The organism is Paraburkholderia sp. EG286B, from assembly GCF_040965655.1.
Classification (GTDB): Bacteria; Pseudomonadota; Gammaproteobacteria; order Burkholderiales; family Burkholderiaceae; genus Paraburkholderia.
In genome coordinates this window covers 1-56129 of the sequence record NZ_JBFRCF010000009.1, presented here as the reverse complement: position 1 = coordinate 56129, position 56129 = coordinate 1, and the positions used below count along the sequence as shown (strand labels likewise).

At 62.2% G+C, this 56129-nt stretch carries 51 protein-coding genes and 3 pseudogenes (1 of these 54 running past the window's edge); 29 read left to right on the top strand and 25 right to left on the bottom strand.

Going from position 1 to position 56129, the window contains the following annotated elements:
• Nucleotides 1-656, top strand: the end of a protein-coding gene (locus tag AB4Y42_RS20530) for an Nramp family divalent metal transporter (protein WP_368692035.1). The gene continues 1006 nt to the left of window position 1, outside the view; the window shows 656 of its 1662 coding nt (coding positions 1007-1662); its start codon lies beyond the left edge, outside the window; the stop codon is at nt 654-656.
• A gap of 200 nt (nt 657-856) precedes the next feature.
• Here AB4Y42_RS20530 and AB4Y42_RS20525 read toward each other — a convergent pair whose 3' ends face one another.
• Nucleotides 857-1057: a hypothetical protein gene (locus AB4Y42_RS20525; protein ID WP_368692034.1), complete on the bottom strand. Its 201-nt coding sequence runs from the start codon at nt 1055-1057 to the stop codon at nt 857-859.
• Between the two features lie 219 nt (nt 1058-1276).
• Nucleotides 1277-2674 carry an FAD-binding oxidoreductase gene (locus AB4Y42_RS20520; RefSeq protein WP_368695157.1) on the bottom strand — a complete coding sequence of 466 codons (1398 nt, stop codon included), beginning with the start codon at nt 2672-2674 and terminating at the stop codon, nt 1277-1279.
• 134 nt (nt 2675-2808) lie between these two features.
• On the opposite strand from AB4Y42_RS20520, the gene AB4Y42_RS20515 reads away from it, so the two are divergent.
• A complete protein-coding gene (locus AB4Y42_RS20515; RefSeq protein WP_368692032.1) occupies nt 2809-3723 on the top strand; it encodes a LysR substrate-binding domain-containing protein in 915 nt (304 codons plus the stop codon).
• 60 nt (nt 3724-3783) lie between these two features.
• Here the strand turns inward: AB4Y42_RS20515 and AB4Y42_RS20510 are convergent.
• Both AB4Y42_RS20510 and AB4Y42_RS20505 read right to left on the bottom strand, forming a co-directional pair.
• A pseudogene (locus AB4Y42_RS20510) lies at nt 3784-4390 on the bottom strand (LysR family transcriptional regulator).
• A 294-nt stretch (nt 4391-4684) separates the two neighbouring features.
• Nucleotides 4685-6268 (bottom strand): methyl-accepting chemotaxis protein, encoded by a 1584-nt coding sequence (locus AB4Y42_RS20505; protein WP_368695156.1) that lies wholly within the window; start codon nt 6266-6268, stop codon nt 4685-4687.
• A gap of 575 nt (nt 6269-6843) precedes the next feature.
• Here AB4Y42_RS20505 and AB4Y42_RS20500 point away from each other — a divergent pair.
• From AB4Y42_RS20500 to AB4Y42_RS20485, 4 genes and pseudogenes are all read left to right on the top strand, one after another.
• Nucleotides 6844-8133, top strand: a complete 1290-nt coding sequence (locus tag AB4Y42_RS20500; protein ID WP_368695155.1) for an MFS transporter — start codon at nt 6844-6846, stop codon at nt 8131-8133.
• A 119-nt stretch (nt 8134-8252) separates the two neighbouring features.
• Entirely contained in the window at nt 8253-9176 is a 924-nt protein-coding gene (locus AB4Y42_RS20495) for a GNAT family N-acetyltransferase (RefSeq protein WP_368695154.1), read from the top strand.
• A complete protein-coding gene (locus AB4Y42_RS20490; RefSeq protein WP_368695153.1) occupies nt 9173-10075 on the top strand; it encodes a DMT family transporter in 903 nt (300 codons plus the stop codon). Before AB4Y42_RS20495 ends, AB4Y42_RS20490 begins: the two co-directional genes overlap by 4 nt.
• A 12-nt stretch (nt 10076-10087) precedes the next feature.
• Nucleotides 10088-10255: pseudogene (locus AB4Y42_RS20485) on the top strand (porin); the annotation flags it as partial.
• 52 nt (nt 10256-10307) lie between these two features.
• Here AB4Y42_RS20485 and AB4Y42_RS20480 read toward each other — a convergent pair.
• Both AB4Y42_RS20480 and AB4Y42_RS20475 read right to left on the bottom strand, forming a co-directional pair.
• Nucleotides 10308-11066, bottom strand: a complete 759-nt coding sequence (locus AB4Y42_RS20480; protein ID WP_368695152.1) for a hypothetical protein — start codon at nt 11064-11066, stop codon at nt 10308-10310.
• Nucleotides 11067-11084: 18 nt separating this feature from the next.
• On the bottom strand, nt 11085-12545 hold the full coding sequence (locus AB4Y42_RS20475) for an amino acid permease (protein ID WP_368695151.1): 1461 nt from the start codon (nt 12543-12545) through the stop codon (nt 11085-11087).
• A gap of 295 nt (nt 12546-12840) precedes the next feature.
• Here AB4Y42_RS20475 and AB4Y42_RS20470 point away from each other — a divergent pair, with 295 nt between their 5' ends.
• Entirely contained in the window at nt 12841-13146 is a 306-nt protein-coding gene (locus AB4Y42_RS20470; RefSeq protein WP_368692025.1) for a hypothetical protein, read from the top strand.
• 286 nt (nt 13147-13432) lie between these two features.
• Nucleotides 13433-15700, top strand: a complete 2268-nt coding sequence (locus AB4Y42_RS20465) for an alpha/beta hydrolase domain-containing protein (RefSeq protein WP_368695150.1) — start codon at nt 13433-13435, stop codon at nt 15698-15700.
• A 77-nt stretch (nt 15701-15777) separates the two neighbouring features.
• Here AB4Y42_RS20465 and AB4Y42_RS20460 read toward each other — a convergent pair whose 3' ends face one another.
• Together AB4Y42_RS20460 and AB4Y42_RS20455 are read right to left on the bottom strand one after the other, a co-directional pair.
• Nucleotides 15778-16074 (bottom strand): cupredoxin family copper-binding protein, encoded by a 297-nt coding sequence (locus AB4Y42_RS20460; RefSeq protein ID WP_069266367.1) that lies wholly within the window; start codon nt 16072-16074, stop codon nt 15778-15780.
• Nucleotides 16075-16160: 86 nt separating this feature from the next.
• Nucleotides 16161-17096 (bottom strand): metallophosphoesterase, encoded by a 936-nt coding sequence (locus AB4Y42_RS20455; protein WP_133189457.1) that lies wholly within the window; start codon nt 17094-17096, stop codon nt 16161-16163.
• Between the two features lie 204 nt (nt 17097-17300).
• Here AB4Y42_RS20455 and AB4Y42_RS20450 point away from each other — a divergent pair, with 204 nt between their 5' ends.
• Both AB4Y42_RS20450 and AB4Y42_RS20445 read left to right on the top strand, forming a co-directional pair.
• Nucleotides 17301-18131, top strand: coding sequence for a hypothetical protein (locus AB4Y42_RS20450; protein WP_368695317.1), 831 nt, complete (start codon nt 17301-17303; stop codon nt 18129-18131).
• Nucleotides 18128-18511 carry a DUF2158 domain-containing protein gene (locus tag AB4Y42_RS20445; RefSeq protein WP_368695149.1) on the top strand — a complete coding sequence of 128 codons (384 nt, stop codon included), beginning with the start codon at nt 18128-18130 and terminating at the stop codon, nt 18509-18511. The genes AB4Y42_RS20450 and AB4Y42_RS20445 overlap by 4 nt, the downstream gene beginning before the upstream one ends.
• 8 nt (nt 18512-18519) lie before the next feature.
• On the opposite strand, the gene AB4Y42_RS20440 is transcribed toward AB4Y42_RS20445, so the two are convergent.
• Nucleotides 18520-18690, bottom strand: a complete 171-nt coding sequence (locus AB4Y42_RS20440) for a hypothetical protein (protein WP_368692022.1) — start codon at nt 18688-18690, stop codon at nt 18520-18522.
• A gap of 317 nt (nt 18691-19007) precedes the next feature.
• Here AB4Y42_RS20440 and AB4Y42_RS20435 point away from each other — a divergent pair, with 317 nt between their 5' ends.
• Nucleotides 19008-19421: a hypothetical protein gene (locus AB4Y42_RS20435; RefSeq protein ID WP_342924842.1), complete on the top strand. Its 414-nt coding sequence runs from the start codon at nt 19008-19010 to the stop codon at nt 19419-19421.
• A 14-nt stretch (nt 19422-19435) separates the two neighbouring features.
• Here AB4Y42_RS20435 and AB4Y42_RS20430 read toward each other — a convergent pair.
• The 3 genes and pseudogenes from AB4Y42_RS20430 to AB4Y42_RS20420 all read right to left on the bottom strand — a co-directional run.
• Nucleotides 19436-19651: pseudogene (locus AB4Y42_RS20430) on the bottom strand (hypothetical protein); the annotation flags it as partial.
• 41 nt (nt 19652-19692) lie between these two features.
• Nucleotides 19693-21639: a putative bifunctional diguanylate cyclase/phosphodiesterase gene (locus tag AB4Y42_RS20425; protein ID WP_368695148.1), complete on the bottom strand. Its 1947-nt coding sequence runs from the start codon at nt 21637-21639 to the stop codon at nt 19693-19695.
• 131 nt (nt 21640-21770) lie between these two features.
• Nucleotides 21771-22703 (bottom strand): LysR substrate-binding domain-containing protein, encoded by a 933-nt coding sequence (locus tag AB4Y42_RS20420; protein WP_368695147.1) that lies wholly within the window; start codon nt 22701-22703, stop codon nt 21771-21773.
• Between the two features lie 126 nt (nt 22704-22829).
• Between AB4Y42_RS20420 and AB4Y42_RS20415 the strand changes: the two genes are divergently transcribed.
• The 6 genes from AB4Y42_RS20415 (at nt 22830) to AB4Y42_RS20390 (ending at nt 27983) form a co-directional block, all read left to right on the top strand.
• On the top strand, nt 22830-23489 hold the full coding sequence (locus AB4Y42_RS20415) for an RraA family protein (RefSeq protein WP_368695146.1): 660 nt from the start codon (nt 22830-22832) through the stop codon (nt 23487-23489).
• Nucleotides 23486-24706: a pyridoxal phosphate-dependent aminotransferase gene (locus tag AB4Y42_RS20410; protein WP_368695145.1), complete on the top strand. Its 1221-nt coding sequence runs from the start codon at nt 23486-23488 to the stop codon at nt 24704-24706. The genes AB4Y42_RS20415 and AB4Y42_RS20410 overlap by 4 nt, the downstream gene beginning before the upstream one ends.
• 5 nt (nt 24707-24711) lie before the next feature.
• Nucleotides 24712-25515: an alpha/beta fold hydrolase gene (locus AB4Y42_RS20405; protein WP_368695144.1), complete on the top strand. Its 804-nt coding sequence runs from the start codon at nt 24712-24714 to the stop codon at nt 25513-25515.
• Between the two features lie 205 nt (nt 25516-25720).
• On the top strand, nt 25721-25951 hold the full coding sequence (locus AB4Y42_RS20400) for a hypothetical protein (protein ID WP_368692016.1): 231 nt from the start codon (nt 25721-25723) through the stop codon (nt 25949-25951).
• A 237-nt stretch (nt 25952-26188) separates the two neighbouring features.
• Nucleotides 26189-26473, top strand: coding sequence for a hypothetical protein (locus AB4Y42_RS20395; RefSeq protein ID WP_368692066.1), 285 nt, complete (start codon nt 26189-26191; stop codon nt 26471-26473).
• A gap of 157 nt (nt 26474-26630) precedes the next feature.
• Nucleotides 26631-27983, top strand: a complete 1353-nt coding sequence (locus tag AB4Y42_RS20390) for an MFS transporter (protein ID WP_368695143.1) — start codon at nt 26631-26633, stop codon at nt 27981-27983.
• Nucleotides 27984-28007: 24 nt separating this feature from the next.
• Here the strand turns inward: AB4Y42_RS20390 and AB4Y42_RS20385 are convergent, their stop codons facing one another.
• Nucleotides 28008-29177 carry a GNAT family N-acetyltransferase gene (locus AB4Y42_RS20385; protein ID WP_368695142.1) on the bottom strand — a complete coding sequence of 390 codons (1170 nt, stop codon included), beginning with the start codon at nt 29175-29177 and terminating at the stop codon, nt 28008-28010.
• A gap of 35 nt (nt 29178-29212) precedes the next feature.
• Nucleotides 29213-30100 carry a class I SAM-dependent methyltransferase gene (locus AB4Y42_RS20380; protein ID WP_368692013.1) on the bottom strand — a complete coding sequence of 296 codons (888 nt, stop codon included), beginning with the start codon at nt 30098-30100 and terminating at the stop codon, nt 29213-29215.
• Between the two features lie 388 nt (nt 30101-30488).
• On the opposite strand from AB4Y42_RS20380, the gene AB4Y42_RS20375 reads away from it, so the two are divergent.
• Entirely contained in the window at nt 30489-30761 is a 273-nt protein-coding gene (locus AB4Y42_RS20375; protein WP_368692012.1) for a hypothetical protein, read from the top strand.
• Nucleotides 30762-30836: 75 nt separating this feature from the next.
• A complete protein-coding gene (locus AB4Y42_RS20370) occupies nt 30837-31064 on the top strand; it encodes a hypothetical protein (protein WP_035514793.1) in 228 nt (75 codons plus the stop codon).
• A 54-nt stretch (nt 31065-31118) separates the two neighbouring features.
• Here AB4Y42_RS20370 and pstS read toward each other — a convergent pair whose 3' ends face one another.
• Nucleotides 31119-32156, bottom strand: a complete 1038-nt coding sequence (gene pstS / locus AB4Y42_RS20365; RefSeq protein ID WP_368695141.1) for a phosphate ABC transporter substrate-binding protein PstS — start codon at nt 32154-32156, stop codon at nt 31119-31121.
• Between the two features lie 347 nt (nt 32157-32503).
• On the opposite strand from pstS, the gene AB4Y42_RS20360 reads away from it, so the two are divergent.
• Nucleotides 32504-34207, top strand: coding sequence for a hypothetical protein (locus tag AB4Y42_RS20360; protein ID WP_368695140.1), 1704 nt, complete (start codon nt 32504-32506; stop codon nt 34205-34207).
• Between the two features lie 74 nt (nt 34208-34281).
• On the opposite strand, the gene AB4Y42_RS20355 is transcribed toward AB4Y42_RS20360, so the two are convergent.
• Nucleotides 34282-35169: an NAD(P)H-binding protein gene (locus AB4Y42_RS20355; protein ID WP_368695139.1), complete on the bottom strand. Its 888-nt coding sequence runs from the start codon at nt 35167-35169 to the stop codon at nt 34282-34284.
• Nucleotides 35170-35373: 204 nt separating this feature from the next.
• Between AB4Y42_RS20355 and AB4Y42_RS20350 the strand changes: the two genes are divergently transcribed.
• Nucleotides 35374-36240 (top strand): helix-turn-helix domain-containing protein, encoded by an 867-nt coding sequence (locus AB4Y42_RS20350; RefSeq protein WP_368695138.1) that lies wholly within the window; start codon nt 35374-35376, stop codon nt 36238-36240.
• A gap of 44 nt (nt 36241-36284) precedes the next feature.
• Here the strand turns inward: AB4Y42_RS20350 and AB4Y42_RS20345 are convergent, their stop codons facing one another.
• From AB4Y42_RS20345 to AB4Y42_RS20325, 5 genes are all read right to left on the bottom strand, one after another.
• Complete coding sequence (locus AB4Y42_RS20345) at nt 36285-37268, bottom strand: MDR family oxidoreductase (protein ID WP_368695137.1); 984 nt, start codon at nt 37266-37268, stop codon at nt 36285-36287.
• A 47-nt stretch (nt 37269-37315) separates the two neighbouring features.
• On the bottom strand, nt 37316-37951 hold the full coding sequence (locus AB4Y42_RS20340) for a TetR family transcriptional regulator C-terminal domain-containing protein (protein WP_368692007.1): 636 nt from the start codon (nt 37949-37951) through the stop codon (nt 37316-37318).
• Nucleotides 37952-38009: 58 nt separating this feature from the next.
• Nucleotides 38010-39023, bottom strand: a complete 1014-nt coding sequence (locus AB4Y42_RS20335) for an SLAC1 anion channel family protein (RefSeq protein ID WP_368692006.1) — start codon at nt 39021-39023, stop codon at nt 38010-38012.
• Between the two features lie 119 nt (nt 39024-39142).
• A complete protein-coding gene (locus AB4Y42_RS20330; protein ID WP_368695136.1) occupies nt 39143-39730 on the bottom strand; it encodes a flavin reductase family protein in 588 nt (195 codons plus the stop codon).
• Between the two features lie 75 nt (nt 39731-39805).
• Complete coding sequence (locus tag AB4Y42_RS20325) at nt 39806-40834, bottom strand: LacI family DNA-binding transcriptional regulator (RefSeq protein ID WP_368692004.1); 1029 nt, start codon at nt 40832-40834, stop codon at nt 39806-39808.
• A 138-nt stretch (nt 40835-40972) separates the two neighbouring features.
• On the opposite strand from AB4Y42_RS20325, the gene AB4Y42_RS20320 reads away from it, so the two are divergent.
• Nucleotides 40973-42016, top strand: a complete 1044-nt coding sequence (locus tag AB4Y42_RS20320; RefSeq protein ID WP_368695135.1) for a sugar ABC transporter substrate-binding protein — start codon at nt 40973-40975, stop codon at nt 42014-42016.
• 41 nt (nt 42017-42057) lie between these two features.
• Nucleotides 42058-43056, top strand: a complete 999-nt coding sequence (locus AB4Y42_RS20315) for a fatty acid desaturase (RefSeq protein ID WP_368695134.1) — start codon at nt 42058-42060, stop codon at nt 43054-43056.
• A gap of 36 nt (nt 43057-43092) precedes the next feature.
• Here the strand turns inward: AB4Y42_RS20315 and AB4Y42_RS20310 are convergent, their stop codons facing one another.
• Entirely contained in the window at nt 43093-44043 is a 951-nt protein-coding gene (locus AB4Y42_RS20310; RefSeq protein ID WP_368695133.1) for a DMT family transporter, read from the bottom strand.
• Between the two features lie 373 nt (nt 44044-44416).
• On the bottom strand, nt 44417-45415 hold the full coding sequence (locus AB4Y42_RS20305; protein ID WP_368695132.1) for a hypothetical protein: 999 nt from the start codon (nt 45413-45415) through the stop codon (nt 44417-44419).
• Between the two features lie 112 nt (nt 45416-45527).
• Between AB4Y42_RS20305 and AB4Y42_RS20300 the strand changes: the two genes are divergently transcribed.
• From AB4Y42_RS20300 to AB4Y42_RS20275, 6 genes are all read left to right on the top strand, one after another.
• A complete protein-coding gene (locus tag AB4Y42_RS20300; protein WP_368695131.1) occupies nt 45528-45806 on the top strand; it encodes a hypothetical protein in 279 nt (92 codons plus the stop codon).
• Nucleotides 45807-46665: 859 nt separating this feature from the next.
• Nucleotides 46666-47112, top strand: coding sequence for a hypothetical protein (locus AB4Y42_RS20295; protein WP_368695130.1), 447 nt, complete (start codon nt 46666-46668; stop codon nt 47110-47112).
• Nucleotides 47069-49198, top strand: a complete 2130-nt coding sequence (locus AB4Y42_RS20290) for a hypothetical protein (RefSeq protein WP_368695129.1) — start codon at nt 47069-47071, stop codon at nt 49196-49198. Before AB4Y42_RS20295 ends, AB4Y42_RS20290 begins: the two co-directional genes overlap by 44 nt.
• 10 nt (nt 49199-49208) lie before the next feature.
• Complete coding sequence (locus tag AB4Y42_RS20285; protein ID WP_368695128.1) at nt 49209-50177, top strand: ATP-binding protein; 969 nt, start codon at nt 49209-49211, stop codon at nt 50175-50177.
• Nucleotides 50174-51511: a hypothetical protein gene (locus AB4Y42_RS20280; RefSeq protein WP_368695127.1), complete on the top strand. Its 1338-nt coding sequence runs from the start codon at nt 50174-50176 to the stop codon at nt 51509-51511. Before AB4Y42_RS20285 ends, AB4Y42_RS20280 begins: the two co-directional genes overlap by 4 nt.
• Nucleotides 51512-51744: 233 nt before the next feature.
• Entirely contained in the window at nt 51745-53559 is a 1815-nt protein-coding gene (locus tag AB4Y42_RS20275; RefSeq protein WP_368695126.1) for a phage integrase family protein, read from the top strand.
• A 253-nt stretch (nt 53560-53812) separates the two neighbouring features.
• Here AB4Y42_RS20275 and AB4Y42_RS20270 read toward each other — a convergent pair whose 3' ends face one another.
• Together AB4Y42_RS20270 and AB4Y42_RS20265 are read right to left on the bottom strand one after the other, a co-directional pair.
• Nucleotides 53813-55306 (bottom strand): tyrosine-type recombinase/integrase, encoded by a 1494-nt coding sequence (locus AB4Y42_RS20270; protein WP_368695125.1) that lies wholly within the window; start codon nt 55304-55306, stop codon nt 53813-53815.
• Nucleotides 55303-55995 (bottom strand): transcriptional regulator, encoded by a 693-nt coding sequence (locus tag AB4Y42_RS20265; protein WP_368695124.1) that lies wholly within the window; start codon nt 55993-55995, stop codon nt 55303-55305. The genes AB4Y42_RS20270 and AB4Y42_RS20265 overlap by 4 nt, the downstream gene beginning before the upstream one ends.
• Between the last annotated feature and the right edge of the window lie 134 nt (nt 55996-56129).

The following is a 56129-nucleotide window of genomic DNA, read 5'->3' as shown; positions in this document are numbered from 1 at the left end:
TCTCGCTATCGACGGCCTATGCGGTTGGCGACGTCTTCAAGGTCAAGCACTCGCTGCACCGCAGCGTGCTCGACGCGAAGGGCTTCTATCTCGTCTACTTCGGCATCATCGCGCTCGCGGCCGCCCTCGTGCTGATACCCGGCAGCCCGCTTGGCCTCCTGACCGAGGCTGTGCAAACGCTGGCTGGCGTGCTGCTGCCGAGCGCAACGGTGTTCTTGTTGCTGCTCTGCAATGACAAAGCGGTGCTTGGCCCGTGGGTGAATTCGAAGAAGCTGAACGTGTTCACGGGTGCAGTGATTGCCGTGCTCGTCGTGCTGTCGATCATCCTGACGGCGGCCACCGTGTTTCCGGACATCAGCGGCGCGGCGATCGTCAAGATTCTCGTGGGCGGTTGTGGAATTGCCGTGGCCGTGTACGCCGCGGTGGAACTCACGCGCAAATCGCGCGGCGCGGATGTCACCCAGGATGCATTGCCGCTCAACAAGCCAGCGCTCAAGGAGTTGCGCGACACGTGGCGCATGTCGCCGCTCGAAGACCTGCCGGCGCCGCAGCACCTGACGCTGTCGACACGCGTGTGGATGGGCGTGCTGCGCACCTACCTCGTCGTCGCAGTGGGTCTCGTGATCGTGAAGGTCGTGCAGATGGCCATTCACTAAAGTAAGTACACGGGGCAGGCGCAGGTCTGCCCCATTTTAGGAATGTGCGGCGCACGAATTTGCGTGTACGCGTGTGCGCGGGCACGTGGGCATACATGCTGCGCCTTCGATCTGCTAGAAAACCGTCGGTGCTCGAATTCCCACTTCGTTGAATTCCCTCACCGGTGTCTGAAGGAAATCGGAGCTACGAAGACGGCGAGTCACTCGAAACCCAGAATCACCCGGGCAATGATCCTCTTAAAAGCCCTTTTAAGCATGGTGCGAACAGGCTCGTGAAGGCCTTCTTTCACCTTGGTAACCAGCATCGCGGCGATAATGGGTTCCAGTCGGTGAAGATATTTTTCAGAAACGTCGAGCAAGCGGGTGGCGGTGATCAATGTGGACGCGGTTGCCAATTTCATGACTATCTTATCTAAACTATCTTTTCTAAATCCGCTCGTAGTGCCTCATGTTGACGACCGGTCGTTCGCGGTTGACGTTCATCGCGTCATGAACTGGCATCGTCGTTTTCTCAAGCAAACGGCATAGGGCATGGATCGTCGAGAAATGCACCTTTCGGTTTCGAGCGAACGGCTGCACGAAGTTCCGTGTGCCGGGTATTGCACGCCCGGTGAAGAGACTCAGGCGGGAGCAATGTTCTGATTCAGGCGGAAGACGTTGTCTGGATCGTACTGGCGTTTGATGGAAGCCAGCCGCGCATAGTTGCCGCCATAAGCTTCCTTCACGCGTTCGTTGCCTTCATCGCCGAGGTTGTTTGCATAGACGCCTCCGGATGAATACGGCCTTAGCGCGTCCCATATGCTGCGCGCCCATTGGACGTTCGCCGCATCTTCGGCTGCATCGTCCCAGATCGCGACGGGAAAGCAGTCAAAGCTGGCGTCGCGATGCGGGTAGGCGGTCGCGGACCCGGCGACGCGGGCAATGGCTCCCCCAACATGCTGAAACACCAGCAACGATGACAACGAAGGCGAACGTTCATAGGCGCCCAATACCGCGTCGATCGCGCCATCGTCGATCTCTCTCAGGAACTGCGCCTTCCAGTAGTACCTCCGGCCCCGCGGAAACACACTGTCGCCGTTCGATTGAATCTGGAGGTAGGGCAGACGCTCGAGGCGGCGGTCGACGGGTGAGCCGGACTCCATCAGTGCCTCGAGAACCTGTCGACCGGACTCGGGCGCGCCGACATAGCAAGCCGATATGCTGAGGAATCGCTCGCCGGAAGGATTGGTAACGAGTGCAGCATCTGCGCTCACCTCATCCGGCGCATTGCGCGCAAACCGGTCGTAAGCGCGCAATGCGGCGCGTGCCTGCTCGAACGGGTATAGCAAAGAGCCGACGAGCAACTCGGGATCCAGCGGGTGCAGCCGCAAGTGAAAAGCCGTCGCTATGCCGAAGTTGCCTCCGCCGCCCCGGACGGCCCAAAACAGGTCGGAATGTTCGCTGTCGTTCGCGAGCCGTTGCTGCCCGTCCGCAGTGACCATTTCGACGGCGACGAGGTTGTCGCAAGTGAGTCCGTATTTGCGGCCGAGCTTGCCGAACCCGCCGCCCAACGTCAGGCCGGCAAGGCCCGTGTCGCTGATAACGCCCGTTGTCGTCGCGAGGCCGTGGGCCATCGTGGCCCGATCGAACTCACCGAGGTTGAGGCCGGCCTCTGCGCGCACCACCCGCCGATCGGCGTCGAGGTCGATCTGCTTCATCCGGGAGAGGTCGATAACAATACCGGCATCGCAGACCGAAAGGCCCGCCACGTTGTGACCGCCGCTACGCACCGCAACCCGCGCATCGATCGACCTGGCAAAGCGCACGGCTGCGACCACGTCGTCGGCGTCAGCACAATAGATGATCATCGCCGGCCGCTTGTCGACTGTCCCGTTCCACACCCGGCGCGCCTCGTCGTAGTTAGGATCGCGAGGCATGACCAGCGTGCCGTGGAGCGTGCCACGCAATTGCTCGAGCTCACGCGAGGCAGCGTGGCTTTCGCCCCTGAAGATATCTGACGACGCTGTTTCGGTGCTCATCTTGCCTCCTTCATGCTCGCTAGCGCTGAAGCCGAAATTCAAGTTCGGTCGCTTGATGGTTGCACTTCCCACGCGTCGAAGCAAAATGAAAGAATTCAGCTTTCAGATGAGAAAACTTCATCTAGACTGAACAGATGCGAAAGTTGCCTCCTCTGCGTTCGCTGCAGGCGTTCGAGGCGGTTGCGCGGCATCGCAGTTTCAAGGATGCCGCGGAAGAGCTCAACGTGACGCCGACGGCCCTGAGTCACCAGATCCGCACGCTGGAGGAAGCGTGTGGCCGGCAACTCTTTGCGCGTCGGCCGCGACCCATTCGACTCACTGCTGCCGGGCAACTTTTGTATCCGCCGCTGCGCAGGGGATTCGATTCATTCGCGGATGCACTCTCCACGGTCGCGGAAATGGGTGGCACGACCGCGCTACGGATCACCAGTCCGAACGCCTTCGCGAGTCGCTGGCTGGTTCCGCGGCTGTCGCAATGGCACGAATCTCACTCCGATATTCCGCTGCAGATTATCGGTACCGATGCGGTCCTCGACCTGGACGCGGGCGAAGCAGACGTCGCGATACGCTACGCACGCGCGGCGCCAATAGGTCTGATTTGTAAGGAGATCGCGCGAGATGCGTTCTACCCTGTCGCTAGCCCGGGCCTCCTTGGGGCAGAAAATACACGCCCAATTGCGGCGATGGACCTGCTTCGATTTCCTCTGATCCATTACGAGTGGACGAACGGAGATCCCGAGGCACCTTGCTGGCCGCGCTGGTTTTCGGCTTACGGTGTTCCGGTTTCCGCATTCACGCCTCTTCGCAGCAAGCGTGATTTGAGCTTTCGGGAAGAGCTCCATGCGATTGACGCTGTGCTTGCCGGTCAGGGAATCGCTCTGTGCAGCGACATCGTACTGGAGCAGGCATTGCTGAGCGGCGCGCTCGTGAAAGTGCTGCCCTTTGCGTTAGCTGGCTACGGCTTCTATGTCGCCCATCTCGCGGAGCATGCGACGTCCAGTGCAGTCCGCACCTTTGTACAGTGGCTCGCCTCCGCGCGTCGCGCTTAGGAGCGGCGACTTTCCTGCGCGAGCAGCAGATTGCAGCACGATTTGAGGAGCTGGCCCATGTCAAGGGCGACGAGGCATGGAGGCAGATTCATTGTGGGCATACTGCAGAAATGCACTCACCACACGCGAGTGTTCGTGCCGGCGGTAAAGCAGGGCGATTTCCGAAAGAATGGGCTTGCCGGTCAGTGGCCGGTAGACCACGCCGGGCAGCGTGACGCAAGCACACAGTGAGCCGGGAACAATGGCCACCGTATTGCCGAGCGACACGCTCGCGACTACCGCGACCAGTGGGCCCGGCCGCAACTCGATCTGAGGCGAAAAGCGTCCGCGCCGAGCCACTTCGAGCGTGCCGAATTCCTGCTCGGGCACCGCGAACCGTGCATTACGCAACTGCTGCGGCGCAATACCTTTCTGTGCAGCCAGCGGGGAGTCTTCCGGTAGTGCGACGACGAATTCGTCCTGATACACGCGGCTGGCTTGCAGTTCTTCGGACCAGGACATCGGAGGCCTGACGTAGGCAACGTCGAGTTGCCGGCCGACGAGGCGACACGGAACGGCGGGTCCGATGGAACAGCCGGAACTGGAGCAGGCGTTCTGCATCCTGTATCTGCTTGGTGAGCGAAGGCGGGGCGATTCCCAACTCTTCGGCTGCGCGTGCGAAATGCAGGTGCCGGGCAGGTCACTGGGAAGTGATGACTGGCCTTCCCCCCCTTTACCTGACGGGTACGCAACTCACGTTCGTCCGCGCTGAATTGCTGGGGGAAGTTGATGTGACGACGAGCATCCTGGATGTGGCTGAACCTATTCCCCCTCATTAGGGGGATTTCACCCTTCAAAGCGACAAGAATTGGTTGTCATGGCGCGACATGAATTGGTGAACTCTACAGTTGTTGTTCAAACCGCCGACTCATCCCCAACGCACGATAGCAATCTCCCCACCCGATGCCGCACAGGATTCACCTCAGTCCCCACTCCCCGCGAGCGAGAACCGCCCAATCACTTCGCGTAGCGCGCTCGCCTGGTCGTTCAGCGACTGAGCCGCCGCTGCCGCCTCTTCGACGAGCGCGGCGTTCTGCTGCGTGACCTTGTCGATCTGGCTCACCGCCGTATTGACCTGGTTGATGCCTTCGCTTTGCTCCCGCGATGCATGGCTGATCTCGCGCAGGATGTCGTTGACCTGCCGCACCGCCTGATCGATTTCGCCCATGGTGGTGCCTGCTGTAGCCACCTGCACGGCGCCTTGCTGGACCGTATTCGCCGACGACTCGATCAGTTGCTTGATTTCCCGCGCTGCCGTCGCCGAGCGCTGTGCGAGGTTGCGCACCTCGGAGGCCACGACGGCGAAGCCGCGGCCCTGCTCGCCGGCGCGGGCGGCCTCGACGGCCGCATTGAGGGCGAGGATGTTGGTCTGGAACGCAATGCTGTCGATGACGGTGATGATTTCGTTGATCTTGCTCGAACTCGCCGAGATCGCTTCCATGGTTTGTTCGACCTGCTTAACAACGCTGGTGCCGCGCGAAGCGATATCGGCGGCGTCATCGGCGAGCCTGGCCGCGACCGTCGCGCTTTCGGCGTTGCTGCGAACATTCTCCGTCATTTGATTCATGCTCGATGCCGTCTCGAGCAGCGCCGCAGCTTGCTGCTCTGTGCGCTGCGATAGATCGATGTTGCCGGCCGCGATCTCGGCCGAGCCGAGTGCGATGCTTTCGGCACTCGCGCGTACACCTGTCATCGCAGTCTCGAGGCCAACCCGCATTTTCTCGAGCGCGTACATCAGGCTGCCGGTGTCGCCAGGCGCGACGACCACGCGCACGCCGAGGTTGCCGTCGGCCACCCGATGCGCGGTCTGCACGGCGGACTCGATCTCGCCGCCGATAGCACGGCGCGCGCTGCGCAGCGCCAGCGACATGACGAGCGTCGCGAGACCTCCGAGCACCGCGATGCCGGCCAGCCAGCGAATAGCGCAAGCCACCACCGTCTCGCGGATGTCGTCCACGTAGGCGCCGGTGAACAAGATCCAGTTCCAGTCGCCGATCCGCCGCGAGTAGGCGAGTTTCTCGATGGGCGTGGAGCCGCCGGGCTTGGGCCAGTAGTAGGAGACGAAGCCGCCTTGCGGATCGCTGGCGGCCGCGATGAGGTCAGTGTAGAAGCGCTTGCCGTTGGTATCGGCCATTGCCGCCATGCTCTTGCCGGTAATTTCCGGCTTGAGCGGATTCACGACGATCACCGCGTGCGGGTCGCAGACCGTGATGTACCCGTCCTTTCCGTAGCGCAGAGACGCAATCACGGCGATCGCCTGCCTTTTCGCTTCGTCCTCGCTGATCACCTGACGCGCGGCTTCGTCATGAAAACGGGTGACTGCGCTCGTCGCCTCGTCGATGAGCGTCGTGAGTTGCAGCCGTCTTTCGGCGAGGATGGCAGTGCGCGTCTGCCAGATACCGATTGCCGCGATGAGTAGCAGACCGATCCAGAGCACGACGATCGTCGATGTGAGCTTCTGGTTGAGCGTGCGCGATGCGCGCTCGCGAGTTGAGACCATAGACATGGAAAATGAATACCTTGGTATTGCGTTCGTCCGGGAATGGCTGCGGGGCGCGAAGCCAGCTAGTGCAGTACGCTTTAACGACGGATGCCGCGATGGCTTTAGCGGCGATAACCAAAACGTTGTGCAGATGAGACGCCTTTGCGCTGGCGGGAAGCGACGCTAGCGGATCGAACAGTACGCTCGTTCTATTGCTCGATGGTCCTTGCAGGCTGGGTTCGCGTCCATCGAATTTTGTTTTCTTCGATGCACCCAGCTTCGTATCGCAATAACTAAAATAGATGGCTAATTCGCCTCTTCGCATATCCCCGGCAGGCGATGCGTAATAGCATAACGACGCTGATCGGCTTCGGTCCCGTCAGTACGAGGCAGCGCAGGTATCTCATTCCCCCTAACCGGGCGACGCTTGTGTCACGGACCTCACACGGAGCGCTCCGGCCAACGGCAGGTTCGCCCGCCCACGAAATCCCAACCTACAAACGCACGCGAATGTGCCGACCCCATGGATGGGACCGCGCATCGACGTGCCCGCAATAGTCGGCCGCCAGACGGCCGTCATAGCTGCAGGAGAGACAGTCATGCTGAAGTGGTACACCGAGTTGACCAAGGGCGAGAAGCGCACTTATTGGGCGTGCTTCAGTGGCTGGGGGCTCGATGCGATGGATACCCAGATGTACGCGCTCGCCATTCCCACGCTGCTCGCGGTCTGGGGCATGACGCGTGGCCAGGCCGGCATTCTCGGTACGACCGTGCTGATCATGGCTTCGCTCGGCGGCTGGATCGCCGGCATTCTCGCGGACCGCTACGGACGCGTGCGGGTGCTGCAGATCACGATCCTGTGGTTCTCCGCGTTCACGTTGCTTTCCGCGTTCACGAATTCGTTCTGGCAGCTGATGATTACGCGCGGGCTGCAAGGCCTGGGTTTCGGCGGTGAATGGGCCGTGGGCGCCGTGCTCATCAGCGAAACGATCCGCCCGCAGGTACGCGGCCGCGCCGTCGGCTCGCTGCAGGCGGGCTGGGCGGTCGGCTACGGTATCGCAGTGCTGCTCTCGACGCTGCTTTTCAGCACGCTCGAACCCTCGCTCGCATGGCGCGTGTTGTTTGCCATCGGTCTCGTGCCGACCTTGCTCGTGCTGTGGATTCGCCGCCATATCAAGGAAGCGCCGGTTTTCGAGCAGACGCGTCGCGCGAATGCCGCAGATCGCCCGAGCATCTGGGCCGTGTTCGAAGCGCCGACGCGCGTAACGACGCTCAAGGCCATTCTGTTGACGTTCGGCATTTACGGCGGCAACTACGTGATGATCACGTGGCTGCCCGCGTATCTGAAGCTTGCGCTGCATCTCTCGATCGCGAATGTGGGCGGCTATCTGGCCATCAACATTCTCGGCTCGTTTTCGGGCGCGTTCCTCAACGGCTGGATGGCGGACCGATTCGGCCGCCGCCGCACGTTCATCGTGATCGCGTGCCTTCAGGCGGTCGCTGTGGCGACCTATACGCTCGCGTCGATCACGCTGCCGGTAACGCTCGTCCTGGGCTTCGTGCTGGGCACCTTGCAGTCGGGCACGGCAGCGGGGACGGGCGCCTATCTCGCGGAGCTGTTCCCCACCCGCATCCGCGCCTCGGCGCAGGGGCTGTGCGGTAACGCGGGCCGCGCAATCGGCGCGATCATGCCGACCATGGTCGGCTTGTTCAGCGCGAAACTCGGTCTCGGCGCGGCAATGGGGATTTGCGCGTGCGTGTCGTATCTGCTGGTCGTCACCGCTGCGTTGCTGCTGCCCGAAACGCGTGGCCGCGACCTCGCTGAAGTCACGCAAGCGAGCGACGAAGAAAGCGTGGGCGAGGAGCGCGAGTTGGGCAACGTACGTTGAAGTGACGTAGCTGAATCGCGGCTGCCAGTGCCGCAGGCGCAATCCGAATCCAACACAAACAACTTGCATAGTTGCCTGAGGCAAGCAATAATTTGCCTCAGGCAACTATGAGGTGTCGCATGCCCAGCCGAGAGCAACTGATCGCCCGCGCCGAATTCGTCCGGCGATTCAATCGCTTCTACACTCGCCAGATCGGCGTGCTTCACGAGCACCTGCTGGAAAGTGAATTTTCGCTGACCGAAGTCCGCATCCTGTATGAACTCGCCCACAGGGACGGGCTCACGACCTCGGACCTTTGCCGGGAACTCGGGCTGAACGCCGGGTATATGAGCCGTGTCATCGCCGGCTTTGAAAAAAAGGGGCTGGTCGTCAAGCAGCGATCGGAGACGGATGCGCGGGTCAGCGAACTGGCGCTCACCGCGGCTGGCCGCGACACGTTCGAACCGCTGAACGTCGCGTCCCGGAACGAGGTCATGGCGATGCTCGAGCGCCTGACGGACGCCGAACAGCAGCAACTCGTCGATGCCATGGCGCAGGTCCACGGCTTGTTAGGGGAATCGACCGCAAGCTATGTCTTGAGAGATCCCCAGCCGGGCGATATGGGATGGATTGTTCATAAGCAGGCCGTGCTCTACGCGCAAGAGAACGGCTGGAACGCCGAGTTCGAAGCTTTGGTTGCGGAAATCGTTGCCAAATACATCCGCGATTACGATGCCACCTCGGAGCGTTGCTGGATCGCCGAGAGGGACGGCAAGCCAGTGGGCTCGGTCTTCGTGGTTCGTCATGACGCGGAAACTGCGAAGCTCCGGCTGCTGTATGTCGATGCGAGCGCCCGCGGGTTGGGAATCGGCCATCGGCTGGTCGACGAATGTCTGCGATTTGCGCGCTCCGTTGGTTATAAGCGCATGATCCTGTGGACCAACAGCGTCTTGACGGACGCGCGGCGAATCTACGAGAAAGCAGGCTTTCAGCTTGTGGAAGAGGAGCCGCACCACAGCTTCGGCAAGGATCTGACTGGTCAGATCTGGGCCCGTGATCTGTGAGCGCGAAGGCGTCGGCCACGCTTGCCGCGGCAACCACCGGAATCCTGGTCGGTGCGGCGATGGTATCTACCCGGGCAGTGTCTGAAGAGGCTTCGCCCGCCACGCTGGCGTTTCTCCGCTATTCCATCGGCATGGGCGTGCTGGCAGCACCCGTCTGGCTCGGCACGCGCCCTCGCTTCGCACGGCGAGATGCGTTTGCTATCGGCCTGCTCGGGATATTCCAGTTTGCCGTGCTCATCGTGCTGCTCAATCATGCGTTAGCGATCCTTCCTGCCGCTACGTGCGCGCTCGTCTTTTCGACCATGCCGCTCTTCACAATGACGTTGGCTGTAGCAAGTCGGAGCGAAGCATTCAGCCTGCACAAACTGTTGGGTCTCGTGATCGCGCTCGCCGGTGTGTCGGTCTTGTTGCGTGTACCGCCTGCCCACGCTGGATCCGTGGACATCGGTGCGTTATGCGCGCTGATCGGTGCCACGTTGATCGGCGCCGTGTGCAGCCTTCTATATCGGCCGCTTCTGAGGCGCTATCCCGCGTTGCCGACGAGCGCGCTTGCCATGAGCGCAGCCGTGGTGTTTCTCGTCGGCCTTTGCTGGGTAACGGCCCAACCGTTGGTGCCCAACCTGTCCATGACGCAATGGGGGAATGTCGGCTTTATAGGACTGTCGAGCGGTGTCGGGTACTTCTGCTGGTTGTGGGCATTGAGCAGGCTCGATGCAAGCCGCGTCGTCGCTTTTCAGGCACTGGGCCCTGTCACTGCCGCTGTGATGGAAGTCGTCGTGACACGCCGGTGGCCAACTTCAACCCTGGTCGCTGCAGTCGCTCTCGTGGTCAGTGGGCTTCTCGTCAGTCAATGGCGCAAACCAGAACGGAAAATCGCGCGTGCGCTCGCCGACTCGTAGCTGCGAATTCAGTCATGTGAACAGGTGTACATGTTCTCCAGGCGCACGAACGTCTACGCCGAAACGATGTACCAGCACGTCGCGGGTCACCAGTACGTCGCGTTCATCAACACCGCCGGCGGCGCATCGTCAACGGGGAATCAGGTCGTGGCAACGGTGGGCTTTCGCACGCGGCTCTAACCTGCCTTTGGGCGCTGCGGTCCGACGCCGTTCGGACATTGGCAGGTCCACGTCACATCGTTCCGCTGCCGCTGCCGCTGCCAGTGCCGCCAGTGCCGGAAGAGGGGGCGGACGTCGCGCTAAGCGGATGCGCGGCGCCCGCCGCGGTCAGCAGCGAGACGGCAGCGGGATCGGGCATGCCATTCGCGTCGATCGCTCCTGCCGCCGCCAGCGTGCCTGAATCACTATCGACACCTGGCTGGCCAACCGTAAAGGGTGTCGTTAAAAACGCCGGCACCGTCAGCGTGACCGCATAGTGCTGCTGCAGATTCGTGACGACTGCGGATTGCGCTGCCTGCACGTCGGACGGGCTACCCAGTACCTGCTGGTACTGCGAGTTGGTCGGGAAGCCCGCTATCAAACCACTCTTGCTCGTGCCGAGTTGTGCAGCGAGGTAGACGAGCATCAGCTCGGTCTCCGGCGTCGTATTGAAGGTGCCCCCGGCGTACGCCACCGAATGCAGGCTCACACCGCCGGAGCTTACGCTGAGGATGCAGGAAGGCGTGGCATCGAACGTGATCGCGTAGTGTCCACCGCCGTCGGACAGGGTGGATCCCGAGCCCTGCGTGCAACTGAGGTTGACCGTCGCGCTGGCGATCGCTGTGCCGGTCGCGGCCGTGCCGGAGATAGTGACGTTCGGCGTCACGGTTGTGCCGCCGCAGCCGTTGAGGCCAATGCATGCGCTTCCGCCGCAATCGGCCAGCATTGCGAGTGAAGCCGCGCACACGGCAGCCCGCGCCGGGCGAACGAAACAGGCGTGCTGAGCGTTCATGGTTGCCCACCGGTTCCTTCATTCACGCTCCGGATGGCGCAGTCTTGAATGATGCCGGCCATACGACATGTAGATCAGCATGCCGATCAGCAGCCAGATGACCAGCCGTACCCAGGTGATGAGCGGCAGTCCCACCATCAGCAGCACGCAAAACGCGATGCCGAGAATGGGGACGATCGGCACGCCGGGCGCACGGAATGGACGGCTCGCGTCGGAGTCGCTGCGCCGCAGGTACATGACGGCGCCGCACACGAGCACGAACGCAAACAGCGTACCGATGCTGACCATCTCGCCTAATACGCCGATCGGCGTGAGGGCCGCCACGATGGCGACGACCGTGCCGATCATGATCTGGCTTCGATGCGGTGTGTGCAGGCGCGGATGGACAGTGGAGAACAGATGGGGAAGCAGCCTGTCCTCGGACATCGTGAAGAAAATACGGCTCTGCCCATAGAGCAGCACGAGTATCACGGTGGTCAGCCCGGTTAGCGCGCCGATCTTGACCAGTACGGAAAACCAGGTGAAACCGATGGCGTCGACGCCCTTGGCGATCGGATCGGGTACGTTCAGTTGTGCGTATGGAACGAGTCCGGTTAGCACGGCGGCCACCAGGATATAGAGCAAGGTGCAGATGACGAGCGAGCCGAGGATCCCGATCGGCATGTCGCGCTGTGGCCGTTTCGCCTCCTGTGCGGCAGTCGATACCGCATCGAAGCCGATGAAGGCAAAGAACACGACTGCGGAGCCGCGCAGAATACCGCTTGCTCCGAAGCTGCCAAACGCACCGGTGTTGGGCGGAACGAAGGGATGCCAGTTGGCGGGATGCACAAAGAACCCGCCGATGGCGATGAAGGCCACCACGACCGTCAGCTTGATGACGACCATGACGTTGTTGACGCGTGCCGACTCGCGCGTGCCGAGCACCAGCATCGTCGTGAGAATCGCGATGATCAGCACGGCGGGGAGATTGATGATGCCGGCGACAGTCGAGCCGTCAGGCAGCTGGATTGTCGTGCCGGGCGCGGCAGCAAGCGTAGGCGGGATGTTGATTCCGGCGTTGTGCAACAGGCTGACGATATACCCCGACCAGCCGACTGCGACCGTCGCGGCACCCATGGCGTACTCGAGAATCAGGTCCCAGCCGATGATCCACGCAAACACTTCGCCAAGCGTCGCATAGGTATACGTGTAAGTGCTGCCGCATACGGGGAGCATGGCGGCCAGTTCGGAGTAGCAGAGGCCGACAAACGCACACGCAATGCCGCCCAGCACGAAGGACAGGATGATGCCCGGCCCGGCAAATTGTGCCGCCGCCGTGCCGGTGAGGACGAAAATACCCGCGCCGATAATGGCGCCGATTCCCATCGCCGTGATGCTGGGCGCCCCCAGGGTCTTTGACAGCCCACCGCCGCTTTCGGCATCGGCGCTTCCTGCTATGTCGGCGATGGACTTGCGCGCCGTGTAGCTCGTGTCAGCCATGATAGGTTGTCCCATTCAACTGTGAGTGGAAACGACTCGATTCGCCTTGCCTTACTTCTTTAGAATAGACACAGGCGCGAGTGGGAAGGGTAAGTTTTCAGTTAACCGAACAACGACGACCGGCTTGCGTGGGCAGAGATGTTTCGGAACGCTTCATGTGCATCTGCAAGATGGGGGATCCGGACTATGCGCCACGCGTATCGCAGGATTCGTCGGCATCATTGATGGTTCGCCGTCCCGGCAAAGTCCACGCTCGCGCGGGCAGTTCAGCCGGACGGCGGCCAGGAGAAGTGGAATGGACAACGACAAACCGTCGCCGCGGCGCGCGACATTCGAGAAAGGGATCCGGATCGGCGAATACGGATGGTTCGGCCGGCTTGCGGCCGTCGTCGTGAGCACAATCGTGCTGGTGGTGGCAGCGATGCTGTCGCTGGTGCTGCTTGCCGTGCTGTTCGGCGTGGGCGTGATTGTCGTCGGCTATCTGTGGTGGAAGATCCGCGCGCTGCGCCGGCAGGCGCGCGAGTTCGGCGACGACGGCCGGACCGTCGACGTCGAGGTCGTGTACAAGGACTCCCACGGCGACGATATCGCGAAACGCTGACCTGTGGGGCCCGCGCGGGCACCTCCAGCGTACGCGTAAACGACAGTTGGAATCGTCTTTGCGCGAATTATAAATACACAAGGCCGCGCAAGATATATCAAACGATTTCGGTCAATCGTAAGCATTCGACTTCCGCCACGCCTGATCACGCGTGTCGGTCCAGCATGCATGCGCAATGCTGGACCATTCGCGTGAAAGCCTTGCCTCTCTCGGGTTCGCCGTTCTTCAAGGGACACGGCGCGAGACTCCGCTTCCGCCATGTTCGCCACGGTTAGGAGATTCTACGATGAAGACTCAAAATATAGGAATGCTACTGATTGTCGGTGCGAGTGGTATGTTCGTCGGCGGAATCGCCCACAGCGATCCGCACGGCCCGCAACCTGGCCAGCGGGGCGCGGGCTTCATCAAGAGCTTTCAGATTATTGCTGCCGAACCGGCGTTTGGCGGTGCGACGCCTGCTGGCGCGGCTGGGCCGTACGAGGTCATCACCGCCGTCGTGCACGGCGCCCTAGATCCGCGCTCTCCGCTCAACGCGGGCATTGTCAACATCAGGAACGCGCCGGTCGGCGTCGATGGTTACGTCGACTATTGGACCGATGTCGTGATCCTGCGTCCGCAAAGCGCGGCGAGTGCCACTCGCGTGCTCTTCTACGACGTCGTGAATCGCGGCAACAAGCTCGCCGACGGGTCCTTCATTGGTGGAGGCGCGCTCGATACCGGCGCACCCCCGCCGTCTACCTTCCCGTCCCTGCTGCGCCATGGCTATACGATTCTCTGGAGCGGCTGGCAAGGCGACATTCCGCTCAACGGGACGAGTACGCTGGCCGGCACGGGTCTGGTCGGCACGAGATTCCCCGTGGCTACCAACAAGGACGGTTCGCCGATGACTGCGCTATCGCGCGAAGAGTTCATTCCCGACTATGCGGGAGGCGATCCGACGACGATTCCGCTTACTTACCCGCCCGCCGATCTCAACGACACGGGCAGTGTCACCTTCACCGCGCGGCAATCGTGGCTATCGGCCTACGGCAGCATTCCGGGCGGCGTGCAAACCTACATGGCGCCTTCGGCGAAAGTGAGTACGTGGAGCTATATCAGCACGCCGAACAATGTCTATGAAGGGAATTATTCGGTCAAGTTCACGCCGCCCGCGTCGGTGCCGGGTCCCCACGGCAGGACTGTCCCGCCCGATGCCGGGACGATTTACAGCTTCGTCTACAAGGCCGCGGCGCCGACGATCGACGGCATCGGCTTTGCGGCGCTGCGCGATCTCGTTTCATGGCTGCGCTACGACAGGGCCGACGCGCGAGGCGTCAAGAATCCGCTCAACGATCTGAAGGATGCGGCGTGCGCAGCGTCGAAGTGCTCCCGGGATACGAACTTCGACGTCGCGATCGGGGAGGGCATTTCGCAGTCGGGCCGCTTCATCAAGGACTTTCTCTATCAAGGGTTCAACGAGGACAAGCACGGAAGGATCGTTTTCGACGGACTATTTCCGATCATTTCCGCTGCACGCCGCACGTGGACCAACGCTGCGTTCGCACAGCCGGGACGGTGGTCGAAACAGCATGAAGACCACTTCATGCCGGGTTTCCAGTTCCCCTTCACGTACGCGGTCACGACCGATCCGGTCAGCGGCGCGACCGATGGCCTGCTGAAGCGTTGCGAGGCCTCCGGTACGTGTCCGAAGATCATGCAACTCGACGGCGCATTCGAATGGTGGGGCGGGGCCGCGTCGCTGGTCGTCACCGATGGACGGGGTAACGACGTCCATTTGCCGCCGAATGTGCGTTACTACCTCGTGCCGGGCACGCAGCACGGCGGCGGCAGCGGCGTGACCACGGGCAACTTCACGGTGCCAGCGACAGGCAGTCTGTGTCAGTTGCCGGGCTCGCCCGTGGAAGAAACGCCCGTCGAGCGCGCGTTGATTCCCGCGCTGGTCGCGTGGGCCGGCAAGGGCACGGAGCCGCCCGCCTCGCAATATCCGACCGTTGCATCGGGCAATCTGGTCGCGCCGACGCAAGCCGCGACGGGCTTCCCTGATCTCGAGAGCGTGACCGTGCCGAGCGGACCCGCCGCGATGCCGACAGCGCTCAGTCTTACGTTCAACGGCGAATACAATCAGGTCTTCGTGACCGACTACAGCAAGGCCGTGCCGGTCGTTAGCACTGCGCAGCCCTACACGATTCTCGTGCCCAAGGTCGACGCCAACGGCAACGAAACCACGGGCGTACTCGTGCCGGATGTGAGCGTACCGCTCGCGACGTACACCGGGTGGAACTATCGCGGTGCGGGCCACGCGATCGGCGAAGGCTGCATCTCCAACGGCGCGGCGATTCCGTTCGCGGTGAACGCGTCCGCGCAGTCAGGCGGCGTCGATAGCCGAGCCACGCTGAACGCGCTCTATGGCGGCAGCCGATCGCGCTACCAGGCGGCGGTTGCGACGGCGGCGAGCGCACTTGTCAAGCAAGGCTACTTGCTGCAGGACGATGCGACGAACGTCTTCATCAGCAACGCAGCACAGATTTCTCCGACCTTATTACCGAATCCTTGAACCGCGACCAGGCGTCGTCGCGTCACGCAAGCGAGTTGCAATACGCGCGACGACGCTCTGTACCGTCGTCTGGGTCTCTACTGCACCGTAATGGTCGCCTTCATATAAGGGTGAATGCCGCAGAACACCTTGTATACCCCCGGCTTGTCGAACTTGAACTGATACGTATCGTTCTGGTCGAGCGCGGCGGAGTGAAAGACGCCCGCATCGTTGACGACCGTATGCGGTTCGCCGTCCATATTCTTCCAGGTCACCGTGGTGCCCGCCTTCACGGTGAGCGCCATCGGCGAAAACATGAAATTCTTGATGTCGATCTCATTGGGCTCCTGCGCCTGCGCGGCAGGCACACCAAGGGACGCCCCCGCCATGAGCATCCCGATCCCGTAGAAGAGGGCGAACGCGCGACGATAGTGAATGGAGAGCATGGCTCGGATCCTTGTTGAATGAGCGAAACGCAAGGTCAGGCGAGGGACGTGTCGGAAAGCGTCGCCGCGAGAGGATGGCGCGTGATCCGGATGCTGGTCACGCCAAGCATCTTCGGCAGCTGATCGCTCGCGACCTTGAGCGGCCCGGGTCCGGGCCCGTCGCCGGCCGTCGGTTGCGGATAGGCCGTCGAGCGTGCCGTGTGGAACGTGATGTTGCCTTCCACCTTGGAAACGATCTGATGAATGTGGCCATTGAGCACGGTCACCGAGCCGAAGCGCTTTAAATAATCCATGGCCTGGCCCGCATCGCCGGTGCCCCAGCCCCATGGTTCATAGATCGTCCACATCGGCATGTGCGTAAACACGACGATCGGCGTGCTCGACGTGCGGCCCTTCAGATCGTTTTCCAGCCATGCGAGCTGGTCCTCGCCCAGGTTGCCCAGACCGTTCGGCTTGAAATGCATCACGTTGACGAGCGCGATGAAATGCACGCCATTGTGGTCGAAGCTGTAATAGCCCCGGTTGTCCGACGCCTTGCCGAAGCGCTTGAAGTATTCGCCTTGCGGTCCATCTGTCACATCGTGTTCGCCGGGCGTGGTGTGCAACTCCGTAATGCTGAGGCCGGACAGCAATTGCGCCGCCAGATCGAATTCCTCAGGTTTGGAGAGATGGGTGATATCGCCCGTGTGAATCGCCAGGGCGGGTTTGACGGGCATGGCGTTCACGTAGTCGATGGTCTGTTTGAGCGTGCCCGCGACATCGGGATTGGCTTCCTTGTTGAAGCCAATATGCGAGTCGCTGATCTGCAGAAAGAGCGGAACGCCGGCGTTTTCTTTGCTGCTCGCCGCCAAAGCCAGCTCCACGGGCGTGAGGACGCCTCCGGCCAGAACGAACACAGTGCCGGCGCCACCGAAGGCGAGGCATTTCAGGGCGTTGCGGCGTGACGGTTGGGAAGGAAGATCTGACGACATGATGTCCTCTCGGCTGGGTTCAGGAAGTCGACCGCCGGTGCAATTCGGAGTGCCTCCAGGGCGGGCTTCACGTGCAATACCGCGAGCGCCGCTGTTTTATTCCCGGATTTTTTCGCGAGTCGAGCGCGGGAATAACCGGCGTGGGTTCGCGGTATGGCAGGCGTGGCACACGAAATGGCGGAAACCAATATGGACATCGTCGGCATGACCCGTCGCCGCGCCAGCGCAGCGAGCATCAACGTTCAATATCTTCTGCGCCGGCTTCAACTCACGTCGGGCCTCGTGATGCTGACGTATCTTTTTCTGCATCTGGTCAATCACGCGCTCGGCATCTGGTCGCTCGAGCTTGCCGGACACGGTCTCGTCCTCGCGCTGCGGCTTTGGCGCAGCACGCCCGGCACGATCGCACTGTATGGCGCCGCATCGGTGCATTTCGTGCTGGCGCTGCACACGATATACGGGCGTCGCCACTGGGCGCTGCCGCCCGCGGAATGGATCCGCCTGTGGGCAGGGCTCAGCCTGCCGCTGCTGCTGATCCGCCACGCGGTGACGACCCGGCTCGCGTCTTCGCTCTATGGTTTCGAACCCAACTACGAGCGCGTCATCGTCGTGCTGCTGACGAGCGGCACGCAGGGTCTGCAACTCGCGCTGCTAGCGCCCGGCTGGATACACGGATGTCTTGGGCTGTGGTTCCGCTTGCGCCACGATGCACGGGCGCGTCGCATGCGGCTCGCGCTGCTGATCGTCTTCATCCTGCTGCCGCTGCTTTCCGCAGGGGGCTTCATCCACATGATGCGAGCCGTCGAGGGGGCGAGCCACCTGCTTCCGCCTGTCGATGCCGCGCTGGTCGTCCATCAGGCGGCCCTCAACGGCGCACGTCACACGCTCGTCACGCTCTATCTCGCGCTGATTGCCGGCACGCTGATCCTGGGCCAGTTGCGCAACGCGCTCGAGCGCCGCAGGCTGCGCAGCGAGTCGGTGGGCGTCCGTTTGCTGGCGCGCAGTGCATCGTGCGAACAGGAAGTTCGCGAATGACTTTCGATGTCGAATTTGTTCCGATACGAAGGCGAAAACCTTATATTCAGCGCATGCGGACAAGGGCGAATATACGGGTTCCAGTCGTTGACGAGAGCGGTGGGCGCCGGTCAGCGAGTCGTGAGCATCCGGGAGGAAACATGTCCGCAGTTTGTGCGATCCACAGGGATTTGCGTTCCGAGACGCTGAGTTCGGTTGCTGCGCGATTTAAAGGCAGGACGGTGCGCCTGTGCTCAGGCGGGCCGTTAATGACGGTGAACCAGGTCGTGCCGACGGCATTCGGTCCGCAGCTTTCCTGTGCGTGGTTCGAGTCGCCCGAGTCGACCAAACTCGTTCGGGCCGTGTTCAGTACCGATGCAGTTCAGTTCGCTTCAGCGTAGTCGGAAACTCAGACGCTGTAGCCCGAAGCGCGCATCAACTGACGCGACACCTCACCGCCCACGCCTTGCGCGTCGAATTGCTCGCGGAGCTTCGAGTCTGCCTTGCGCGTCACGCCGCGGTGCATGGCCACGATGATCGCGAAGAAAGCAATTAGAAAGATCGGTAAGGTCAACATCATGTTGCTCCTGGCTGATCAGATCAGACCGGATATCTGTCTGTCTACGGTGCGCACGATGATGCGCATACCCCAGGCCTGACCGGGCCAACCTGGCCGGGCCGACCTGGCCGGCTCCAACCGCGTCCGCCCATGCTGCCAGGACGTTCACGATTTATCATTCGTGACGTGAGATGCCAAAATACTCAGATAACCCGTAACGAGGCGGTGACCCGCCGGCCGTGCAGGATGATCCGCCCCTCTTTGCCGGGCCGCGTGCCCGCACATCGAAGACGAACGGACACCCTTGAGACCAGGACGCCGAATCCCATCTATCTGTCGTGAACCCGCGTATCCGTCCCCCCTTGCCGCCTGAATGGCCATTTCCGCCGTATCGCGACGTTTCCGGTCGCGCGTTCGGCGATCTTGTCGCGCTTCAATATCGCGGCGCCGGCGTGTGGCTCTGGCGGTGCCGCTGCGGCGCCCACGTCACGGCCGCGCTGGATGCGGTGGAGAGCGGCCAGACGCGCGATTGCGGCTGCGGCGAGCAGCGCCGCGTGTGGCGGTCGCGGCCGGGCTCGCCTGCGCTGAAGGGGGGCGAGGTGTTCGGCCAGTTGACGACGGATCGCTATGCCGGCGATGGCAAGTGGGTTTGCCGGTGCGATTGCGGCAATGAGGTGACCGTGAGCGCAGGGCGCCTGCGACTGGGCCAGGCGCGTTCGTGCGGCCGCTGCCTCGGCGCTTTAACCGGCTAAGCGATGCGCACCCGTCACGACTTGACCGGAACCCCGTAAGCGCTGACGATGCGCGCGTCCTGCTCGGCTGCCGAAAACAACTCCCATTCGAGACCGTTCACGTCGACGCTGCTCGAATAGCCGGTTGCCGCGTCGTCCTCGAATCCAACGTGGCGCAACATTCCCGCTTGCGCCGGCTGCTCATTGATCGAAAAGTTGAGGAGATCGGTACGCCACATCGCGTACTGGCCGACAAACAGTTAAGCAGCCATTCTGGTATGCGGACTACTCGTCATTCTCCCGCGAGGCGAGCCACCGCTTCGCCCTCGCTTTCACGCTCCAGAAAACCGGCCACTGCCGAAGCCTCCATCGGGCGCGAACAATAGTAGCCCTGAATAAGTGTTGCCCCGAGCGCCGCGACCGTTCGCAGTTCGGCCGCCGTTTCCACCCCTTCGACGATGCAGTCGAGCGACATCTGACGGCTGAGATTGAGCAGCGTGCGAACCACGGTGAACGCCGTCGTGCGCTCCTTGAGACCGCTCACGAACATCCTGTCGATCTTCAGGCGCGTGAGCGGAAGTTTGCACAGGTACGAGAGGCTCGAATAGCCAGTGCCGAAATCGTCGACCGACAAACCGCAGCCCAGCGCTCGCAGCACCTTGGCCGCCTTCTGGACCTGGTCGAAGTCCTTGGCCATCGCGGTTTCGGTGATCTCGAAGTCGAGCCGGGCCGGGTCGATGCCGCTGCTGACGATGCACCGGGCCAACTCTTTCACCGCGGACTCACTGGCGAAATCATGCGCGGACAGATTGAAGGACAAGCGGATATGCGCTGGCCATTGCTTCGCGCAGGCCAGGGCCTTGGTAAACAGCGCGAGGGTCAAGCCGTTGATGACACCGTTGCGTTCCGCGGCGGGAATGAATTCGCCGGGCGGGACCGTGCCGAGCGACGCGCTGCGCCAGCGCGCCAGGGCTTCGAAACCGACGGTGCGCTGGCGCTCGAGCGAGTAGATCGGCTGGAACGCGAGATCGAGTTCGCTGGCGAGATCGGGGGAGCGTAGCGCCTGGGCAATCTGCGACTCGCGAATGATGGCGTTGCGGTGCGTCTCCGAAAAGATCGTCACCGAGCCGCGCGAGCGGCGCTTGCCCTCGTAAAGCGCGTAGTCTGCGGTTTCGAACAAATCCGCCTTGTTGCGTGAAATGTGCGGATAGGTGGAAAAGCCGATCGTCGCCCCAAGACGAACGGAAATCTCGCCGACCAGTATGGGATATTGAAAAACATCGCAGATGGTGCGGCCGAGTTGCGAGAGGCCGGCGTCCGTGCAGTCGTCCGTGACGATGATGCCGAATTCGTCGCCGCCCAGCCTCGCCAGCGTGATCGTGCCGCACGCCGCTTTGGCGAGCCGCGACGCGACTTCGGCCAGCACGTGGTCGCCCAGCGAGTGGCCGTGAATGTCGTTGACGGACTTGAAGCCGTCGAGATCGACGAGGCCCACCGCGAGCCGTCCGCCCGATGCCATGGCGGCATCGAAATGCCTGTCGAGCGAGGTGAAAAAGGCCCGCCGGTTCGGGAGATTCGTGAGACTGTCGATATTCGCGAGGCGCTTGTTTTCGCGTTGCGTGGCCACGAGATCCGCGAAGTTCTTGTATTGCGTGAACGCAACGACCAGCATCGCCAGCGAAACCAGCGACGTATCGATGGCGATCGCCTGGAATACACCGTTTCCCGAACTCAGGAACGTGATGACGAGGGCGCCGTTGACAATGGCGGAGACGGTGAACGCTGCCTTGATGACGTTCATCAGGCAGAAGATGACGCCGACGACCGTGATGGCCATGTAGAAGGCGACATGAAGCTTGAATGCCGCGCCGCCATGAGGCAGCAGGGACAGCGACCATGCTGTGAACGAAATGGAGAAGACCCAGGCGAGCCTGCCGGAATTGCGCAGGATCGTTGCCGCATCTTCCGCACTGACACGCATCCTGGAGAGCCGCAGCCAGGAGACGGCGCGTACGAAGCAAAATGCCGTGAGTACGAGCGGACAGATTACGCCCTGCCAGGCGGGAATCTCGTTCTCGTGGGGCAGCACCATGCCCCACGTGTTGACGACCAGCAGCCCATACATCATGGGCAGCTGATAGATCATCACGCGCAACTGCGCCAGCTTCAGGGCCGCGCTGTTTCCGGCGAGGAAAGTGCGCCGAATCGTTCCCCAATACTGGGCCAGTACGTTGAACATTGTCTTGCGAGTCGGTGCGGTCCCGCTGCAACTGCCGGGAATGAAATGTAATACCCCCGTTTACGACCGCTCGCGTTATTTCTGGAGGCAACGCGCGTGCTTTTCATGGTCGACGCGCGCCCCATTTTTCATCAGGCTTTCAACACGACGGCCAGGGTTCGCGCCTTACGTTTCTTCAACGACGCGACGACCTCGTCGACCATGGGGTGATGACGATGCGTGTTCCACAGCAGCGCGGCCGTGACCACCGCAATCTTTTCTTTCAGCGGCCGCACGACCACATTGCCGGGCGCAAGCTTGCGCATCGACGACGGCACGAGCGCCACGCCCTGGCCGCAGCCGACATAGGCAACTTGCGAAGTGACGGAGCGCACCTCGTGCGTGACGTGTGGCGTCAGGCCATGCGAGCGGCAAACCGAAGTCAGGAAGTCGAAATACACCGGGCTGACCTGTCGCGACGACATCACCAGTTGCTCGCCAGCCAACGCCTGCAGCCGCACGCGGGGCAGGGCGGCCAGCGGATGGTCCTTCGGCAGCGCCACGGCCAGCCGGTCCTCGGCCAGCGGCAAGGTGGCGATGCCGCTCCCCACCTCGCCGTCGATGCGCACGAACGCGAGATCGAGTTCGCCGGCTTCGAGCATGGGAATGGCGTCGACGCTATCGATTTCCTTGACGAGCACGGTCAGGTGCGGGTGAGCGCGTTTGAGCGCGTCCAGCACGGGCGGCACCGTTTCGAGCATCGCGGAGGTGATGGCCCCGACATGCAACACACCCGACTGACCGGCGGCGACTTCGCGCACGACCCGCTCCAGCCGCTCGACCTGCCCGGCGAACTGGCGCACGGCCGGCAGTATCGCGGCGCCGGCCGGACTCAGCTGCGTGCCCTGGCGGGACCGGTAAAACAGCTCCAGCTTGAGCGATTGCTCGAGCACCTTGATCTGCTCCGTGAGCGGCGGCTGCGACATGTTCAGCCGCTGGGCGGCGCGCCCGAAATGCTGTTCCTCTGCAACGGCGAGGAACATCCATAGCTGCCGTATCAGCCTGAAATCGATCGTATTGTTCATGGTGAGCGCATTTTCCGGTGGCCGGTTGCTGTTCCAGAAATCGTATCACCGAGATACGAAATGCGAAATTTACATATCAGCCGATCCACGCGAGGATTGCCGGACTATTCAACGGAGCCGAGTGTGATGACCACGCCTTCCTTCCTCGATCGACTTGCTTCACTGGACACCAACACGGTTTCCGATGCGCTCGACTTTCTCGGCCTGCCCGGCGCGACTTGCGGCCTGCGTCCGCTTTGGGACTGTCCGAAGATCGTCGGCCGCGCCAGCACCGTCCTGCTCGGGCCGAAGCAGGACGCCGAACCCGGCGTGCACCTGATCTCTCCCGTCGTCGACGCAGTCACGACGAACGATCGCGTGCTGGTGATCGCGGGCGGCGTGGAGGGCATCTCCTGCTGGGGCGACATCCTCGCCAATGCCGCCACGGCGAAGCGGATTCGCGGCTCGGTCATCGACGGCATGAGCCGCGATATCGACGGCAGCGAGGCGATCGGCTACCCGGTCCATGGCCGCGGCGTCACGATGATCAGCGCGCGCAATCGCGTGGTCCAGATCGACTCGGGCAAGCCGGTGCAAATGGCGGGTGTCACCGTGCACGAAAACGACTATGTGATCGCCGATCGATGCGGCACGGTGTTCGTTCCCGAAGGCCATATCGAAGCGGTGCTGGCGCTGGGCGAGCGGATCGCGCGCCGCCAGGACGGCATGGTGGCGGCGGTGCGCGCCGGGCGCCCGGTTGCGGACGTCATGCACGACAAGGAATTCGAGGCGATTGCAGTTCGATGAGCGACGCCAACCTCCCCGCATTGAACCGCTTCCTCGCGGCGGCGAAGCCTTCGGCCACCTACAGGGTCATGGACCGTGTGGCCGCACGGCGCGCGAGCGGCGCAGCCGTGATTTCGCTCAGCGCCGGCGAGCCGGATTTCGACACGCCCCAGCACGTATGCGAAGCCGGCGTCGCCGCCATTCGAGCGGGTCATACGCGCTATACGCAGGTCGCAGGGCTGCGGGCTTTGCGTGAAGCCATCGCCGGCAAGTTCCAGCGCGAAAACCGCCTCGACGTTGACTGGCGCGACACACTCGTATGCAGCGGCGGAAAGCAGGTGATCTTCAACGCGCTCGCCGCGACACTCAATGAGGATGACGAAGTCATCGTCCCCGCGCCGTATTGGGTGAGCTACCCCGAGATCGTGCAGTTGTGCGGCGCCCGCGCCGTGATCCTGCCATGCGGTGCGCAGAGTGGCTTCAAGCTGACCGCCGATGCGCTGCACGCCGCCATTACGCCGCGCACACGCTGGCTGATTCTGAATTCGCCATCCAATCCAACCGGTGCGGTGTACAGCCGTGCCGAGCTGCAGCAGCTTGCGCAAGTGCTGCTCGCCCATCCGCAGGTGCTCGTGCTTTCCGACGATATCTACGAGCATCTGATTTTCGATGGGCTCGAATTTTTCACGCTTGCCCAGGTCGAACCGCGGTTGCGCGAGCGCGTGCTGACGATGAACGGCGTTTCGAAGGCGTATGCGATGACGGGCTGGCGCATCGGCTTTTGTACCGGTCCGCGCTGGCTCATCGACGCGATGGAAAAACTGCAGGGCCAGCAGACGTCCGGCGCATCGACCATTTCGCAGCATGCCGCGCTGGCGGCGCTAAGCGGGCCGCAGGATTTCGTCGAGCGCTCGCGCAGGGCCTTTCAGCAACGGCGCGATCTCGTGGTCGAGCAACTGAACCGGGCGCCGGGCATGCGTTGCGAAGCGCCGCAAGGCGCGTTCTACGCCTTTGCCTCGTGCGCCGGCCTGATCGGCAAGACCACGCGAGGCGGGGCATATCTCAAGGATGACGAAGCAGTGGCCAGCGCACTGCTCGACGAAACCGGTGTGGCAACGGTGCACGGCAGCGCGTTCGGACTGGGTCCGTATATTCGTATTGCCTATGCGCTGGACGACGTGTCGTTGCGGCACGCTTGCGCCGCCATCCAGAATTTTTGCCACACGCTCGCGGAGTGATCACGATGCCTCAGGAATTTTCCCGTTCGGTGTTCTCGTTCGATGTGGATGGCACGGCGCTCGAGCTTTCCGCTATCCATCGCGACGGCGACAAGGCGCCCATCGTGTTCCTTCACGGGTTCGGGTCCACGAAAGAAGACTACGCGGATATCGTGCGATACGCGGCGTTCGAAGGGCACCCGTTCGTCGCGTACGACGCCCCGGGCTGCGGCGAAACGCAGTGTGCCCATCTTTCGAAAGTCGGCATACCGTTTCTCGTCGAGACCGCGCTCGCCGTGCTCGAACGGGTCGGCTTCGACCGCTTCCATCTGGTCGGTCACTCCATGGGCGGCCTGACGGCGCTCATGCTGGCCCACCGGCACCCGGAGCGCGTGCTCAGCTTCGTCGATATCGAAGGCAATATCGCGCCCGAGGACTGCTTTCTCAGCAGACAGATCGTGGAGTATCCGCACGCGGACGCCGAGCGCTTCTTCAGCGATTTCATCGAGCGCACGCGCCATGCGCCGGCCTATGCGAGTGCCCTCTATGCCGCGAGTGTGCGCTACAAGGTCAGGGCCGCGGCAGTGGGGCCAATTTTTCGCTCGATGGTCGATCTCTCCGATAATGGCGACTTGATGCGCAAATTCCTCGGTTTGCCGTTTCCGCGCATGTTCATGTACGGGCAGCAGAACGCTGCGCTGTCGTACCTCGATCACATTCGCGATCAGGGCGTGGCGTTGGCCGAAATTGCGGATTGCGGGCACTTTCCCATGTATTCGAACCCGGTTGCAATGTGGCGGGCGATTGCCGGATTTCAGCGGCGCGTTTGACGAGCCGCGCGTTGCGTACGAAACGATCCTGCCGCTGTTACTCACGATGCGCATTGGATAACGGCGGCCTTGATGGCAGCAGCGCGGCCCGTCGCAACGCAATGCGGACGGCGCAAACGTTTGGCATCCTCAGCTATATGGGCGTGCTACCGTTCGCTCGCTGCCGCGGCCTAAAGTTCGCGTAGCCATTGCCGAAATACCAGCCATGGCGCGCAAACATCCCGACTATCCCGACAAACCTCCCATCTGGGCAGAGGCGCGCGCGCTCGAGGCGAGCATTCGCGCCATCCGCCGCGCCCAAGGCAAGAAGAACCCCGAGGACTTCCCGGCGGGAAGCCCCGAGTGCACGGCTGCCATGGATGAGTTCGTGCGCGACGTCTGCCGCGCCCTCGAGATCGATATCAACACGCTCGGCAAGGACGCCGGCGACTTCTAAGGCTTGCCGTCCGGCCGCCCGGCGCTGGGTCGCCATTCGTCCCCTGCACGCGCGGGAATGCGGTTTGCGCGCCCCGAAACGACCGATGACGAGTTCACGAGGTTGCGCGTGAAAACGACTCTTACGCTCGCGTTGTCGTCCTGTCTCGGCGTGGCGTTGCTCACGACGCAGCCAGCACATGGCGCAGATCCCACCCCCACTCCCACACCCGACGCCGCGCCGCCGTGCGGCAAGCTCGTGGGGAGCCACGCCGCCGGCGGCTTCGCGCTACGCAGCGGCGAACCGGTCGATTTCGTTTCCGCGGGGCAGGCCACGCACGGCACGCTGCTCGTTTTCAGCGATGGACCCGTTTTCCGCGCGTACTGGCAACCCGAAGGCAGCGAAGAGAAGTACGCACTCGCCAATGCCGGTCCAGACAGCGTGCGCCTCGTTTCGACGCCTCCGCAGGGCACACCGACCCCTGGCGCCCAGCCCGGCGTCGCCACGCAGCCATTGCAAGTGCTGTCCTGTCCGAAGCTTTAACTACGCTGTCATGCCGTTTCCGGTCCATATCCCACCATGTGAACCGTCCTTTCGTATCACGCCGCTTGCGACTAGTCTTTAACGATTCCAAACGGACGAACGGTCCGGCCCGTGACTGGTGCACCGCACCGCGCAGCCGGCCCCGAAGGAGACAGAGATGGAGCTCGAAACCCGCACCATGGCGCGCGTGATGGCCAGGCTCGTGCCGTTCCTGATCGTTTGCTATTTCGTGGCGTATCTCGATCGGGTCAACGTCGGCTTTGCTGCACTGCAGATGAACAAGGCACTCGATCTTTCCGCGAGCGCGTTCGGCTTTGGCGCAGGGATCTTCTTCATTGCCTATTTCTTCTTCGAAGTACCGTCGAACCTCCTGCTCGAGCGTTTCGGCGCAAGGCGCTGGATCGCGCGCATCATGTTCACGTGGGGCATTATCGCGGGCGCGATGGCGTTCATTCCGGACCTCGCCCGCATCACCGGCATGTCGAACGCGCACGTATTCTATGGACTGCGTATCTTGCTCGGCATCGCCGAGGCGGGTTTCTTCCCCGGCATCATCTTTCTGCTGACGCTGTGGTTTCCCGCCAAATACCGCGCGCGCGTGGTGGGCTATTTCATGGCGGCCATTCCCTTGTCGACGGTGATTGGCGGCCCGGTTTCCGGCTCGCTGCTGTCGCTCGACGGCAGAGGGGGACTGGCGGGCTGGCAGTGGGTCTACCTGATCGAGGCGATACCCGCGCTCGTGCTTTCTGTGTGCGTGCTGTTCTATCTGACCGACAAACCCGCCGACGCCCGCTGGCTCGCCGACGACGAGCGCCGCTGGCTCGTCGATCGCCAGGCGCAGGAGCGCCGTCATCGCGAGAAGGTGCGCACGTTCAGCGTGCTGGAGGCGCTCATCAATCCGCGTGTGCTGGCGGTCGCGCTGATCTATTTCGGTGCGAACGCAACCAATTACGGCCTGAGCTTCTTCCTGCCGCAGATCGTCAAGGCGTTCGGACTCACGAATGTGCAGACGGGCTTCGTGACTGCGCTGCCCTACGCGGTGGGCGTCGTTTCGATGGTGCTGTGGGGCCGGCATTCCGACCGCCGGCTGGAACGCAAGCGTCACGTCGCACTTGCGCTCGCCGTCGCGGCCGCCGGGATTGCGGCTGCCGCGGGACTCGACAACCCCGTGCTCAAGATGCTGGCGCTTTCCATCGCGGGCTTCGGTATTTTCGGTTGCCTGCCGGTGATCTGGACGCTGCCGGCCGCGTTCCTGTCGGGCGCGGCTGCGGCCGGCGGCATTGCGGCTGTCAATTCGCTCGGCAATCTGGCGGGCTTTTTCGGCCCCTACGCGATGGGCTGGATCAAGGACAGCACCGGTGGCTTCGGCGCGGGCCTGCTATGTCTGGCGGGAGCCGGGCTCGTGGGCGCGGGCGCGGCGCTCGTCCTCCATCACAATCCGGCGCTGGAAACGCTCGACGATGCACCACGAACCGAAACGCACGGCGAGGGCGGTGTGGTGAGGCAGTGAGCGGCGTCTATGGACGCAATTGGCTCATTTCAGGCGCGCCATCACGAGCGTCGTGACTTTTCGATAGACGCGCCTGGCCTGGGCCCACGACAACGCCAGCTCGATGAGCCGCCCGCGTGCATTGAGCACGACGATGCGCGATTCGTGCCTGGTTTCGCGATCCGCCCAACGCACCTTGTAGTCGCCATGCAGCGGTCGAAAATCGAAATCGCGGCCATGGGCCTGGGCCCATTGCGCGATGAATTCGATCAGCAGGTTCCCCACCGAGAACACGCTGAACGCCTCGTCATAGGTGGTGATCAAATACTCGACGCTGCGCGCGCCGACGAGATTGACCGATGCCGCCACCGGCTGCCCGTTGACCTGCACATAGGCGACGAGCGGCAGGGTGGTCAGGTCGGTTCGCTTTGCAAGCTCGATGAAGAAGTCGCGGACGCGGTCGTCCATCAAATAGGGCGATTCGATGCCGCGCTTGAGCGCCCATTGGCGTTTGTTGGCGAATAGCCACCTCAATACGCGCTCGGTGTCGGCGGCGCTGTTGCACCATCCAAAACTGACTTCGCCTTCGCGCCGCAACCGCTTCGCGCTCGAACGCAGCGCGGCGCGCAGCGTCGAGTGCCGCGTTGCGAGGAAATCGTTCCATGTGGGCGCGGCGCGCAGGTTGATCGAATAGCCGGGCATCACGCGCCAGCGCTGCGGTAGCGCGCGCTGAACCCAGGACTGCGGGGCGGCGTCGAGCGCACGTTGCAGCGCGCTGCCGTTTTCGAGCATCGGAATGTGGAGCACGTCGGCGCGAATCCGCAAGACGGCCTGGACCGCCGCATCGTAAAGTTCCGGGCGCCGGGTGTCGGCGATCAGCGGGCCGCCGTACTCCTCGCCGCATCCGCAGCCCAGCGCCTGGGCCGTTCGCCACGCGCCTTTGCGCGTGATGACGACGGGCCATAGCGCCAGAAGGTCACGCGCGTCGTGCACCGTCGCGACTTCGACCTTCGCGCCGCTTTTCAGCGCCGCCGCGACGGCTGCCTCGCAGTAGGCAAAACTGATGAAAGGCGAATACGCTTCGGCTCCGGATAAAAGCGCACGCCATTGGGGTTCGAAGGCACGAAACGCATCGACGGTCTCGCACGTGCGCAACGCGTACCGGAAGGAAGCAGCCGGCGACGACTCGTATATCGCCACGACGGAGGTCGGCACTTGCGTCTCCTGAATGAATTCGTGGTGCTTGTGATTCAGCCTTCAATGGAAGTGCTGAGGCGGTCTTTCGTCGTAATGCGGCGATTGCGGTCCGCGAACGTGTCAGGGCGCGCGCCGCGCACGCTTTGCCAGACGACGACGTTCTCGTGGTCCTCGGGTCCGAAGCCGACTTCGTCGTGATCGTACGGAAATACGCCGGCGAACCAGCGCTGCAACTGGCGGGAGCCGTCGAAGACTTCGCCGCACACGGGATTGTCGTAGACGACGAAAAGATGTTCGATGGTGCCGCTCGCGAGGCCCGCTTCGAGTTTCTCGAGCAGCGACGCCATCAGTTCCGGCCCGAATGGATTGAACAGGAAGACGACTACCTTGCCCGCCGGCACTTTCAGATCGGCGACATTGGCGTGCAACGCGCGAATGGGCGGCCGTTGCGGAAAGCGCCGCGCCATGACGGCCGCGTTCGCGTTTGCCGTTCGCACGAGGTCCGCGCTGATGTCGTAGCCCAGCGCCAAAGAGAACGGATACTCGGAGGCGACGATCATCGGCCGGCCTTTACCGCAACCGATGTCCATGAACGTATAGCCGGTGATATCGCCGAGGGTGTCGAGCGCGCGGCGGATGATGGTCGGCTGCGAGCCCATGTATGGCCTGAGCTGGACGGCGAGATCGGCGTCGCGCTGCAGCGCGTTGGAGTCGACCAGTCCGCTCGTGTTCGTGCCGTACAGGAGATCGATGGGGTGGCGCCGCAGGCAGCCGGAATACACCGCGCGCAATACCGGAACGCGAATGCAGATGCGCCGTATCGGCGGGATGAACATCGCGCGCTGCACGCCGTCGGGCAACCGGGCCACCACATTCAGCAACGGTTGCTTCAGTGCGCGTCCGAGCGCAAATCGGGGGCCGCCGTGTGTCGTTGTTCGCATGGATCGATGCGCTGTGAACCTTCTGGAAAGGGGTTGCCGATCCGTCATGATCGCGCGGTGCGTCGCCAGGTCGCCGCCATTCACCGGTTGTATTTCGACAAAAAGGCCGGAATTCGTGGCTTACTAACGAGTGTCATATGGCCGGCGTAGGGTGGTGAGCAGAGAGCCAGATCGTCGTGGGTGGCGTGCCCTTTTTCCCGCCGGCCGGCGAAAGCGCTTTCATGGCGACTACCTCAATACTCTCCCTGATGTTTCCGCCTTTTTTTCCGTGCCTTAATGAGCGTTCTCGCGTGGTTCGGCGGGAGTCATGCTCCGGCTTCGCAAGGTATCGGTGCAGGTGGGTCTCCAGGTTTTGTCTATGCAATGCCCAACCGGAAGAGGCGAGACGATGAACGCGCGAGTGGATGCTGAAGCGCGCCGCAAGCGGTATGCAATGCACCGCCTTGGCCTGGCAATGAAGCGGCTGATGAATGCCGAAGCAGAACCCGAAAAGATGATGGCGACGCGCTGGGTGAACGCCTGGAGCGCTTCCGTCGGAGAGCGGTGGTTCGCGGCAAGCCCGTATGGCAGGCTGAGTCAGGCGGCGTTAATGCGTGCCCCGTTAAAAGGCGCGACAGGTTCCCGTAATGTACTGAAATCGGGACGGCGATCGTCGATATGAAACAAACCGCATATTTAATTGACCAATGGGGCCGCGAAACGATATTGTCATAATTTAGACATTTCCGCGTTTACCTTGGCTCTTGCAGAATACGAAACCACTCATCCCCTGAGCGTCGAACTGGATGGCGTGAACTACGCGGGTGCTTACCGCGTCATGGCCGGAAGCGTCATCGTCTACTTCGAAAACGAAATCAAGTTCGCGCAGTATGGAACGAATCGTCCGGAGATCATCGCGCGCTGGGTGTTGACGGACCTTTGCCGTAAATCCGATTCCCGCCGGCGCAAAGCAGGCAAGCGTTGATTCATGCGCGTGGCATCGACATGACGCCACGATTTCCAGCGGCGTATGTGGACGCTACTGTGTGCTAACGGTTTTGGGCGCGACGTCGTTGCTTTTATCGTCGTGCCATTGCGCGCGGATTTTCGTCACGACCACGGCAGGCAGCGGAATATAGTCCAGTGCCTGGATCGTCGGCTCGCCATGCATGAGCGCCCAGTCGAAGAACTTCAGCGTTTCAGCGTTGCGCACCGAGTCGTCCGGTGTCGCCTGCAACAACACGTAGGTCGCGCCCATCACGGGCCATGCGTCCTTGCCCGGCTGATTGGTGAGCACCTGAAAGAGCGAGCTTGACCAGTCCGCATTCGCGGCCGCTGCGCTGAATGTCTGGATGCCCGGCTCCACGACCGCGCCCGCCGCGTTGGTCATCGCCGTGTAGGTCAGATGATTCTGCTTCGTGAAGTCCCAGGCGACATAGCCAATCGCCCCGGGCAGGTAGCCCACGAACGTGGCGACACCTTCATTCCCGTTGCCGCCTATCCCTAGCGGCCAGTGAACGCTGGTGCCTTCGCCGACCTTGCGTTTCCATTCGGGGCTCACCTGCGAGAGATAATGCGTCCAGATCAGCGTCGTGCCCGAACCATCGAGACGCCGCACGACAGCGATCGGCGTGTTGGGCATCTTGATCTTCGGATTGAGCCGTACGATGGCCGGGTCGTCCCAGTACAGGATCTTGCCGAGAAAGATCTGGCCCAGCACCTCGCCGTTCAGCATCAACTGCCCGGCCTTGATGCCCGGAAGATTCACGACCGGAACCACGCCGCCGATCGCGGTGGGAAACTGCCGCAAGCCGTCCTTGCTCAATTGCTCGCTCGTGAGCGGAGCGTCGGAGCCGGCGAAGTCGACCGTGTGCGCGACGATCTGCTTGATGCCGTCGGTGGAGCCGGTGCTGCGGTAGATCACCTTGCCGCCGCCGGACTTCTGGTAGGCGGTGGCCCAGTGGGTGTAGAGGGGCGCGGCGAGTGTGCTGCCGCATCCGGTCACGCCGTCGGCGCGGGCCGACAACGTGCAAACGCCGCAAACGAGCGCGGCAATCAGGGGGCGTAATGGTCTCACGAGCCTCTCCCGTTATTCATGTTCTCTGGGAAGTCGCGGAGTCTGTCTGGTCCGCGTACTGTCAATTACAGGATGGTGACAGGCCGGATTCAAATTGAATCCTGCTATCGTGCGGCGGTTTTATGACGAAGCGTTGCGTCTTTATGCGCGAATAGATGATGAGGATAACAAACGAAATCCACCGCATCGAAAAACAGGCTGAGCCGATCGATTTCCGCAGAGGAAAACACGCGAACGAAGCCGCATTGTCTGCAACGAATCTTTCACAAACTTTCGCTACGGTAAGCGGGATTGACCCCAAGTTCGTCTTGACAAAACGCTTGTAATTCCTTTCGGAGACGCTACAGATGGCCATCAATACCCTTCGCCCGGCATTTTGCGGCGCCTGTTTTGTCGCGCGTCCTTCCCGTCTTGCCATTGCCGCTGCTCTGGTTTGCGCCAGTGCAGGCGCAGCCGCTGCCTCGCAAGACACCAACGCTTTTTTCGGCGGTTCGGGCCTGCTCGTCGTGAGCCGCAGTGTCTACGACAATGTGTCGGGCAACGTTACCCCCGGCATGACGCTGCCGCCCAATTGCAATAGCGCGCAGGCGAGCTGCCCCACGGGCGGCGCGCCCACGGACGGCACCTATCCGGCTGTCTGGAACAACGTGCTCTACGATCCGAGCTTCGGCATCACGGCGCGCATTTTCCTCGACACCATTACGCCGGGCGGCCAGGTCGTGCACACGCTGGAAGTGCCCAACAGTCTGCATCCGGGCCATGGCCACGACCAGCTCGTGACGAGCTTCAGCTCCAAGTCCGAACTCGCGCTCAACCTCTCGAGCGACGGCCGCTACCTGACGTTCATGGGCTACGTTGCGCCGGTCAACACGATCGACGTATCGAACTCGAATACGCCGGGCGCGATCGATCCGACGAATCCGGACGGTCAGGCGTTCTATCGCGCGGTGGCGCGGCTCGATGCCGAAGGGCACTTCTCCTTTACGGAGACGAATGCATACAGCGGCAATAACGGCCGCGCCGCATTGCTCAACAACGGCAAGGACAACGGCGAAGGCAACGGCTTTTACTACACGGTGGGCAACGCAGGCAACGGATCGAACCCGCAGCCGGCAGGCGTGATTCTCGGGGCGGGTGCGCAATTCATCGCGGCGACGCACCAGCATGAGGCGCAGCAAACGCCGGGCACGCCCACGCCGCTCGCGAGCTTCTCGGTCACGCAACTTGGTGCGAAGGCCGACAAGGTGGGCAAGGACGACAACTACCGCGGGCTCACCGTCTTCAACAACGTGGTGTACTTCACGAAGGGCAGCGGCAGCAACGGCGTGAACACGGTGTATTTCGTCGACACCACGGGCAAGGCGTGCCCCTCGGGCGGCGTAGGCGTGCCGGTGGCGGGCGCGAAACTGCCGTCCAACCCGCTTGCGTACGACGCCTCCACGTTGACGACCAGCGGCTTGCCGAGCAACGTATGCGTGCTCGCGGGCTTCCCGGCTACGCCGAACAAGACGGCGACGACGCTTTCGTACCCGTTCGGCCTGTGGTTCGCCGACGCGAATACGCTCTATGTGGCCGACGAGGGCGATGGTTATTCGGGCGGTACGGATCTGTACACGCACGCCGCGCAGCAGACTGGCGCGGGCCTGCAGAAGTGGGTGTACAACGCCGGAACGAAGTCATGGAAGCTCGCCTACACGCTCCAGAACGGCCTGAATCTGGGGACTTCGTACACCGTGGCCGGTTATCCGATGGGCACGAACAGCGCGACCAGCTTGCCGTGGTCGCCCGCCACCGACGGCCTGCGTAACATCACGGGCCACGTCGGGCAGGACGGCACGGTCACGATCTGGGCGATCACCTCGACGGTGAGCGGCAACGGCGATCAGGGCGCGGACCCGAATCGCCTCGTCGCTGTGCGCGACGTGCTGCGCAACACCACGGTTTCGGGTGCTGCGAACGAGCGCTTCGTGACGCTGCGCAACGCGGGCTTCGGCGAAGTGCTGCGTGGGGTGTCGCTTGCGCCGGGCAGCCAGTTCGGCAAGTGGTTCTGATTGCTGCGTAGTCTTCCGGGAACGGCCGGGCGTGCGTAGCGCCCGGCCGTTTTTTTCTCATCGCGGCATGCGCGCTACTGGCTGTTGAGTTTCGCAACGAGTGGGCCGAACACGTCGCTCAACGCGGTCGTGCCGAAGCGCCGCTCGCTGCGGCTCGCTTCGACGTCGATGCGGCCGGTGTTGTAAACGTCGTACAGATCGGTGATGAGCCGGCCGTGTTTCTCGCTGAGTCCGGCTTTGAGAAGCATGGGCGCCCACGCTTCGCGCGGCAGCGCTTGAGGCGTGATCGTGCGGCCGCTCGCAACGCTCAGTGCCGCCGCGATGTCGTTCACGCTGACCCTCTGCGGTCCTTCGATGCTCACGATTCTCGGCGCGCCGGACTGATGCGATTCGAGCAGCAGCCCGGCGCTCGCTGCGCCGACGTCCTGCGCAGCGACCGTGGGAAAGCGGCGCTCCAAAGGCAGATGGAGGCTCGGCAGCGTACCTGTTGCGAGCGCGCCGGGAATGAACGCCGCCCAGTTCTGCATATGTTCCGCCGAGCGCAGCAACACCAATTGCGTAGCAATGGGTTTCAGCTGCTTTTCCAGGTAGTGATAGAGCCGCGTGATGCCCGTATTCAACGGCAGCTCCGCGCCATAATCGGAAATGGCGAGCAGCGTGGCGGGCGGGTTTTCGCGCAGGGCGTCGGTCGCGATGTCGATCATCGTACGCATGGTCGTTTCGGGATCCGTATCACCGGATGGAACGGGGCATAGCAGATGGACGGCGTGAGCGCCCTTGATCGCGGCCGAAACCGATTGCGCGTCGGTCAGATCGGCGAGCGCGATTTCGCAGCCCAGCGCCGCGAGACTCTCGCCCAGGCGGGCGTGGCGCACCACGGCGCGCACGGGCTTGCCCGCACGGCGCAACGCGGCGGCGGTGACACGCCCGGCTTTTCCCGATGCTCCAAAAATCACGAACATGATCGCTTTCTCCTGGTGTGCGTGGTCTGCGTCATCGTAGGCAGACGCACGCCGCATGGCGCGCAGGAACGGATGGCGTTGCGCAGAAACGGATGATTGAATACGTCCACCATTGCGCGGTGCGCGAGCGTCGCCGTAATCCAGTAAACTGGCCGCAAACATCGCACGAATTCCCGCACGGCTTGAGCGTCGAAAAGGATTGCCATGAGCGCACTGACTGCAGATTCGAACCGGCACGCTGGAACGAGCGTCATCCTGCGTTCGAGCGCCGGATTGGGCTGGCAGGGCGGTGGCGCCGAACTGCTGCGTGTGAGCGCGGGGCAGCATCGCTTACCCGCAATGGCGTACCACCGCATCGGCATTCATGTCGGCACGCCGGTGCGTGCGCGGTGCGCGTGCGACGGCCGCCGTCAAGCGCGGCTTCAGGCGCACGGCGATGCGGATGTGGTGCCCGCCGGGGTCGAAGGCGAATGGACCGATGACGCGGACTGCACGATTCTGCGCGTGTGGTTCGACGACCGCTTCGTGCGATCGATTGCGGAACAGATGGAGAACCCGCAGGGCAAGCGCGAGATCCGGCCGTCTCTCCAGTTGCGCGACCTGCGCATCAATTCGCTGGCGGGCGCGCTGCTGGCCGAGATCGATGCGGGAACGGCTTGCGACCCGCTATTCGCCGAGAGCATTTCCACGGCAATGGTCGTACGGCTGCTCGGCGGCACGGGCGCATCAGAAGGCCGGGGCGCAGCCGTGCTTGCGGCACCCAAGTCGGCACGCGTGACCGACTACATCGAGAGCCATCTCGATCAACGCCTCACGCTCGGCGAACTCGCCGCGCTCGCCGACCTGAGCGTGCCGCATTTCAAGGCCCTGTTTCGCGAAACGCTGGGCATGCCGGTGCATCAATATGTCGTGCGGCGGCGTGTCGAACGCGCGCGGGCGCTGCTCATCGAAGGCAAGCTCAGCCTGAGCCAGGTGGCGCTCGAAGCGGGGTTCGCGCATCAAAGCCATATGGCGCACTGGATGACGCGGCTTCTCGGCGTCACGCCGCGCGCGTTCGCGAAGGGTTCGTGAACGCGGCGAAATCGTGAAGCGTTGAATCGCCGCGGCTGCGCACGTTACCGGTTGACGTCCACCACGAGCCGTCCGCGCACATGCCCGGCGAGCAGATCGCTCGCGGCCGCAATGGCCTCGGCCAGGCCGATCTCTCGCGTAATCGTGTCGAGCTGCTTGAGATCGAGCGTCTCTCCCAGCGCGTGCCAGGCCTGCTGCCGCTGCGCGAATGGACGCGTGACGCTATTGATGCCGAGGAGGCTCACGCCGCGCAGAATGAATGGCGCGACCGTCGCGGGAAGATCCATGCCTTGTGCGAGGCCACAGGCAGCCACCGCTCCATCCGCACGCAGGCTCGCGCAGACATTGGCCAACGTGTGACCGCCAACCGAATCGATCGCGGCTGCCCAGCGTTCTTTTTGCAGCGGGCGGCCCGGCTCCGATAGCGAGGCGCGGTCGATGACTTCGACGGCGCCGAGCTGCTTCAGATACCCGGCCTCTTGCAGCCTGCCGGTCGACGCCACGACGCGATAGCCTCGGCGCGTGAGCAGTGCGATGGCAAAGCTGCCCACGCCGCCGCTCGCGCCCGTGACGAGCACGTCGCCGTGCGCGGGCGTGATGCCGTGCCGTTCCAGCGCGAGAATACAGAGCATGGCCGTGTATCCGGCCGTGCCGACGGCCATCGTTTGCCGCGGCGTGAAGCCCGCCGGCAGCGGAATGAGCCAGTCGCCCTTGACGCGCGCCTTCTGCGCCAGGCCACCCCAATGTTGTTCGCCAACGCCCCAGCCGTTGAGCACGACCGCGTCGCCCGCCGCGTAGGCAGGGTTCGCGCTTTGCGCGACCGTCCCCGCGAAATCGATACCGGGAACCATTGGAAAGCTGCGCACGACCGGGCCTTTGCCCGTGATCGCGAGACCGTCCTTGTAGTTCAGCGTGCTGTAGCCGACGTCGACGAGCACGTCGCCTTCCGGCAGGCGCGCGTCGTCGAGTTCGGTAATGCGTGCTTCATACGATCCGGATTCCTTATCAACGAGAATGGCCTTGAACATGATGGATCTTGCTCCTGAGACAGTAAACGGTTGGCGTTGCCACGGGCTCACGCGCGCGGCAACCCCGCGATGAAACCTCTAAAAAATGTATCGAGTGGAGCCGCGCTGCGCACGAGTCTGGCGCGCAGCACGGCGCCTTCCCAGCCTATCCAGAAGAAAGCGGCCAGCGACGCAAGGTCGATCCGCTTTGCGAGTACGCCTTCGCGCTGGGCCTCGTGCAGGCAGGCCACGATGCGCGCTTGCCAGCCCTGCAGAATGCGTTCGAGCGTGTCGCGGAAGTCGTCGGGCAGGATGTCCACTTCTACGCCGAGGTTGCCTACGAGGCAGCCGCGTGTATAGCGGTGACGGGCCATGCCTTTGCTGGCGTCGTCGACGAAGGCGCCGAGCCGCTCCAGGGCGGGGCGCGTGTCGTCCTGCAGCCAGCGGTCGAGCTTCGCGCAGAAGTACGCGTCGTACGCGGTCATCAACTCGCGCCCGAAGGCTTCCTTGCTGTCGAAGTAGTGATAGAACGAGCCCTTGGGAATGTTCACCCGCTTGAGCAGGGCATCCAGTCCCGTTGCCGCGAAGCTCTGTTCGGTCAGCATTTCCATGCCGGCGCGAAGCAGTGTTTCGCGTGTGTCGGCGTGCGCGCGCGGGTCTTTCGGCGGTCTGCCGCGGCGCGGTTTGGCGATGGTCGGTTCCATCTCGCCGATATTAGACCGATCGTCTATAAAATTCAAGCGCGCCGTTGTGTTCGGGTTGCTAGTGGGCCAGCGCTTCCAGTTCTCCTCGCAGCACGCCCCACAACGTGCGGGCGGCCAGCAGGAGCAGCAGCGGCGTGACCGTCGCGAGCAGAAAGATCGCGATGCCATGCGTGACGGGGCCCGGCGCATGATCGGCGTAACGCTCGGCGCAACTCACCGAGCCCGCGAGCGGAAAGCTCACGGCCCACCACGAGAGCCGGAAAGGGCAGGTGATCGCGAGATAGCGCAACCGGCCGACGAGCACCGTGAGCAGGAACAGCGTGAGCATGTAGAGCGCGTCGGCGAAGCGGTCCACTTCGCCCGTCACGGTCACATAGGCCGAGAAGCCCACGGCGAACGGCGCGAGCAGAATGAGGAGCGTCGGCTGCAGATTGTTGGCCATGGGCTCCTCGAACATGAGACGCGAAAAAATCAGCGTGAAGAGCGGCACGGCGAAAAAGAGCCCCACGGCGAGCGCGAGCATCAGGACGCCATCTATGCCCGTGATCTGGATGGCGGGCGTGGCGAGCGGGATGTCGATGAGCCCGACGACGGGCACGATCCACGCGGGCGTGGCGTGGGACGGCTGCTGACGCTGACTGAGCCAGCGCATGATGACGAACCACGCAAACACGATCATGCCGATCGTGCCGACGATCCACATCGCGCGCGCGAACGGCACGCTCACGTCGGCAAGCGGGATGGGCAGCAGAAGCAGGCTGATGAACAGGGTCCCGAAGAGATTGCCCGCGATGGGATGATTGAATTCGGCTTTCACGGCATCGGGTCCGGTGACCCATTTCACGGCGTAGCCGAAACCGATCATCAGGAACGCCAGCACGGCGAGCACGCCGATCAACTGGGCGATCCACAGCGGCATGCCGTACATGCGGTGCGCAAGCCGCCACGCCGACGAGAGCCCGGCAAGCCCCATGACCGAGCCGAACAGCGCTACGGGCAGGTAACCGAGTCGTCCGGCTTGCGCGGCCGCCTTGGGGCTGCCAAATGAGGCCGGCGTATCGAGATCGCTCATGCGTGGCTCCTGGCCGTTTGAAAACGCGCTGCTGGATGTTTTCAAATATATGCAATGCGAAATATTCGTGGCGACTTCACGCCACACGCGATCATAGCGGCCTGATCGCGTCGGCGCGCTTACGCGAGTTCGCGCGCCTTGATCGTGTCGCTGGCGCGCACGAAATTGCCGGCGCCCAGATGGTGAATCGTGTGCAGATCTGCGTTGCTGCTGTCGAGTTCCCAGTGGCCATTGCGGAAGGCGCGCGGGTCGGCCGCGGCGGCGATCACTTCGGCGAAGCACGTATCGTAGGCGTCTTCGGTGTGCCGTTCGGGAATCAGGCGGCATTCCATCCACGCGGAGCAACCTGCTTCGAGCAGGGGCAAGCCGAGCGTCGGGCCCGTAATGGCGGCGATCTCGAAGCGCTGGAACTTGTCGGTCTCGCGGCCGCTCACGTTGCCCACGGCGTAGGTCAGATCGATTGCGGCGGCGCCCGGAATGATCACGCCGAACGTGCCGCTCGCGTCGATGAGTTCGCGCGTGAACGTTCGCTTGTCGATCACGATGGCGATGCGCGGCGGCGTGAATTCCACGGGCATCGACCACGCGGCCGCCATGATGTTGCGGCGCTCGCCGTCGCTGCTGGTGACGAGCACCGTGGGGCCGTGATTGATGAGGCGGCTCGCGTGTTCGAGCGCCACGGGCGTGAAAGTGGAGAGGGTTCGCATCGGGTGCTGGAATCGCTGTGGGTCGGAACCCGAGCGACTTTACCTCAGAAAGCGCAGGCGTGCGGCGAGACGCCATCACGCTGGCGGCAAATTCGCCTGCAGATAAATCGACATCGGCGTTTGCAACGGCAGGCTCGCGGCTGCGCCGCGGTTGTAGTGGGCGAGGATCACCTCCACGGCGCGCACGGCTTCGACGAATGGGCTTTGGTCCAGCACGGCGTCCATCACGCCTTCGGCGAGCAGCGAGCGGCTGATCGCGGTGAGTTCGTGGCCGATCAGGACGGTTGCGTGCTCACGCTTGAGCGCCTTCAGCGCGCGCACAATGCCTTCGTCGCCCACCGAAAGGTTGTAGATGCCGCGTAATGCCGGGTACTTTTTAAAGGCGTCGCGCGTGAGGCGTTCGGTCGAGGCGGCGTCTTCGCGGCTTTCCACCGTGGCCACGACTTCGCAGGCCGGAAAGCGGCTGCGCAGCACCGAGCGGAATGCGCCGTCGCGCTCCTCGTGGCCGAGGTAGGTGCGCAGGCCCGCGATGACCATGACCTGGCCGCCCGCATCGCCCAGAAAGCGGCCCATCAGTTCGCCCGCCGTGCGCCCCGCGCAGCGGTTGTCGATACCGACGTAAGCGAGGCGGCCCGTGTCGGGCAGATCGCTCGCAATCGTGACGAGCGGCATCTTGCGCGCCACGCGCGAGAGCGCGTCCACCACCACGGGATGCTCGTACGCCACGACGATCATGGCGTCCGCTTTCTGCGCGGCGCGCTCGATTACGCGCGCGAGCGACTTCGGTTCGAGGTCGTCGAAGAACGTGAGCTGACACATCACGCGGTAGGTTTCGAATGACTTCTGCGCCAGTTCGAAGCCGTGACGCAAGGCGATGTAGTAGGGCGAATCGGGCTTCTGCGTGACGATGGCGATGCGCAGCCAGCGCACGGACACTTCGTCGAGCGCCCGATCCATCTTGAGCTTGCGCGCCCATTCGAGTACGCGCGCTTCCTTGTCGCGCGCCACGCCGCCTCGCCCGTTCAACACACGCTCGACCGTGGAATAGCTCACGCCCGAGGCCTTCGCGACGTCTTCCATCGTGGGTTTGCGTCTCGTGCTCATGCGTGCTTTCCGTGCTTTTCATTAGAGGATTCGTTTTGAGGATTTCTCCTCAAGAATCCGTTTGAGAGCGGAAATTCATTCAACTACATTCTAAGCGTCCTGCACGGGCATCGACACTACAAAACTGGAGACATCCCCATGAACATGACGAGATTTCGCGTGGGCCGCGTGTGCGCGGCCGCGCTCGCGGCAGTGGCGCTCAGTAGCGGATTCGTGGTGCATACGGCGCGCGCCGAAGAGCGCTTCGTGATGGTGAGCCATGGCTCGGATTCGAACGTGTGGTGGAACACCGTGAAAAACGGCATGCGCGATGCGAGCGAAGATTTCGGCGTGCCCGTCGATTACCGCAATCCGCCCACGGGCGACACCGGCGACATGGTGCGCATTCTCGAGCAGGCCTCGGCGCGCAATTACGCGGGCGTCATCACCACCGTGCCGAATCTGGAGATGATCCAGACGGGGCTGGCAGGCGTGAAAGCCAAGCACATTCCGCTCATCACGATCAATGGCGGCCCGGAGGCGGGCATGAAGCTCGGCGCGATCCTGCACATCGGTCAGCCCGAATACGAAGCCGGCAAGGCCGCGGGCGAGCGTGCGAAAGCGGCCGGCATTCACGACTTTCTCTGCGTGAATCACGGCGCGGACATCCAGGCGCTGTGGGACCGCTGCAAGGGCTTTGCGGACGCCATCGGCGCCGACTACAAGAAGTCCACGCTGGATAGCGGCGAAGACCCGACCGTCATCGAAAGCAAGGTGGCCGCCTTTCTGCGTTCGCATCCCAACACCCAGGCGATTCTCGCGCTCGGCCCCGATCAGGCCATGGGCGTGCTGCGCGGCGTAAACGACGCGGGCAAGGCCGGCAAGCTCTATGTCGCGACGTTCGATCTTTCGCCGGACATCCTCAAGGCGATTCAGGCCGGGCAGATCCAGTTCGCCATTGATCAGCAGCCCTATCTTCAGGGCTACCTCTCGGTGGCGGCCATGGCGATCGCGGTGCGCGACAAGACCCATGACGCGGCCCATATCGTCGCCGCGCTCAAGGACGAGAGGAAAGTCGCGGCGCGTCTCGCGAAGTACGACCTCAAGCCCGTCTATACCGGTTCGACGGTAAGTTCCGGCCCGAGCTTCGTCACGCGCGACAACCTCGCGCCCGTGCAGAAGTACGCGGGTTCGTACCGGTGAAGGCAGGCATGGAAGAGACCCTCTCGCGCGGAGCACGGCCAATGAACATCGACATGAATGCGTGGTACCGGGTCGAAATCGACCGCAAGCGCCTCAAGGCGTTCTCCACTCGCACCGACGCGCGCGGGCTGCTTCAGGTGGGCGGTTTCCTCGCGCTCGTCGCGGCGACCGGCATGCTCGCGTGGCACTCGCTCGGCACGGCGTGGGCGATTCCGGCCTTCTTGCTGTACGGCACGGTGTTCGCGTTCAGCGAGGCCGCGGCGCACGAACTCGGGCACGGGACCGCGTTCAAGACGCGCTGGATGAACGAAGCCGCTTACTGGATCATCTGCTTCATGTCGTGGCGCGAGCAGGTGTACAGCCGCTGGCTGCATGCGCGGCACCACACCTTCACGCATCTGACCGCCGAGCCATATGAGGATCCCGAACTGGCGTTCAAGCGGCCGCTCAGCTACGTGAAGCTCGTGACGGACTTCTTGCGCATTTCGCATGGCATCCAGTTTCTCGGCGCGATCGTGCTGCACAGTTTCGGCATCGTCACGCAGGGCGCGAAGGAGGTGGTGCCGGAGGCCGAGTACCGCAAGATGTGCGCGAATTCACGCGTGCTGCTCGCGTGCTACGTGGCCGTGTTCGCCTGGGCGATCGTCGCGCATAGCTGGCTGCCGATCCTGTTCCTGTTCGTCTCGCGCGCCTATGGCACCTGGCTGCACGAACTCTGCGCGCTCACGCAGCACACGGGGCTCAAGGAGAATGTGCTCGATCACCGCGTGTCGAGCCGTACGGTGATGCTCAATCCCGTGGTGCGCTTTCTCTACTGGAACATGAACTATCACATCGAGCATCACATGTTTCCGAGCGTGCCGTTTCATGCGCTGCCCGCTTTCCATGATGCGGTGGCCTCGCAGATGCCGAAGTCGTATGCGGGACTGTGGCCCGCGTGGCGCGAGATTCTCGCGATTTTCGCGCGCCAGCAGCGCGATCCCGAGTATGTGGTCGTGCGCGAACTGCCGGTAGGCAAACGTGGTGATGCGGTGGCCTAGCCGCGCAGGACCGCAAACACGCGGAGGGAGATCGAATCAGGAAGCCCGAGCGCCGTTCGCGTTGGCGGCGCGGCGGCCGAAAGCCTGGCGGACCCAGCTTTGCGCGTTCACCACCAGCAGGCCGAGCAGCACGAGCGCCGAGCCAATCAGGAACGCGGGCTCCACGCGCTCGCGCAGCAGCGCGACGCCGAACGCCACACCGAACAGCGGCGTCATGAACGACAGGATGCCGAGGCGCGCGGCCAGATAGCGGCGCAGCAACCAGAACCACACGAGATAGCTCACGAACGAAACAAGCAGGGTCTGGAATGCGAGGGAGGCCAGCGCGAGCGGCGTGCCGTGAAAGTGCGCCTGGCCGGTCAGGAACGCGAACGGCACCAGCACGACGAAAGCGCCCGCCAGTTGGTAAAAGAGCGTTTGCGTGGCGGGCGCCTCGCTCAGGCGGCTCGTCCGCACGACAACGGTGGTGAGCCCCCACGCCGCGCCCGCGCAAAGGCCCATAAAGTCGCCGAGCAGCCACAACGGCGAGCCCGGTATGTCGGCGCCCAGCAGCGCGGGGCCGAGGAACGTGATGGCGATGCCCGTGAAGGCGATCGCAATGCCGCCCCATTGCAGGCGCGCGAGGCGTTCGTCGGGCAGGCGCAGATGCAGCCCGATGGCCGCGAACATCGGCGCGGTATAGAGAAACACGGCCATGTGCGAGGCGTTGGTCCAGCGCAGGCCCATGGCCACGAACACGAATTCGAGCGCGAACAGGCCGCCCGTGACGAGCCCCGCGCCGCGCGCCACGCCTGGCAGCCAGCGCTCGCGCGAAACGAGCCGGTTGAAGAGCCACACGAGTGCCGCCGACACGCCCGAACGCAGCCCGATCTGCAGCATGGGCGGGATGTCCCCAGCCACCGCCTTGATCGCGACCTGTTGCAGACCCCATGCGAGGCAGAGCGCCACCATGATGGCCACGGCCGTTGCATCGACTTGCTTTCTCATTGCGGGCTCACTGATTTGAAGGATTCGGTGTGCGCCCTCGGTAAAATTGAAGCGCCAATTGATTCGTTAAGTTGTTGAAATATAAGGAAAATTAAAGTGTGCGGATACAATTTTCCTTCCGTTGACTGGGCAGCACAGCTATTCAGAGGGCGTCCAGAATCAGCAATAGTCATGAAGTGCCGACGCCGTCAGGTATTTATGTTCAAACACTGCCGATTGGCCCGGAACGGCCGCAAATGTTATCACTTTGCAAGACACCGCCATCTTCCCAACGAATTTTCCGGTCCCCAACACGACCAGTGAGAGGTTTCGTCGCGAAACTCGCTACGCCTTTTCACATAGATTGAGAGAGCCTTTTGTCGACTGCATCCGCTTATGGGTTTCGCCCTCGAGAACCAGACGAGGGCCGCGGAGAGCGGCGTTTTGCGTTTCGCGCAAGTTCTTGCATCGCTGCGACTAACCCAAGGAATTTCCAGTCTGAGTGTTCTTCTCCGTCTGCGGAGAGCGCGGGACGTTCAAGTTGCAAATGCGCGTTCTCGTCCAGCGACTTAGCCTGAAACGTAATGCCAAATCGATGAAGTTCTTCGCATCTTTTCATTGCTTCAAGGGGAGACGTGGACTCAGGGCAGACCCTGAGAAAGCGAGCCCAGCGAGTCAGATGTATGACTGCCTCGTCCCAAAGAATCCCTGCGCTAGCGGGGAATTTATGCCGCGAAGGCATTCCGCAAGACATGTGGAAAAACGTGATGATGTACAGGGGAAGATTAAACGTTGCTTCGGCGTAGCGCAGGCAAAACAGCGCCATATGAAGCCACGTCAAGCAAGTTTTGAAGTCGGGAGCGGACATGTTTTCCAAACCCGGGAACAATTCGTTCGTATAGCGCGCGACATCAGCACTATCTGGAATCGGTGGACGAGGGACCGGGTAGCCGCACAGGCTCTCTGTTTCACGAAATCTCAAAGCCACCTGCCAGGCTGGCTCCAGATCATTCAAAAGTAGTGACCAAATAGGACTTTGTCTGAGCACTTCGGCCTGGTCAGTTACATCGCCTAGAACATGCCACTGCTCTATGGCGAGACGGTCGCCGCGTTCCAACGCCGCATATAGTCGGAATTCGGTTCTGCTGACTCTCTCCCAAAATCTCGCCCGGTCAGCATGCTGGAAGTTACCGCCGGCTAACTTCTTTTCAAGCGCATACGGCGAAGCAACTTTAAGTTCCACCGAGCCGATCACCCAGGTTAGGTAACTCTGGATGCGCTCTAACTCGCGCGGCTGCGTCTCAAGAAGCCAATCGCAGGTGTCGATCTCAGGAAAGCTGAGGTAGTGGCCGGCGCCCGATTCGGGGTGAGGCATACGGCGGAAATGCAACATCTGTGCACCTTAGGTGAAAAGTTGGTCTGTGATTTTCTCCTAACAAAACGATAGTCCATTAGCTACCTTTGCGTAGTCAGGGTGCAAGTGCGTTAATTGGGGGTAATCCGCGATGAATGCAAAATGGAAGACGAAGAACGATTCCGTCGAGGCAGATCTTCTCGAGCACTTCGGATATCTTTTGAGCGGGCGTGCCCTTTGGAAAACAATGGGGTACGCCTCATCGCAGGCATTTCGCAAGGCTGCCGCCCGCGGCGACCTGCCTGTCCGCACGTTTCGGATCGAGCACCGGAGAGGCCTTTTTGCGTACAGCTCAGAAGTCGCGGAGTGGCTTGGCGAGGTAGGGGGACGAGTAAGCGAGGAAAATTCTGAAGAGAAAATAGCGGGCTGAGCGGAGTGCTGCCATTGCGACGGCAGGCCGTCTTGGGCTGCGGGTGTTTCGGATGACCAAATTGTGCGCTGCACAACAAATCAGCGCGCTCTAGCGGTACTGATGATTTGCGTTCGCGGCCCGAACCTCTTCGCTCGTCCGTCGGATCACAAATGGGCTCATCGCAGTCTCGTTAGTGAGACCTGGGTGCGAATAAGATTTGCGCTAGGTCGGAAACGGAGCCGGGCGCAAGCACATTGGACGATGGGGTCCGAATGCTTAGCACTACGGCATGGGATCAACTAACCGCCCCAGTGGGCAAAGGAGGCTATATACAAAGCACAGCCTAAAGAACAAAAGCGTCCGTTTGCGCTAACAAACGGACGCTTCGGTACTGCATTCAAGTCAGTCCACCCGACTTGTCCGCAGTCTCCCTCCGTTCCCGCCGGCTGTCAAGCCTGCGTGCGTCTGCACGCCGATCTCCCTTTTGTGTCATTTCGCGCGGCCTCCGCAGGCAGCGGGGGCGCGTGCGTTCTTTTTCACGAGGAAAGCATGTTTAAGCAAGCGTCGGCGAGATTGCGCGTCATCGCCCATTGGGAACTACGTGCGGATTGGGCTCTCCGCACCGGCCAGACTCGACCTTATATGACGGGGGGGCGCCATGTGGACAGGGCGTGACCACCGGTTCGGTGGTCTGAAGCGGCGCTATAGCAAGCGACCTCGAGGGGATTCGCGTTCATTTGATCCGCTACGAGGCGAAACCGTCAGCTTTTCAACGGAGCTCAAATACGAAAACTGGCTCCTGTATTGGGTGCAGCCTGGCGTCTCAAGGCTTATCACTAGTCCGGAGCGCCTTCGTTGTCTGGACCATGGGCAAAGCTTGTCGATTGTTCCTGATCTTATTGTGGTTCATGAGGGCGTTCAGCTTCAATGCGTCGTCGCTGAGGAAAATGAGGCGACCAAGAGGAAGGAAAGTTCCCTTCAACGCATTGCGACCGCCCACGGATGTTCGTGGGCAGTTCGCACACGAAAACAGATTCGGGAGAACTCGCTGCTGCTCGATAACCTCGAGCACTTCCGGCAGGCCGCAACGGTCTTTGTCGATGATCCTCTCGACTCGCTCCGTCGTGACGTTGAAGCAGTCCTCACGGACAAATCGAGTGTGTCATTTAACGACTTGCGGCGCGCCCTTGCGGTTCCGGACAAGGATTCGAGTCTTGAGGCCGTCTTGATCCGCATGCAGTGGGCCGGACGTGTTCACATCAATCTTGAGGAGTTTCGCTATGACGAAGCGATCGTCTCGCGCGGTGCACTCCGCACTCGCTGATATTCCGGAATGCTATCGCGATATCGAGAACTGGCCGAATGTTGACGAATCCCTTATCGAAGACGCAGCGAAGCAGAAAAGGTACCAGCGCCTGAGTAAAGCTATGGGTGCTTATCTCCAAGGAGAAGGGCTTTCGGAAGCGGCAGGCTTGGCTAAGCTGTCTGCCTCTAGATTTCTAGCGCTTCTGAGGCGGTGCCTCCAGCCGTCGTTTGACGGCGGGATCTGGGGATGTCGCGCGTTGATTTCTGGCGCTCGAGTCAAGCCATTGCAGCGGAAGAAGATCTTCACGCAGCAGGAAAGCGCGAAGGCAGGCTTTCAAGGCATGTTCGGCCTGCTCCTGACAACGCATCCAGAAATCGAAACCAGCCTACACGATTTCGTGAGGGCGAAAAAAGGCAGACTGCGACTCAATAAAGTGACCTTTCGTGCGATGCATCAAGAGTTTCTCAAGGCTTGCCAAAAAGCTGGTGTCCAACCGTCAGAGTACCCGTTCAATACCGATCGTCAGGCGAGAGAGCCGCTGCGAATCTGGCTCAAGACTCACTTTTCCTCAATGCAGGGGGAAGCATGGATACAAGCTACTGAAGGAGAAGATGCGGCTCAGGCGTTCGGATATCAGGACGGCGATGGCCAGGCGATGCGCGCTTATTCGCCGTATCTTGTGTGGATCATTGACGAGACTTCGATTGACTTAGAGGCGATTTACGAATTGCCGAATGCCCGTGGAGACTGGGAGGAAATTCAGCTCCGGCGCGCCTGTGTGATCAGGGTGCGGGATGCGGGAACTGGAGCGAATCTGGCAAGCAGGGTTGTGTACGGCCCTCAGGCGTCGGCGGAAGACATCAGCATGGTATTACAGCGCGCAATCATGGGATCAAGAGTCGTAAGCAGAGCGCGTGAAGCTTATGCCGAGGGTGCAGGGTTTCCAGCCGACATGATTCCGGAGCTTCAATACGCGGTGCCGGTAATCGTGTTGCTTGACAATGCACTGAGTCATCTTGCGGACCATACGCAGCACATCTGCCAATTCTTGTTCGGAGGGAAGTCACAGCTTGGTAAGGCGAAAACACCCCAAGCGCGCCCAGAAGTCGAAGCAGCATTGTCGAAAATCGCAAGCAGACTGATTCATCAGCTTCCAGGGACAACTGGAAGTGGACCTAAGGATCCTGTACGTCGTACGGCGGCGGTCCCACCCAAGAACAGGATCAGGCTCGACAAGCTGGACGATGCGATCGAGGCCTACTGTGCGAACGAAAATGCGATGCCTGCATCTGCTTCACGCTACATATCGCCGCTTGAACGGCTGCGTCGTCAGGTGTTGAGTGGCGCACTTAAGCCGGTTTACCTTCCTGCTACAAAACGTCATCCTCACTATTTTGGCAAGGCCTCCATGGCGACAGTTCACGCCAGCAGCAAGTCCGGGCGTCGGCCCCACATCAACTATCTTGGTGCACGTTACACAGGTTCCTGGCTCACATCCAACTATGCTCTGGTCGGATCCAAGGTGTGGGTCAGGGCCAATTTCGATGATCTCCGTACGGTGCTGCTGTTCGACGCGAAAGGCAACGAGCTTGGCTCTGTGCAGGCACTTGGACAATGGGGAAAGTTCCCGCATGACATTCGGATCCGAAAGCAATATCTGAAGTTGAAGAAGCGCAACGAACTGGGGCCGCGTGCCGACGACGATCCGCTTGCCTTCCTGTTCAACCACCTTCGGCTTCGCGCTAGTGGCGACAGGACAGCGGCACTGCAGGTTACTCATATTGTGGAGTATCTCCGTCGGCAGGCGGACCTGGCCGGCGTCCAGTTGGCGGAAGAGTATGCGTCGTGGGAGGACGCATGCAAAGCCGCCGACGCGGTTGGGCTGCTACCCCAGGTCGATCCTTCAAATGCCCTGCCACTTTCGCCAGCACCGATACCAACCGTGTTCGGCAACAAGCCCGCCGACAGCGGCAGCGCGAATGATCCTGAAAGCCCCACAAACGTTTCATCGATCGCTTCCGGAGCGCGCGATGGTATCGGTGGTGCCTTGATTTCGACTTCTGCGTACCTGCGCCCGCTCGCACGTCGCATTATTCGTCACTAGGAGACAAACCATGTCACAGGAACAGCGTCCCGACAATGATGCTCTACCCGATGGCGTGATCTGGACGCCAGAGATTGAGTCGATGGTGCAGTGGGTTGCCCTTTTGGTGCGAATTGATGTCCCCGGGGCCGAGGTGTACGGAAAAATGCGTATAGGCAAGAGTTTCGCGGCTGCGTATCTGCGTGAAACATTGTCTTCGGTGGTCGGTTACCCAGTCGAAGTAATCGCTTGGGAAATATCAGAAAACAGTGAGGATCGACCGCGTGAATTCCTTCAGGCACGTATGGTGGAGAGCGGCTATAGGGCGATATCACCTCGCGACGTTGAGGTACTGAAAGACCGGTTCTTTCCGTTTCTTGTGCAGCGTTGCGCCGCAAAAGGTACGCGTCGTTTGATCGTGGTTATCGATGAGGCCCAGAATCTTACCAGACGGCAATTTGGTTACCTGGTTGGGTATTTCAATAAGCTGACGACAGCAGGGCTTAAGCCTTTTTTTCTGTTGATCGGGCAACCGGAACTCGGAAGCCCGATTGATTTGAACGGCGTTGGGCGTGATATGCAGATCGTCGGCAGGTTTCGGGTCAATCAACACCACTTCCGAGGCGTAGCACTCGAGCGCATCGAGGACGTCCTGAAACAATTCGACTGCTCCGGACCGGACGGCGGCCCGCCCGAAAGCATGACCTCCTTTCTCCCGCAGGCCTACTCGAACGGATGGCGCATCGTAGACCTCGCTCCTGCGCTGCGGGAAGGGGTTCTGCTGGTCAAGCAGAAGCATAACGTGTCCGATGAGATCCGTCTGCCGATGCAGTTTGTTCGATCTACGATCTCCGCATACATCCATCGTCTCGCGCATTCTGACTTGAACCCTGCGCATGCGTCAGCAGCGGTGATGATCGACTGCATGCAGGAGTGTGGATTTCTCAACGTATTCAGTTACTACGCGGAACCAGTTTCCAACGAAGGGGGTAAACAATGATCTACATCGACGAGGAGATCGAACTGCCGCCGCTTGCCACCCGTAAGCCGGCGAGGAACGAGTCGTGGTATTCGCTGTGGAGCTCGGTGTGCAACACACAACCTTTAACGACCAAGGAAGTGCGCGTGCTGTTAAGGGGGCACGAAAATCGACAGATACTCAGTCCGACGCAGTCTGTTTCCGGCAAATATGAATCGCTTGCGCCTGGGAGACTGCTTCAGATACTCGACGTGCCTAGTGAGATGGCCATACGGCTCTATGGCGCGGACATGGACAGCGATCCGCATGGCTCGGGGCATATGCATACCGGATTGCGCCATTGTCTCGCGTGTCTGATGTTGGGCTATCACTCACCTGTGTTCCAGCATTTGTCCATTGAGCGGTGCCCAGTGCATGGGGTGCCATTGCGTTCGACCTGCGAGGCTTGCAATTTCGTGCTGAATCTGACGTGGAAGAGTGCCGCGATCACGCCCTTCGGATGCCCCCGGTGTGGGCACGTGTTCATGAGCGGCGCGCAACCCCCGCAGCGCGAGGACGAAATCCGGTTCATTGATGCGACGTTGGGGGAGAAGCGGGAGGTGATTACTCGACACCTCCGGACATCATGGCGCGTCCGTCCGTGCGTCGGGCCCGCTGGACAAACTGGCAGTGGGAGAGCGCCAAGCACGGCGGTGCGATACGTGCGGCGTCAGTCGATCTGGACGACTCAACCTGAAGAGGATTGGACCGTGTTCAGGGGGGAGAGCCTTCGCATCTGGGAGATGAAGGAACGTTCGGCTGGCCTCAATTTTCCCAGGTCTGTAGACCAGGCTATTCGGGAAACGCTTTGTCAGATCCGCGCCCTCAACAGGGAGGAAGAGGAGGGCGATTTGCTCAGGATGGAGGAGATGCTCTCCCGCTGTGAAGCGAGCCGACATTGGGTTGGCCCCGCAGGCGTTGTGCCTTGTGCAATATTGAAAACGGCGTACGCGCTGGGTGCGGTGGCGGGTGTCAGAGCCCTGCCACCATTGCATCCCCGCAAGAAAATGGAGGAGAACGAGCGGTTGGAACTGGTTGGACAGATGGGCGCACCGTTGCGCCCATTTGCTGTGGCCAATGCACTGTTGGTCGGGTACGAGGTGCTCGGCCTCTTCTGCTTGAACGTCTGGCGCATCGCGCACCTGCGCGAACTGACTGACATCATATGGCACGAAGTCCCGAACGCTGCCGATTTCCGGCCGGAGTGGTGCCTTGATGACCGTGAGGAGGTTCCATTGCTGCATGTGCGCCCCCGTGCGACCTCGGACACGGCGCGCTTTCTCGCCAGGCGATACGCGGGTCGAATGCTGCAATAAACTGGAGGCAACAGGGCCGGCTCGGGAATGCAACGCGCCACCGTCCGCAGTTGGGTTGTTCGCAGTTCTGATTGGTCGAACGTTTTCTACATCAGGATGACACCATGACAGGAATCTGTGGCAACTTGGGACCCGACTCAGGCTCCGACAGGTCAACGGGCAACAAGGGATTCAGGAAGCGGGTGTCGCAGAGGGATATTGACTTCTTCGCCGCCTGTATGAGAGGGAGTCCCGTGTGCAAGGCTGCGGAGAAATTCCTGTCCATGCCATGGAGCAGCTCCCAGGACGCATTTCTCTGTATACGTCAGGCACTCGAGTCGCTCGCGCGGGCAAAAGGCTGGGTCAGCGCGCCGCATCTTCTGCGGATTGTGGTGTCGCGGGCCGATCTTGACGCCCGGCTCAGGGAACTTGGCTTTGTTGGCCCAGCTGGCCGAAGTGGTGAAGGCGACTGGGCTGACATCGAATGCAGCTTTTGCCCGGCCGATTTATCCCGTGTGGCGCGCGAGGTCAGGGTGGTCAGGCGTCAGGAGGCACTGCTCGTCGAGCTTGCCGACGAAATCGTCGAGCGGCCGCAGCTCGACGACCTCATTCATGACTGGTTGGGCCATTGGATCTCGGAAAGATTTGAAAAGCTTGGGATACGCACCATTGGCCGGTTGCATCAATTTCTAAGTGGCGGCCTCGTCGAGTGGCACCGGCGCGTGCCTGGTCTCAAGCGGGAAGACGGAAGATACATTACGCAGTGGCTTTACGACCACGCGTCATTGCTAGGCGTGAGGAAAGCAACGTTGCCACCGCTGGACCGGGTAGATGCGAGGCAGAAGGCCAGGGAGAAGTCCGCGAATATTGCGCCGATTGAAGCGTTTCTCGTGCCGGAAGAGCTTGACGGGCGGAATGGTGAGAACAGAGGCCCGCTCCAGAGATGTGACCTGCCCGTTTCAAATGACCTGGAGGCGATAATTTACTGGCTGGAAGGGTTTAGGGGGATGGCGGCCTTCGTGTCGTACAGGCATGAGACGGAGCGTCTGCTGCTCTGGACAATTCTGGAGAAGAAGAAGGCTTTTTCAAGCCTGACAGCGCTCGACTACGATGATTACCTGAACCGCTTTCTTTCAGATATTCAACCAGCTGAACTTTGGATAGGTGTGCGCGTTCCCCGCTGGAGTATGCTTTGGAAACCGTTCCAGGGACAAGTCACGAGTCAGTCGCGAATGAACGCGCGGAGTGTGCTATTCGCCCTGCTTGAGTACTTGTGCCAACATTACTATTTGCACGGCAATCCGATTTACGCTGTCTCCTTGCGCGAGAGAGGCGAGCCGCTGCCGACTGACTTCGACGAATTCGGGCGCCGCGGAAACGTCAGATTGAGTGACGATGGTCAAGTTCGTGGCTCGCGGGAGCTGTCGGGGGCTCAATGGAAAGCGGTACTCGAGTTTTCCGACAGTCTCTCTATTGAAGTCCCTGCAAATGCGCGGTTGCGGTTCGCTTTGCGTCTGGCACTGGAAACTGGACTTTCGGCTCCCGAACTGGCGGCCGCTTCATCCTCCGATCTGTCCGTTACAAGAGACGGCGGCAAGCTCTTCGTCCGGGTGGGTGCCACTGGACACAGGCCGCTGCGCCTCATTCCTCTGAGCCCCGGCGCTCAAGTTGCCATTACGGAATATCTCGAACTTCGCGGTTACGGACGTTCACCCTCTGGATGGCCTCACGGTTTGCCATTGATCCCGGCCATAGCCGACGGAGCTTTGATAATGACCAAGCGGCACATGAGCGCCAATGTCCTCCGAGACATGTTCAGGGCATTCTTTGACAAGGCCGCCGTCTGGTTTGCGACTGACGACCCAGATTTCTCGGCAATGCTCTCCGAAGTCACTGTCAAGTCGATGAGAAATGCTTTTGTTACTAACTGCATTGCCGCTGGGATGGCGACCCATGAAATCGCCTATTGCATTGGTGATCGATCGATAGTGTTCGTGTCCTCCCGGGTCCAGGTCGACTTATACCGCGCAATTCAGGAGTGGGAAGCATTTCTCGGAGACGACTTCTGAAACTGAGAAGCTCCAACGCTGAGCAGAATGCTTGGAGTCTGCGTGCCTGATTTGCCTATGTGCGAGCTGTTCCAGGAATGCGTGCCCAAAATCATGCTGCGGTAGTGGTCGGCGCAACGGTCCGGGATTGCACGAGCGCCTTCGGTGCGCGCCTCCACGTGCCGTACCAAGCTTTCCGCTTGGTTCGGTGAGCGTATGGGAGGCGCGATCAGAGCGGGTACTTTGTCCGGCCATTGAGGAATCGTCAGGGCAGCTATCCGCCGGAAAAACTTCCCTCCACAAACTCCCTCAGCTGCGTGCTGTCGGTCCTCGCATAGGCCGCCGTCGTCTGCACCGAGGCGTGGCCGAGCAGCGCCTGTGCAACCGGCAGCGGTACGCGGTGATCCACGACCAGCGTGCGGGCGTAGCCGTGCCGCAACCAGTGCGTGGAGGCCCTTTCGAGCGCCGCGCGCATGGCGCTCTCTTCCGGCGGCAGTCGGGCCGCCGCCAGCGCAAACACCGCCCGCACCTCGTCGTAGAGGCCGCTCACACCGAGCGCGCGGCCGCGTTCGCTGTGGATAAGCGGCAGGTGTTCGCCGGGCGGGGGATCGTCGGGCAGTCCGCGCGCCCGCCGGTAGGCATGCAGCGCGCGCAGACAGGTTGACGGCAGGGGTATCGCACGCGCCTTGTTCCCCTTGCCGGTGACGTGCAGGGTCCACTGCCGGGCCTCGTCCACCTCGATGCGTGGCAGTGCCAGTGCCTCGTTCCATATCAGTTCGGCGAGCCGTACACCGGCAAAACGGTACAGTGCCCAGATCGCGCATCGCCTAGCCCACACGGTTGACGCTACGCCGTCTGGCGCATCGCCGGCTGCGACCGCATCGCAATGCGCGAGCGCGGCAGTGGGCAGGAACCGCACCGGCGTCCACATCATGCGCGCGCGACGCCCGGCGGCGAGTCCCTCGGCTGGATTGATGCAGAGATAACCCGTGCGATGCCACCAGGCGTAGAGGCTCGCGACTACAGCGAGCGCCCGGGAGACGGTCGCGGGCGCCGCGCGCCGGACGGTGCCCGAGGCGTCGGCACGGGTATGCGGGGCCTGCACCGCGTCGCGATAGGCCATCAGATCCTGGCGCGTGAGATCGGAGAAGGGGCCCAGGCGTTCGTGCATGCACCAGGCCGCGAGCCGCCGCAGTTCCGTGACATAGGCGCGCAGGGTGTGTGGCGAGTGCGTAGCCCGCTCGCGCAAGAAAAGCCGTACAGCCTGCGCGTCGTCCGCGACCCCCAGCGTGTTGGTCAGCGCGACCGCATTCGCAAAGCGCCCGGCGCGGGCGAGCCACCCGGGCCGCGCGCCTACGGGCTGCAGCATGTCGTCTTCGGTGGCCGCGTGCTGGACCGCCAGGGCGCCGTCCGGCATATCGTCAGGTGGCACCGGGCGGAAGCGTCGCCGGTGCTGGCGAAGCGCGCGTTCGAGTACCGCGCCGGCGGCGGGCGCCAGATGCGCCGGCACGACGCGAAGGCGCCCGCGTTCCCAGTACTCGATCGCAGCGTCGTGTTCGAGCAGGACCGCGAACACGGCAGGGTGCTCGCGCTTCGCGTCGGCGAGCGACGGGCAGCCACGCTTGAGCGCGGTGAGCGTCCAGTGAATGTAGACAGGGTGACCGAGCGCCTGCGCGAGGTACTCCAGTGCCGCTTCGGTTGCCACCGGCAGGCGCTTCGGAGGCCGGGCGCCGGTGTCGAGCCAGCCGGGCGGTTCGGACGGCTTCATCGCGGTTTTCTCCCTGAAGACCGTGGTGTCACGGCTGCGCGCGCTGCGCTACCGTGCGGCCGACGCGCACCGGCAACTGGCTTCTTTGCCGTCGCGGTGCCGACCAGCGCCAGGGTCTGGCGCTGCTGTTCGACTACGGTGGTGAGGGCCGCCGCCTCCGCGGCGGCCTGCTGACGGGCAGCGCGTTCTTCCGCGAGTTCCGTGATCAGGCGTTCCCGCAGCGCTTCGAGCGCGGCGAGGCGTTCGGCCGCACGCGCAAGTTCCGCCTCGAGGCGCTGGCGTTCAGTCTGGAACGTCTCCCGCTGGTGCGCCGTTTCGATGAGCAACTGCCTGGAGAGGCCGTCATATCGCACCCGTTCGGTGGCAAGTTCGCCGGCATGCTTCCGGACGGCTTCGGCCGCCGCCGTTTCGACGGCCGTCAGCTGTGTCTGCAACTCGCTCGCCGCCTCTTCAAAGGCGGTGGTCTGCTTTGTAGCCGCTGTGGCACTTGCGCGGGCGACCGCCAGTTCGGCGTTGCAGATACTGAGCTGGCTCCGCACGTCGGCGAGTTCGACTCGGAGCAGCTCCGTGCGCAGTTCGGCCTCGTGCCGTGAGGCGTCCGCCGCTGCCTTGACCGCTTCTGCCTGCCGTCGTAACTGCACGATGTCGTCAAGCTGCGTGGCGACGGCCGCTTCCCACAGCGCTCGCATCTGCGCGTGTTGACGGCTGTGTAATTCCGACACTAAACGGCGGCGCAAGGTCGAGTAAATCGCTCAACACCGAATGGGCCGCCGATGTCGGCCACCGGTGAGCGTTGATTCAGAACGGGTCCGCGATATCGTCA

What these genes read in the sequence shown, in the direction of transcription:
- AB4Y42_RS20525 (WP_368692034.1), bottom strand. Translation starts at nt 1,057, where the DNA reads ATGAAATTGGCAACCGCGTCCACATTGATCACCGCCACCCGCTTGCTC.
- AB4Y42_RS20520 (WP_368695157.1), bottom strand. Translation starts at nt 2,674, where the DNA reads ATGAGCACCGAAACAGCGTCGTCAGATATCTTCAGGGGCGAAAGCCAC.
- AB4Y42_RS20515 (WP_368692032.1), top strand. Translation starts at nt 2,809, where the DNA reads ATGCGAAAGTTGCCTCCTCTGCGTTCGCTGCAGGCGTTCGAGGCGGTT.
- AB4Y42_RS20505 (WP_368695156.1), bottom strand. Translation starts at nt 6,268, where the DNA reads ATGTCTATGGTCTCAACTCGCGAGCGCGCATCGCGCACGCTCAACCAG.
- AB4Y42_RS20500 (WP_368695155.1), top strand. Translation starts at nt 6,844, where the DNA reads ATGCTGAAGTGGTACACCGAGTTGACCAAGGGCGAGAAGCGCACTTAT.
- AB4Y42_RS20495 (WP_368695154.1), top strand. Translation starts at nt 8,253, where the DNA reads ATGCCCAGCCGAGAGCAACTGATCGCCCGCGCCGAATTCGTCCGGCGA.
- AB4Y42_RS20480 (WP_368695152.1), bottom strand. Translation starts at nt 11,066, where the DNA reads ATGAACGCTCAGCACGCCTGTTTCGTTCGCCCGGCGCGGGCTGCCGTG.
- AB4Y42_RS20475 (WP_368695151.1), bottom strand. Translation starts at nt 12,545, where the DNA reads ATGGCTGACACGAGCTACACGGCGCGCAAGTCCATCGCCGACATAGCA.
- AB4Y42_RS20470 (WP_368692025.1), top strand. Translation starts at nt 12,841, where the DNA reads ATGGACAACGACAAACCGTCGCCGCGGCGCGCGACATTCGAGAAAGGG.
- AB4Y42_RS20465 (WP_368695150.1), top strand. Translation starts at nt 13,433, where the DNA reads ATGAAGACTCAAAATATAGGAATGCTACTGATTGTCGGTGCGAGTGGT.
- AB4Y42_RS20460 (WP_069266367.1), bottom strand. Translation starts at nt 16,074, where the DNA reads ATGCTCATGGCGGGGGCGTCCCTTGGTGTGCCTGCCGCGCAGGCGCAG.
- AB4Y42_RS20455 (WP_133189457.1), bottom strand. Translation starts at nt 17,096, where the DNA reads ATGTCGTCAGATCTTCCTTCCCAACCGTCACGCCGCAACGCCCTGAAA.
- AB4Y42_RS20450 (WP_368695317.1), top strand. Translation starts at nt 17,301, where the DNA reads ATGACCCGTCGCCGCGCCAGCGCAGCGAGCATCAACGTTCAATATCTT.
- AB4Y42_RS20445 (WP_368695149.1), top strand. Translation starts at nt 18,128, where the DNA reads ATGACTTTCGATGTCGAATTTGTTCCGATACGAAGGCGAAAACCTTAT.
- AB4Y42_RS20440 (WP_368692022.1), bottom strand. Translation starts at nt 18,690, where the DNA reads ATGATGTTGACCTTACCGATCTTTCTAATTGCTTTCTTCGCGATCATC.
- AB4Y42_RS20425 (WP_368695148.1), bottom strand. Translation starts at nt 21,639, where the DNA reads ATGTTCAACGTACTGGCCCAGTATTGGGGAACGATTCGGCGCACTTTC.
- AB4Y42_RS20420 (WP_368695147.1), bottom strand. Translation starts at nt 22,703, where the DNA reads ATGAACAATACGATCGATTTCAGGCTGATACGGCAGCTATGGATGTTC.
- AB4Y42_RS20415 (WP_368695146.1), top strand. Translation starts at nt 22,830, where the DNA reads ATGACCACGCCTTCCTTCCTCGATCGACTTGCTTCACTGGACACCAAC.
- AB4Y42_RS20410 (WP_368695145.1), top strand. Translation starts at nt 23,486, where the DNA reads ATGAGCGACGCCAACCTCCCCGCATTGAACCGCTTCCTCGCGGCGGCG.
- AB4Y42_RS20405 (WP_368695144.1), top strand. Translation starts at nt 24,712, where the DNA reads ATGCCTCAGGAATTTTCCCGTTCGGTGTTCTCGTTCGATGTGGATGGC.
- AB4Y42_RS20400 (WP_368692016.1), top strand. Translation starts at nt 25,721, where the DNA reads ATGGCGCGCAAACATCCCGACTATCCCGACAAACCTCCCATCTGGGCA.
- AB4Y42_RS20390 (WP_368695143.1), top strand. Translation starts at nt 26,631, where the DNA reads ATGGAGCTCGAAACCCGCACCATGGCGCGCGTGATGGCCAGGCTCGTG.
- AB4Y42_RS20380 (WP_368692013.1), bottom strand. Translation starts at nt 30,100, where the DNA reads ATGCGAACAACGACACACGGCGGCCCCCGATTTGCGCTCGGACGCGCA.
- AB4Y42_RS20375 (WP_368692012.1), top strand. Translation starts at nt 30,489, where the DNA reads ATGAACGCGCGAGTGGATGCTGAAGCGCGCCGCAAGCGGTATGCAATG.
- AB4Y42_RS20360 (WP_368695140.1), top strand. Translation starts at nt 32,504, where the DNA reads ATGGCCATCAATACCCTTCGCCCGGCATTTTGCGGCGCCTGTTTTGTC.
- AB4Y42_RS20355 (WP_368695139.1), bottom strand. Translation starts at nt 35,169, where the DNA reads ATGTTCGTGATTTTTGGAGCATCGGGAAAAGCCGGGCGTGTCACCGCC.
- AB4Y42_RS20350 (WP_368695138.1), top strand. Translation starts at nt 35,374, where the DNA reads ATGAGCGCACTGACTGCAGATTCGAACCGGCACGCTGGAACGAGCGTC.
- AB4Y42_RS20345 (WP_368695137.1), bottom strand. Translation starts at nt 37,268, where the DNA reads ATGTTCAAGGCCATTCTCGTTGATAAGGAATCCGGATCGTATGAAGCA.
- AB4Y42_RS20340 (WP_368692007.1), bottom strand. Translation starts at nt 37,951, where the DNA reads ATGGAACCGACCATCGCCAAACCGCGCCGCGGCAGACCGCCGAAAGAC.
- AB4Y42_RS20335 (WP_368692006.1), bottom strand. Translation starts at nt 39,023, where the DNA reads ATGAGCGATCTCGATACGCCGGCCTCATTTGGCAGCCCCAAGGCGGCC.
- AB4Y42_RS20330 (WP_368695136.1), bottom strand. Translation starts at nt 39,730, where the DNA reads ATGCGAACCCTCTCCACTTTCACGCCCGTGGCGCTCGAACACGCGAGC.
- AB4Y42_RS20325 (WP_368692004.1), bottom strand. Translation starts at nt 40,834, where the DNA reads ATGAGCACGAGACGCAAACCCACGATGGAAGACGTCGCGAAGGCCTCG.
- AB4Y42_RS20320 (WP_368695135.1), top strand. Translation starts at nt 40,973, where the DNA reads ATGAACATGACGAGATTTCGCGTGGGCCGCGTGTGCGCGGCCGCGCTC.
- AB4Y42_RS20315 (WP_368695134.1), top strand. Translation starts at nt 42,058, where the DNA reads ATGAACATCGACATGAATGCGTGGTACCGGGTCGAAATCGACCGCAAG.
- AB4Y42_RS20310 (WP_368695133.1), bottom strand. Translation starts at nt 44,043, where the DNA reads ATGAGAAAGCAAGTCGATGCAACGGCCGTGGCCATCATGGTGGCGCTC.
- AB4Y42_RS20305 (WP_368695132.1), bottom strand. Translation starts at nt 45,415, where the DNA reads ATGTTGCATTTCCGCCGTATGCCTCACCCCGAATCGGGCGCCGGCCAC.
- AB4Y42_RS20300 (WP_368695131.1), top strand. Translation starts at nt 45,528, where the DNA reads ATGAATGCAAAATGGAAGACGAAGAACGATTCCGTCGAGGCAGATCTT.
- AB4Y42_RS20290 (WP_368695129.1), top strand. Translation starts at nt 47,069, where the DNA reads ATGACGAAGCGATCGTCTCGCGCGGTGCACTCCGCACTCGCTGATATT.
- AB4Y42_RS20285 (WP_368695128.1), top strand. Translation starts at nt 49,209, where the DNA reads ATGTCACAGGAACAGCGTCCCGACAATGATGCTCTACCCGATGGCGTG.
- AB4Y42_RS20280 (WP_368695127.1), top strand. Translation starts at nt 50,174, where the DNA reads ATGATCTACATCGACGAGGAGATCGAACTGCCGCCGCTTGCCACCCGT.
- AB4Y42_RS20270 (WP_368695125.1), bottom strand. Translation starts at nt 55,306, where the DNA reads ATGAAGCCGTCCGAACCGCCCGGCTGGCTCGACACCGGCGCCCGGCCT.
- AB4Y42_RS20265 (WP_368695124.1), bottom strand. Translation starts at nt 55,995, where the DNA reads ATGCGAGCGCTGTGGGAAGCGGCCGTCGCCACGCAGCTTGACGACATC.